Origin of the sequence: Clostridium sediminicola (genome assembly GCF_050402865.1) — a bacterium.
Taxonomy (GTDB): Bacteria; Bacillota; Clostridia; order Clostridiales; family Clostridiaceae; genus Clostridium_AF; species Clostridium_AF sediminicola.
Window position 1 is genome coordinate 57,672 of the sequence record NZ_BAABMF010000008.1, and the last position, 57,671, is coordinate 115,342.

Here is a 57,671-nt window from a genome sequence, read left to right on the forward strand (position 1 = left end):
TATCCTTCTTTTAACAACGCTTCTTTTATCATATTATTTATATTAAAATCATCTTCAACGACTAAAATCTTCAAATTATCCATAACATCACCTCGTTGTTAATTATATCATATTGTTAAAATATAGAAAAACCTACCATTGCATTTTAGTAGGTTTAATAAATTTGCTTTATAATATTCATTTCTTTTGCTTTCACTACAGCTTTTATTCGACTATCCACTTCTAACTTACTATAGATATTGTTCAAATGACTTTTCACTGTACCTAATGAAATAAAGAATTTTTTGCTAATATCCGTGTTTGATAATCCATCAGCTACTAATTCTAATATTTCTAATTCTCGTTCTGTTAACGATGATATTCCTTTTTTAGGATGAAGTATATTGTGAATATTTATATTTTTTATAATGGTTTGTTTTAACATTAGAGAAGGAATTACTCCCTTAATTATTGAAACAATACTTTTATCTAATCCTTTGTATCCTATACTTTCAAGATAAATTAAGCCAATAAATATTCCCATATAGTGCATAGGTACGCAAATTATAGATATATTTTCTTTGTCCATAATGTAAATATCTTTAGCAAATATTCCATCACTAGGTTTGTTTTTTAAGAATACTTCTTCACCTGTTCTTGCAACATATCTAATAATTTTTCTTGACATATTGCTAATAAATTTAATATTAACAATGTCAGGATAGGCATAAACTTGACCTTCTTTTTCGCACTTATATGCAACATGCATTTCATCGCATTTTTCAAATAAAATAGCTCCGAAATCCGCTACAGATTTTTTAAGAAGATAATCTAAAATATATGCAAACCCCTGTTTTTCATTCATTTCTTCTATCCTATTTATATGGTTTAGAATATCATTCATTACCATATTACTTTCTTGTTTTTCAGAAGGAAATGGCATAACTAAAATTTCAAATTCTTTTTCTATCTTTCTAGCTATATAAGTTGCTCCCCATCTCTCATAACAATCTATTGCCTCTTTAGCATAGAATTCACACAATTTTTTATGCTTCTTATAATACCTGGCAGCTAAAGTATTACCTAATGCCTCTAAATATATGTTTCCATCTCTTTCAGATAAACTTATAGCCTCATTATAATAATTCGCAGCACGCTTCCCATCTTCAAAAATAGCTTCATAACTACCTAGAGTAAGTAAATATCTTATATAGTGATTTCCATCATAGTACTCAATAGCTTCTTTTAATTCCTTTAAATCATTTTGAATATCAGATTTATTTTTCTCCTTTTGGTTTTCTTCTAGTTCTTTATGTTGTGCTTGTCTTGCTAATATACAAAAAAATACAATTTCCATATACATTATATGACCTTTTAAAAGTCCTATATAAGGTCTTATATTTTCTACAATACTATAAGCTTTTTCAAATTCTCCTTCTAAATATAATCGTTGTAACTTCAGCACATAATAAATAACACTTTCAGCACTATCATAACTTTCTGGTTCTTCTATTATTCCTTTATCTTTTTCTAATACGCTCCCCTTCTGTAAGTATTTTAGATGTAGATTAATAAAATACTGGTTAAATTTCAAAGCATGAGTTCCTACATTTTGTAAGGCTTTCAATTTCTCATAGGTTTCAGACTTAATTTCTTCAAAACACTTACCCATAACATATTTTGCATATATGCTAGATACTATTCCATAACTACTATATACGAATTCACCAGCCTTAATTCCTTCCTCTATAGCCATATCTAAATAATCGATAGATTTACCAAACGGTTTATACCAATGTGTCACAAATGTTGCCATAAATGAATATACAATATCTTTTATCTCTGAATCCTCTGTATCTCTTAATAATTCCAAAGTAATATTCGCTAGTCTTTCTCCCTTTTTATAATCATTCCATACATGATAAAAAATAAAACTACAAGCTGCATACCCTAAAGGTGAAAAAGAAGAACTACCGTGTTCTGCTGAAAGAACACCCATATTTACAAGAATTAAGGTAAACACATTATAATCTAAGTAATTAGCTGGGGGTATCATTTGATTTAAAATTTCCAATATAGTTAGTATTCTTTCATCTTGAATAGAAGGTGCATTAATCAATTCTTCTATTTTTTTATCTGAAAATAGTGATTGTACTTTTAATAGTTCACTGTTGAAATCTTCTAGATCAAAACTAAAGCCTAAATGTGAAAGTACTTCTATACCTAATTCAATTGCTTTATCACTTTCTCCAATATAGGAGTACATATTCATATACTTGCTCTTGATAATTATAATGTTTTTATCTGTATTATGTTTTTCAATTAGCCTTTGGAATATTTCAATAGCGGATTTAATATCCTCACATAAAAATTTACATTCTGCTAACTCCAGTTCAATCTTCATTTCTAAATCTTTAAACTCTAAAGATTCATCTTTTTTCAAAAATAGTAAGCATAGTTCAAATATTTTTAATGCTTGTTCAACTGCAGTAGTTTGCTTTGCCTCTATACCCGCATCATAAAGATGATTAATCCATAGTAAATTTGTACAATCTCCTATACGGCTTTCATAGTTTGAACGTAACAATTGTGATGCCATAAACAATCTACTATTTTTAACAAATTTACTATCTGTAAAAAGAATAGTTTTAGCAATCTTATAATGGATATCTTCTCTTTCTTTAATAGCAATATCTTTATATACAACTTCTAAAGGAATATCATGTATAAAATCATATCTAATAATCTGCTGCTCAAAATCACTCAAAGTTTTAGGTACTATAAATGCTCTTTCGCATAATTTTTTCAACTCTGCTTTAAGAGAAATTTCATCGCAGTCTATTATTCCCTTTATTTGAGAGTAGGTTGCCTTGCCATCAAAACAAGCTATTATTTGGAGAATAGCTTTTTCACTATCACTTAGCATTGTTATTTTGCCATAAATCATTTGTTCTATATCTTTAGGTAGAGTAAACTTATTCATATTATGGAAGTTAACTATCCATTTTTCCTTATTAGAGAGAAAAGCCAAGATATCTTTTTCAACAAAAATATCTAACAGAGTTTTTATGTAAAAAGGATTTCCAGAAGTTATCCCATAAATTATTCTTACTAAGTAATCGGAGTTTTCAATTCTTTTACCCAAAACTAGGTTTATATATTCTTTAATATGTCTTTCTGTTAATGGTTGTAATATAATACTCAAAGAACGATTTTGTATATTTTTGATTTTGGTTAGTGTCTTTACCTTATCTAAAAACTCCTGTTCATTATCTCTATAAGCTAGTATAAGCATTAAATTTAATCCTTCACTATCCTTACAAATACTTTCTATCAATTCAAAAGAAGGTTTATCTATCCATTGTATATCATCAATAAATATAATCAATGGAAATAAAGCCTCTGAAATAGTTGATAAAAATTGATATAATACTTTTTTTATACGATATTTTAGTTTTTCGTAATTGTCAATATTAATTGATTTATGCTTTGGGAAAAGTTTTCTTGATAAGGGACTAATAGTTGTTATGATTTCAATATCATCACCTAGTACTTTCGATATAGTACTTTTTATATTTTTTAATTGTTCATAAGGTAAAGTTAATACATGCTTTGTCATTTCCTCAATAATCTCAGATATAGCTATGAAAGGTCTTTTATTGTTTTGTATATTTTTCCCATATACAAAAGTTACATCATTGCTCGCCAATTCTCTTACAACGTGTTCTACAAAAAAAGTCTTTCCAATACCAGGTCCCCCCTTTATGAAAACAACTGCTGTATTATCTTCTAAAACCCGATCAAAATGCTTTTTTACAGAATTCATCTCATAATCTCTTGCAATAATAGTTTTATTCATTTTTTCTTCAATCAAATCTTTCATATAATATCCATCCTTTGATTATATAAATATTATGTTAGTGGAAGTTTAATCACTGCATTTACACCTTTTCCAACACTACTTTCCAATAAAAACTGACCTTTATGTGCTTTAATAATCCTTGCAACCATTGGTATACCTAACCCATGCCCATTATTAGTAATATTATTTTTGCTTAGAGAATATGGAAGTTCTTTTAAATGAAGAAGTACATCCTGAGATATTCCTGTTCCATTATCTCCTACAATAAAGCAACATGTTGTCTCATCTGAGAGAATACATGTTTTTAATAAAATTTCACATCCATCCGGATTATGAGTAATGCTATTTTGAACCAAATTGTTTATTGCCCGAAAAAGTAATTTTTCATCAGCTTGTACTTTGATATGCTCTATAGGAATATCCAAGTTTATTGTGAATCTTTCATCTAATCCATTATTAAGAAACTCTGAAGCAACTTGCCTTGCAAGTGTTGACAATCTAATAGTTTTTAAGTTTAATGGCTGCATTTCATATTCCAACATGGATACAAGGTTTAAATCACTAATTAGTGATTTAAGTTTTTCCCCCTGTTTTCTAATAATGCTTGCCTGTTCCCTCTGCTCTTTAGGTAAAACTTCATTTTCCTCCAGTTCACTAGAATAACCAAGAACCATAGAAAGAGGAGTTCTAATATCATGTGAAACACCTGCAATCCAATTGGAACGTGCTTCATCTCTCGATTTAAGGGCAGTATTTTTGTCTTGCAACATATTTGACGTACGATTGATACTTTTTGCAAGTTCACAGAAAATACCTTTTGTATCAACGAAAGTAGACTCTTCATTAGCAAGAGCATGTATTCCTACAATAAGAGGTTTTACAGATTTAGTTACCCTAACCCCCATCAGAATTGATATAAATAAAGCTAATAAAACATTTACTATAAACAAAATAAATATCCTTATTGGTAATCTTCTTATCCAATTTATTGGATAATATACAGAATATCTTGCAAGACTATTTTTGGGATAACCAATAACAACAAGGCCATCATTATGCTCCCAAATAAAAACAGGATAGTCTAATAAATAATTTCGTGAAAACTTTGCTATATCAATCAAATTATAAGTAAGAGGAATTTCCTGTGGTAAATTATAATTCCACCTTACTTTACCCCTTACATCTATAAGCATTGCCCATGCATTATTATCTACCAACATTTTTTTTGCTTTATCACCTAAAACATAATCTGTATCCTTATAATCAAGTTCAGCCTCTATATTTTGAACTACTTCTTCTGGTGATTGCCCCCTGCTACTCCCCTTGAATACAAAAATACCTAATATAATAAAATTGAGAAGAAATAAAATAAAGCATATTAATACTGTTATATAAATAAATTTCCTTAGTATTCGTGTGATACCTTCCATTTTATCGTTCCTCAACCAATAATTTATACCCTAGACCTCTAACAGTAAGAAGACTTTTGGGCTTAGACGGATTTATTTCTATTTTCTCTCTGATTCGTCTAATATGTACCATCAAAGTATTTTCATAACCATAATAATCATCTCCCCAAACTGCCTGACATAAAGTATCACTTATAACAATACGACCTCTATTTTCATATAATTTGAGAAGAATTCTGTGCTCCTTAGCGGTCAATGATTTGTCTCCTCTATTACCATGTACTACAGCACTCTCCAAATCAATAGTACTTCCTTGAACCATAAAAACTGGTAATTGTTCAATCATAGTAGTTGTATAAACACGTTTAAGTATAGCAGTAAGCCTAAGAATAAGCTCTCGTGGCAAAAAAGGCTTAACAATATAATCATCTGCGCCTAGACCTAATCCTAATAACCGATCTTGATCGTCTCCTTTAGCTGTTAGAAAAAGTACAGGCATTTGAGAAAACTGCCTTATTGAAGAAAGTAACTGAAATCCATCTCCATCTGGCAACATAACATCTAGAATTGCAATATGTATACTATTTGAACGACAAACTGTTAACGCCTCTTCACAATTTGCAGCAAAATATATTCGTGTAAATCCTTCTTTTCGTAAAAAACTCTCCACCATTTTTCTTATTTCAAATTCATCATCAACAATAAGTATTTTTCTATTCTTTATATTTTCCATATTTAATCACCTACTTTTATTATACATAAATATTATAGTATTTTGATAAAATTTTCCTTATATAAAAATATTTAAGGTTATCGTAAGGCTAGCTTCAGTTTTTAGTAAGGTAATTAACCTAGTATATATATAAAGATTGGAGTTGAAATATCAATGAATACAATAGTATCAACAAACAAATTGTCAAAAAGTTATAATGGCACTTACAGAGTCAACAAAGTGAATATGAGTGTTTACGAAGGGGATATTTATGGATTTCTTGGACCAAACGGAGCTGGAAAATCCACTACACTTAAAATGCTCTTGGGTCTAGCTAAACCAACTAGAGGAAATGTAACGATTTTAGGAAAGAATTTAAATAAAAACCGCGAATATATTTTAAACCAAACTGGCTCACTAATTGAATCTCCATCCTACTATGGTCATTTAACAGGTTTAGAAAACTTGCGCGTAATACAACGTCTACGAAATGTACCTAATAAAAATATTAACGAATCTTTAAAAATTGTTCGCCTAGAAAATCAGAAAAGCAAAAAAGTTAAGCACTATTCCTTAGGAATGAAGCAACGTCTTGGAATTGCAATGGCACTAATAAATTTCCCAAAACTTCTAATACTTGATGAACCTACAAATGGCCTAGACCCAAACGGAATTAGAGAAGTTAGAGAACTTATCAAATCTTTACCTCAACGTTATGGGATTACTGTTTTAATTTCAACTCATCTTCTATCAGAAATTGAACAAATGGCTACCTCAGTAGGTATCATAAACGATGGGAATCTTCTATTCCAAGGTAGTATGGACTCACTGAATACAAAAAGCAAATCTTATATTTCTATAAAAACTGAAAATAATAAATCAGCCAATAAAATATTGCTTAGAGCTGGATATATGCCTGTACAGAATGATGATCGTTTAATCTTTGAAAACCTAAAAAATTCTCAAGTAGCATATGTGAATAAACTACTTATAACAAATGAAATAAATGTTACCCGCATTGAAGAAAAAAGAAAAAGTTTGGAGGATTACTTTCTTGAACTTACTGGAAAGGAGCGAAGTCTATGATTAACGCTGTAATCCTAGAATTTTTTAAGCTACGTCGTAAAAAAATATTTATAATGATAACCGCATTTTTGAGCATAGAACTCTTATGGGCTTTTATGGCCACTAGTAAATATATGTCCAGTGACCCCAGTATTAATGAATGGCATGGATTATTCTACATGATAACCTCTATGAATGGTTTCTTTTTGCCAATTATTTCTGCAATTGTTGCTTCACGTATATGGGATATGGAATATAAAGGTGGTACTTGGAAACTATTAATATGCTCGAATTTACATCCTAGACAAATATATTTATCTAAATATATTTGTTCATGTGCACTTATGCTTTATGCTATTATCTTACAAGCCCTTGCTATAGGTGTTTTCGGGAGTTTAAAATCCTTCTCAGACATATTATCTATCCCTCTATTTGTCAGTTTCATTAGAGGTACAATGCTTACAAGTATGGCAATACTAGCATTACAACAATGGGTAAGTTCATCAATTAAGAATCAGGCATTTGCCCTTTGTTTAGGAATGGTTGGTGGTTTTATTGGATTAGTATCAGATTTATTACCTTTGATTATACGTCCTATACTAATTTGGTCTTACTACACTTATCTATCTCCTGTTAAATATCAATTTATAAATTCATCAATACAATATACTATTAAAAATCCTGGTGTAGAAAAACTATCTATAGCTGTGGCAATGACTTTAATATTTTATATTATTGGAAATATTCATATTTCTAAAAAAGAAGTATAAGGAGGACTTATTATGTTTAAAAAAATTCTTACTGCTGAATGGTTAAAGTTACGTCATTCATTTATATGGATTGTACTTATTACGCTTCCAATTATAAGTGTTTTATTTGGTAACTTTAATTTCTACTTTAACCAAGGAGTATTAAAAAATGAATGGTATAGTCTATGGACACAAGTAAGCTTATTTTATGGCGAATTCTTTCTTCCTATTCTCATTGCTATTTGTTGTTCTTATGTATGTAGACTAGAACATATGAACAAAAACTGGAACACAATAATGACTTCTCCAATTCCAATTAAGTGGATATTTATTTCGAAACTAGTAATTGTTACAATACTACTTTTCACTGTACAGATTTTCTTAATATTCTTATATTTCTGTTCAGGTAAAATAATGGGACTATCTTCACAAATTCCTATAGAAATCTTAGGATGGACATTAAGAGGTTGGTTAGCAACTATTACAATAGCATCTCTACAACTGGGATTATCCATACGTATCCGAAGTTTTGCAACTCCTATTGGTATAAGTATTTGCTGTGTTTTTATGGGTTTAGGTATGTATCTACTGAAATTGGGTATGTTTTTTCCTCATTCTCTTCTCACAATCGGAATGGGTGTTATCAGTCAAAAAGGATTGAATACTTTTAGTATGATTCAATTTTTATTTATGAATGCCGTTTTCACTATTTTATTCTCTTGTCTTACAATTGGTAGATTAAAAAAGGTTGATGTAGTTGCATAAAAAATATCTGCCGTGACGTTTCACGACGGCAGATATTTATTGCTCCAATAAACTATTCAATTGATCTTTTATTCCTGAAAAAGATACTCCATTTTCTTGACATATATCCCTAACTGTTAAATTAACATTTTGAATTTCAATACCTACAATTTCTTCAATAGTTTCTTTATCTATACCCCAAGATATTACTTCACTTACAGTTGTTTTACCTTTAACTGCTATTTCATCATCATGATCTTCTTCCTGACTAGATTCATCTTTATCTATAGTAGCTATTCTATTTTCTTCCTTTAATTCAACTATTCTATCTCCTAACAAATTTTCCATTTCACTTGTCCATTTACCTTCTTCTTTTAGAACATCAATAGCTGAAGTTGGAAGATAATCATATCCTTCATAAGGCAATCCTGTATAAAAAGATACAAACAATTTAACTGCTCCTGTCCCTATCTCAATATCATCTCCTAAATCTGAATAAATACTTTCTAAATCTTTAGCCTTTAATTCATCAGGTGAAACTGTATCAATATTAAAAGCCTCTGCTAACAAATTAGATTTTACACCAAATGCATTTTCTATATCTTTAAAAGAATAAGATCCTCTAATATCTTCTGGGTCAGGCATGCCTTCAAATTTACCTGAAGTAATTATTTTAGGTTGTTTTGAAGATTCTGTTTGCCACCAGCCTAGGGATTTAGATACTAAAATTCCTCCAAACAAGACTACAAAAATTATTAAAATTAATAGACTACTTTTTAGCTTCATTATTTCCCCTCCTCAAAGCCTTTTATTGTTAAATTAACTGTATTATCCACAGGACACTCTTCTTCTGATGTACATTTTCCACATCTTATACACTGATGATCTAAAATTACTTCTTTAGTTGATACCTCAATATTCATAGGACAAATTAAATCACATTTCTTACAATCAATGCATGTATTTTTATTTCTTCTAATCTTAAAAATACTAAATAGATTAGTTAATCCCACTAGCGCTCCAAAAGGACAAGCATATTTACACCAAGGTCTTTCTATAAATAATGATGATAATAAAATTACTACTAACACTATTATTCCACCTAAAGTAACTTCATCTGACCAAAAATTAAATAAAGCATAATATGGATCTACCTCTAAAAATATTAACTTTAATGAATTAGTTGTTAAATAAACAGTAAATACTAAAACAAAATATCGAGTAAATCTTAAGAATTTATCATATTTTTTGGGAACAAACGTATTATATCTTTCCTTGAAAATTTTTGTACCAATTTTGCCTATCCATTCTTGAACACTTCCAAGTGGACAAATATAACTGCATACTACTGGTCCAACTATTATTGCTAAAACTAATATAATACCTGTAAGTACTAATGCTGATGAATGAATTTTCTTAACAAAAACACCATAGCTAATTAAAGATACAAATGTTTCAACGCCACCATATGGACATATAGCATGTAGTGATGCTGATCCTATTAAGGGTATTGTTCTTCCTATTTCACTTAAATAATGATTAAAAGCTATAAATCCTACTAAAACAAAGAAAAATATCTGACTAAATAATCTTATTTTTTTTGATTTATTCATATTTACCTCCCATATAGAGATAAACTACTGCATACATTTATCTCTTTCTTATTCTTTAAGTAAATATTACTAACCTTATATGGCGAATTTGTGACAACAATATGTAAAAAATCAAAAGCATATATAGCTAAAAAGTTTTAATATCTTTATAGCTATATATGCTTCTATACAATCACACTAAATTTAACACCGTCTTCTAGATTCTCTACCCTAAAATCACCTTCGTGCTGTATGATAATTTGTTTTACTATTGCAAGGCCTAGCCCAGTTCCTGTTTTCTTTCCTTTTCTTTTATAAAAACTATCAAAAATAAAAGGAAGGTCTTCTTCATGAATTTTACATCCAGTATTGATAACTTCAATTGCTAATTTATCATTTAAATTATAAGCATTTAGAATAATTTTTTTATCTGAATGTTCCAAAGCATTTGAAAGCAAGTTCTTGACGACTTGCTCCATTCTTAGTGGATCAATATTTATAGATAAATCGCCTACCGTATTACTAGTAACCATTTCAAATCCTCTACTATTAACATATTCTCTAAATATTGTTGAAATCTTATTCAGCCAAGAGTTTATATAAACTTGTTCTCTGTGAATAGTAAAAAATCCATTTTCTATTTTTGAAAAATCTAAAACATCATTTATAAGAGTACTCATACTTTCTGTTTCCCTAATAATATTTTCAATATACCCTTCTTTTTCTTCTTCGCTCTTATACATACCATCATAAACTAACTCCGAATATCCTTGAATAACTGATATAGGTGTTTTCAATTCATGAGTTGCTTGTGCTAGAAACTGCTTTTTAAGCTTCTCTACAGATCTTTCTTTTTTTAATTCGGATTCTAATCTTTGGATATTTGAAAGCAGCTCTTCGTATAACAAATTCAAAGAATTACTAAGCTGGCCGATTTCATCTTTTCTATCGATATTCATAATTGACTTAATTTGTTTTGATTTCATCTGTAGAGCTAAATTATTTAAATTTTTAATTGGTTTTGATATCTTAATTGAAATAAAATAAGCACCAATAATGGATAATATAAGACTTACCATTAAAATATAAATAAAAAAATTAAGCATAATATCTACTGCATTATCAAGAGATTCGATAGAAACTTCATATAATAAATAATCTTCTCCAACCCTTACCCCAAATATATATATATCAATCCCCATTTTATTGGTAAATTGATATTGAAAAACATTTCCATTTATAGTGTATGTATCTTCATGTTTTCTTCTTAGTTTACCTGCACCTTTAATTGTGCCATTTTTATCAACAGTATAAATATCTCCCCCTATTTCGCTTTGCATGTGGTCAAATAAGTCTTTCACTTTACTTATACTATTATTATCATCTGCATCATAGATATTAGTAATTTTTGTAGTGTATTCTTTAATTGATGCTATTTTCTCACTCTTATAATACTTAGGAAGAAAAAACTTTGTAGTCAAACCTATAAATAAAAACAAACTAAATGTAAAAGCTATAAATACAACAAAGATTTTTAAACTAATAGATCTTCTCACTGTTCTTTCACCATCCTATATCCATACCCTCTTACTGTTTCAACTAACTTACTTTTATAAGATAACTTTTTTCGTAGTCTCTTCACGTGAGTATCTACAGTTCTTTCGTCTCCATAATAATCATATCCCCAAACGGCATCTAATATATTACCTCTTGATAAGGCAATATTACTATTTTCAGCAAAATATAAAAGCAAACTATACTCAATTGGAGTTAAGTCTAACTTGTTTCCATCCATAAACGCTTGCCTAAATTCTTTATTTATTGTTATTCCATTTATCTCTAGTGTGCTTTTTATTGAAGATTCACTATTTCTCTTTAGTAACGCCTTCATTCTTGCTAATAGTAGTCTTGAACTAAAAGGTTTAGTCACATAATCATCAGCACCTAATTCAAATCCAAATATTTTATCATCCTCTTCACTTCTTGCTGTAAGCATAATTACAGGAACATCCATATACTTTCTAATATTTCTTAATATTGTCCATCCATCTAAGTCTGGCAACATTACATCTAATATAATAAGGTTATATTCTCTTTTATCTAACTCACTCAAAGCTTTTTCTCCAGTATCAGCTTCGAATAATACAAAAGATTCTCTTTCTATATATTTTCTAATAATTTCTCTTATTCTTTCATCATCTTCTACTAGAAGTATGTTAGTAGTATACATGTAGTTTATCTCCTCCCAGTACAACTTATAAATATATCTGCTGTGCTTATTATACTATACTGATAAATTGAAGTCTTCTATACAATCAATACATATTTTGAATTTTAACTATAAAAAACCTTGAATAATACCAAAGAAATATATAAAATAGAATCAATTGTGTTATTTTCTATAATTAGTTATAATCGTTAGGAGATTGAATATGGATAGAAAAAAAGGATTTTCTTTAGTAGAGTTAGTAATTGTTTTAGCTATTATGGGAATTTTATCAGTAGTAGTTATTCCTAATTTTAATAAATTTAAAGAAGAAGCTAAATCTGTTGCCAAAAAAGCTGATATTAAAATTTTAATGGATGCTGCTAGACTAGCTATGACTAGTGGTGATTTAGAAGAAAGTGAAGATTTCAACTTATTTAATATGGATAGTTTAGATAGTGATGAAATAGAAAAGTATGCTAAGAATAATAAAGAGCTTTTAGAAAGCAAACTAGTTCCTGAATATTTAGATCATATTCCCGATTTTAATAATAAAAAAACTAAAACTATTTATGATTTAAATACTGATTCAGGTAAAGGAAATGCTATAGCTGATGCACTTGCGTCTATGTTAAATAGTAATAAGGCAACTTTATCTTTTGATTATTCAGATAATCATTTTTTTAGTTATAATGGTAAATCTACTTATTTAATATCTGATTATATTCCTGGATTGAAAGATGAAATAGTAAAACAAGCAGGCTTATCAAAATTTCCAGATCCAAGTACAACTGATAAGAATTATTATCTATATAGAAGTACTTCAGAAACTGGACTAGTAATAATAAAAATAAAAAGCCCGTCAGCCTGGGAAAGTCTTTCTGGTATAAGACAAGTTGACGGAAAATGGTACAGAGCAGAATATAATAGTTCTAGTGGTTGGAGTATTTAATTTTTTTTAATTCCCAAAATAAAATACATTTCTTCATTGTCAATAACTTTATCAATTTTAAAATAATTTTTCATTAACGATGTAGTTATTTCAGCTGATGGTAGTCTATCTTCTTTTACAGAATCCTTGGTTTTATGAAGAGCATTTATTTGTTCCTTACTTTGAGAATGTGCAATGATTATTTTTCCATCTTTATTTAATAATGAATGAATATGTTTTATCAATTTTTCTTTGTCAGGAAAGTGAGGATAAGCTGAATATATAAAAGCATAATCATATCCGTTATTTTTGAAGTTCATTATGTTGCAAATATGAAAATTAATTCTATCATCATGAAATTTACTCTTAGCAACTTTTATCATATTTTCTGAAAGGTCAACAGCATCTATTGACTGAACATTTCTCTTCAATAAATAGGGAATCAACACTCCAGTTCCTGTCCCTATATCAAGTACTTTTGTATCTTTTGAAACCTTACTTAATTCCATTATTTTATTAAGTTTTGTATCATCATGGTACACTGTTTCATCCCATTTTTCAGCCATTTCATTAAAAAACTTTTTATTATCCATCTAATACTGATCCTCCCTTTATTTCTAATGCTTTAATTATAACTGGAATCAATAATAATTGAACTACTATTCCAGGAAGTGCAGTAACTGTACAGGTAGTTATAAATATCTTAAAAACAAAAGTCTTTCCTACAAAAGACAATAAAATAAAATTTACTATTGCAGAAACTAATCTTCCTAAAATCATTGATATAAACAAAACACCCAAAACATTGATTCTTTTTTTGTTATATAATACTCCAGCTACAAAACCATATGTAGCAAGCTCAAATGCCATTGCAACTCCAATTGGAAATAATGGGGGCATTCCTGTGGTCACAGCACTTAATAACGGGGTAATGAAACCTACTAATGCACCATATTTCTCACCTAAAATAAACCCACACAACATTACAGGTATATGCATAGGCAAAAATACTTTACCCGCAATTCCAGCAAAATGAAAAGTAAATGGAATAATAATTCCTAATGCTAAAAAAAGAGATGCTTTAACTAAATTTGACGTTTTTGAATTCATTTTGTCCCTCCTTACAAAAAATAAAAAGGCAGAGCTTTAAAACTCTACCTTCATGGTCGAAAATTTTTTATATTTTATTTTAGATATTTATATAAACAAATCTTTTAAAGATTTCAATGTATACTTTCATAGTATACAAAATTTATTTTAGCATAAAATATTTATCTTGTACATAAATTTCCTTTGATTGTATATAATTGTTTTATTATAAAACGTCTTTATATTTTTCAATATAGTAACCTTTATTTTTTACAATTCTATTAAGAATTTTTATCAACTTATCAATCTCTAAATAATTATTATACATTCCAAAACTAATTCTAACCATTCCTGGTAGCGGTACATCATGGTTATGATGATAATATTCTAAATCTTTATTTGTCAAATCCAATAATTTTTCAACATATGGGTGAGCACAGAAAAGACCATTCCTCACAGCAATTCCTGCTTCATATGAAAGTATTTTAGCTACTAAATCATGATGAATTCCTTCAATATTGAAAGATATAAGACTTACACGTTCCTCATCTTTTTTATCATAACAATATAATTTTATATCAGGAATATTTCTCAACCTCTCTATTGCATAAGTAATTAAATTATCTTCATATTTATGAATAGTTTCCATTCCAATAAGGCTTAAAGTTTTTATAGCTGTCATCAAAGCTGCAACTCCCATAATATTAGGTGTTCCTGCTTCATCTTTTGATGGAGGCTCATTCCATTCAATAAATTCGTGAGAAGCTAATCGAACATCTCCACCACCTTTGTAAACAGGTGGAACTTTCTCAAAGGTTTTCTTAGGGCCAATCAAAACACCTGTACCAAATGGTGCATACATTTTATGAGCTGAAAAAGAAAGATAATCTATATGTTCCGGTGAATCATATTCCATCATATCAAAAGGAGCATGAGGAACTAATTGTGCCCCATCAACAAGAATTTTTGTACCATATTTGTGTACTAATTTTGCAATCTTATACACAGGGTTTATATATCCAGTAACATTTGATGCTCCTATAACAGTAACTAGTTTAACTTTACCTTTATACTTTAATAATTTTTTTTCTAAATCATCCATAGATAACCTTCCAAATTTATCTATATCAACATAATCTACTTTGAATTTATCTCTCCAAGGCAAATCATTTGCAAGATGCTCCATATAAGTTGAAAGAATTACTGATTCTTTATCTTCATGACATAATGTATAAGAAAGCATATTAATGGATTCGGTACAATTTTTTGTATAGATAACAACATCTTTAGTACTGTGAGCATTTACAAAGTCTCTGATAACTTCTCTCCCGTGGTCATACAAATTTGACGATAATACTGATTTATATCCTTTCCCTCTATGAATAGAAGAATACCAAGGAGCAAAATTGTTTATTTCAGCCATAACTGAATAAAGTGGTGGTGTAGTAGCTGCATTATCAAAGTTTATAGCTGTGACATATTTTCCATTTTTTAAAGGTATTTTTGTTTCTGTACCTACTACAAAACTTCTCAAATATGAGCTAAGATTGCTATTATTCATAAACTTCTCCTGTTTATTACTATAAATACATTATATTTTAGAAGTAAATGAACTGTTACGAATAATCATTAACAATTTTATTAATTTCACTAATTTCCATAGGTTTGTAATAGTAGTACCCTTGAATAAATTTACATCCAAATTTACTTAAAAATTCTATTTGTTCACGTGTCTCAACACCTTCAGCTATTATATCTATATCAAGCGAATCTGCTAAACTCAAAAGTCCCTGAACCAGCTTTTCATCTTTTTGATTTTTTCCGATTCCATCAATAAAAGTTTTATCTATTTTTATGCTATTAATAGGAAAAGATCGTAAATGATTCAATGAAGAAAAACCTGTTCCAAAATCATCTAAAGACACTGAACATCCATATTCCTGTATTGATAGAATTTTTTTTAAAGCATTATCATAATTCTGGAGAATAGATGTCTCTGTTATTTCAAAAGTAAAATGATCAGATGGAACACCAGACTCATTAATAACATTTTTAATTTTATTTATAATATCTTTTTCCATCATAGTTTTCGAGGACAGGTTTATAGAAACTTTATCAAAGGGATATACTCCATGTAAGCTTTTCCATGTATTCATTTCTTCACAAACATGCTTTAACATATAAAAATCCACAAGACTTGCTAATCCATATTTTTCAGTAATTGGTATAAAACAACCCGGACTAATCACTTTACCTGATTTCTTCCATCGAATTAAAGCTTCAGCACTTTTTACTGAATCCTTTTCTACTGATACTATTGGATGATAATATACTATAAACTCATTATTTTTTATAGCATTAATTATTTCAGCTTTCATATTCATTTCCATAACACTAATACTTTCTGATTTTTTATTGTAAAGTTGAAAACCATTTTTACCTTCTTTTTTAACATTATACATAGCTATATCTGCTTTTCGAAGTAAAGATGTTCTATTTTCACCATGCTGTGGGAAAATAGCTCCACCTATACTAACAGAAATATAAAAATTATTATCATCAATTTTTTTTACCATATTGAATTCTTCAATAATATCTTGCGCAAACTCAAATACTTCCTCTTCACTATTAACGTTTTCAACAATAGCAAGATACTCATCTCCACCTAATCTACCAATAAATCTATTTTCTGTACCAAATTTTTTTAATCTATTTGCAATATAAATAAGCACTCTATCTCCACATTCATGTCCATATACATCATTAATATATTTAAAATTATCAAAATCCAATAAGAAAATAGCCATTTGTTTATTATATTTAGTTGCTTTTTCAATTCCCTTTTCAATCTTTTCATTAATAGCTCGTCTATTAGGTAATTTGGTTAAAAAATCTTTATAAGCAATATTTGACATTCTTTTTAGAGCAATTCTTTTATCTTTAAGTTCTTGATGTATTCCAACAGTAATAATTAAAAACCCTATAACTAGAAATATTTTTTCAAATACAAAATTTGTCCACTCAGGAATAACGATAAATCTCAATTCATCAAGTGTATCTGTGAACATTGAAATTGAAAAGAAGCACAGTCCTGTTATAAGCGAAAAATTCTTTGACTTCAATAATACATATATCCAAAGTGTTAAAACACACACCAAAAATCCTTCCATTAAAAATTCTATAAAATTCACTTCCAAATTTTGTAGAATGGATACAATCCCACTTATTATCAAAAAAATTGGCATTAGTAGTACGAAAGTAAATATCATTAAGCGCTGTCTTCTCATAGTTATTATTTCCTCATTTCCTATATACTACTAATATTGTAGCAAAATATATGTTTTTGGACAATATCTGCAAATATGAGTTTACTACTACTTAAAATAATATTAATCAATAAAAAAACCTATAGTCATATTTAAACTACAGGTTTTCTTATTAGGTTTTTAGTTATTAATTACCCTTCAAATACTATTTCTTCTTTCTTTGTTCTATCATTTGAAGAAATCCATTCACTCTTATTTTCTTTTAATTTTCTAATTATTAAAATTAATAAACCAAAAGCGATAATAATAAATATTATTGACATGATCATATTGAAATCGCTCTCTTGAGGTAATGTATGGCTTAGCAAGACAGCAATAGAATTATTAATTGCATGAATAACTATTCCACCCCATAATGAGTTTGTATAATAGACTGCTATACCTGCTAACACACCTAAAATAAAAGTAGGTAATGCTTGTACTAAATTCATATGATATAAACTAAATATTAAAGCTTGAAGAATTATTGCAGTTTTTATTCCAATTGTAGAGTATAATTTTCTAAATATATATCCTCTAAATAAAACTTCCTCACATATTGGCACAATAATCCCAACATTTAATAATGTTATAAAAAAAGATCCATTAGTAACTAAGTTAGATAAAGACTCTGATGCATTTTGATCTAATTTTTCCAGACTTAATAAACTTGCAAGACCCATAGAGAACATAAATGCACAGCAGCCTATTAAAACAACATATTTTATATGTCTTGATTCTAGTTTATTTACTTTTAGTTCAGTCAAGAAACTTTTTCTTCTTATTAAACAAATTAAGAAAATCAATAGTACTGAAAGCATTGCGCTTATAACAGTAATAATATCTAAATTCTGCATAATTGCTACTTGAACATTCTCTGTTAATTCTAATTGACTCATTCCTTGAGAAAGAGCTTTTATACTATAAATTACTCCATAGCCGAAGGATACAACTATTTGTAACATAAATGCCATACATAATACTGCAAATATTTTAAGAATCATCTTTACATATTTCATTTTTTTACACTCCTTATTTAAAATCTCTTTTTTTCCATTTCTAAACTACTATTTAGATTATCATTTAATTAAATTTTTATCAATATTTTTCTGTAACCTATCCATTTCAAACCAAAAGCAAACACCTTTATCTACAATTCTTACGCCATAAGAATTATTGTGAGCTTCTTGAATGGCTTTTACTATAGATAACCCTAACCCATGACCACCTTTTTCTCTTGTTCTAGCCTTATCTATTTTATAAAAGCTATCCCATATTTTATCTAAATCTTTTTCATTTATTGCATCTGCAGTATTGAAAACTTCAATTCTAATATTATCTTTTAATTTTATCACGCTTATTTCTACACTAAGATTTTCATCAACATAGTTTATTGCATTAGTTATATAATTAGTAAATACTCTTTCCATCATAAAAATATCTGCAATTACTTTAATAGATTCTATGGTATTTACATTCAATTTTATATCTTTATCTCTGAATATTTTTTTATATTTATTCAGTATCCCAAGTATAAAGTCATTTACTTCAAATTCAGTTTTATGCAAAACTTTATCACCGAATTCCATTTCATCGATGTTTAATAAACTTTCTACTAGTTCATTCATTTTTAAAGATTCATCAATAATAACATCACAATAAAAATCGGATTTTTCTTTATTCTTTGTAACATTTAGCTTTAATCCTTCTGCAAAACCTTGCATTAAAGCTAAAGGGGTTTTTAATTCATGAGAAACGTTATTCAATAACGCACGTCTTTTCTCATCCAATCTATTCTTTTCCTTAATTTTATTTTCAAGTTCCTTATTTTTTTCGTTTAAAGAATTAATAGTCTTTGAAAGTTCAATTGACATTTCATTTATACTTTCTCCAAGCTGCCCAATTTCATCATTGGAAAGAACTTTACAAGAAGTATCAAAGTCAAGAGTTTTCATACGTTTAGTTGCATCATTCATTTCCCTTATAGGTTTTGTAAAATAATTTGAAACTACATAAGCAAATATCATTGCAATAATAAATACAATAACTCCAATTATCAATAAAAAATCATTTGATAATTTTATATTAGTTTTAATAGACTCAATAGGAATTCTTAGTTCAATAATATTTCCATTATTTAATGTTCCGAACAATAAAAGATTTCTATTACCTAAAATAGTATCATTAGCCCACACAAAACTAGTTTTATGATTAATCATTTCAATTTTTCTTATTTCAATTTTAGGGTTAGGAGGAGCGTTTTTAGGTTTTTGTATAGTAGGATTAAACTCTCCACCATTAATATTCATTATATCCATTAATTTATTTAACAGTTTTTTATCAGCCATGAAAATATTAGATTCATAAACTATATCCCCTCGATTATCCAGAATCAATATATCTGTATTAGCTTTAGTCTCAATAGAAAGAAACTCCAATATACTATCCTCATAATTATTTGAGTTTATAGAATTAATAGTACTATAATGCTCCACTAATTTTTTCTTCTGTTTATATGTATAATAAGATTCCAGTAATAACGTATTTGCCAATAACAAAAGACTAACTAAAATAACAATAAGTGTACCTATTTGAAAAAAGAGCTTCTTTTTTATTGAACTCATTCTATCACCTCAAATTTATAACCATACCCTCTTACAGTTCTTATATAATCGCCTGCTTCTTTTAGTTTTATTCTCAGTCTATTAATATGTGTGTCTACCGTACGATCTGTTCCTTCATAATCATAGCCCCAAACATTATTTAAAAGTAGTTCCCTAGTAAGGACAGTTCCCTCATTTTGAACCATAAATAGTAGCATTTTATATTCAGTAATACTAAGTTCTATTTCATTATCTTTAGATTTAACTAAATGTTTATCAGTATCAATTATTAAACTCCCTTTATTCAATTTATTATTGTCTTCATAAGTTCTATTCATTAAAGCATTAACTCTTGCAACTAAAATTGAAGGACTAAAAGGTTTTTTAATATATTCATCTGCTCCCTTTTTAAAGCCATTTAGTTCATCATTTTCAGTGTTTTTAGCTGTGAGCATAATTATAGGAACCTTACTAACTTTCCTAATTTCTTCGCACACTTCCCAACCATTAAAATATGGCATCATTATATCTAAAATCACTAAATGTATTGTAGGCTTATCTAAAAATCTTTCAATAGCTTCTTTGCCATCCCCAACCTCAATAATTTCATAACCTTCGTTAGTCAAAAAATCAGAAATTAGTATCCTCATTCGCATTTCGTCATCTGCTATTAAAATTTTCTTTTTCATAAAAAACACCCCACTTTATTAGTTAAGAGTTAAGAGTTAATGATGATTTTCGTGCAGAAAATCTTTAACTAAGCCTTGTTAGCTTTCTTAACCTGGTTAAGAAAGTACTTAACTAACTTGAATAATATTCTTTTGCTGATTCAAAAGGAATTATTTAATCATTTGTATGATTAAAAACTTTCACTTCAGTGAAAGGTGTCCTAAACTCTTAACTCTTAACTCTTAACTTTTTTGTAGTATCTTGAAAACTATAATTTAAATCTATTTTATACATTTAAGTTTATATAAACTATGTTACATCCATATCACATTAACATCAACAAAAATATCCCTGTGATATAGTTGTGACATTTCTAAAGTAAATTGTATTCAAGGAAAACTTATAGCGATTACAGCTCAAGGAAAGGAGGTAATAATATGGATTTGATAAAAGCTAATCGGCATGAACTTAAATTTACCATTAGTGATTTAGATTGTTTAGTTTTAAAGAATAGATTAAGTAAAGTATTGAAAAGAGATAAAAATTGTCCTGTTGAGGGCTATAACATAACAAGTTTATATTTCGATGATTTTAAGAACAGTGCTTACACTCAAAAAATAAATGGTGATGCTATAAGGCACAAATATCGAATACGTTTCTACAATGATGATACCACTTTTTTTAAACTAGAAAGAAAATCAAAAGTTCATCAAATGACTAAGAAAGTGTCCGGAATTCTAACGAAAAATGAAGTGATAAATATTTATAATAGTAACTTCCAATTTTTAAAAGAAAAAGAAACTCAATTATTTAAGGATTTTTATTTACAACTAACTCATAGTTTTATCAAGCCAAAGGTAATTGTTAAATATAACAGACTAGCTTTTGTTCACCCAGTAGGTAATTTAAGAATTACATTTGATTCTAATGTAAAAACATCTAGTAATAAAATAAATATTTTTGATAAAAATCTAAATTATAGACAAGCTACTGGTTTAAAGGACGTCATTATGGAGATAAAATTTAACGGTGTTCTCCCAAATCATATAAAAAGTCTTATTCAAAGTGGACATGTAATGGCATCATCATCATCAAAGTATGTTTATTCGAGAAAATACAATTATAATTTTTAGGAGGTATATTTATGTCATTTCAAGATATTTTTAAGAACAGTTTTTTAGAAAGTGCAACTAGTTTATCTGCATTAGATATAGGTATTACATTATTATTATCATTTATAGTTGGGTTATTTATATTTCAGATTTATAAGAAAACTTACCAAAGTGTTGTTTATACAAAGAGCTTCAATCTTTCATTGGTTATGATGACAATGATTACTTCATTAGTAATAATGGCAGTTACTTCAAATGTAGTTTTATCCCTAGGTATGGTTGGTGCTTTAAGTATTGTTCGTTTTAGAGCAGCTATTAAAGATCCTATGGACATCGTATTTATGTTTTGGTCAATTGCTTCTGGAATTGTGACTGGTGCAGGGTTCTATCTGCTTGCAATAGTTGGTTCTTTCGTAATAGGCATGATACTTTATATATTTAATTTAAATATAAAAAGTGAAACTCCATATATTTTATTAATTAATTTTGAAAATGAATCTGATGAAACTAATGTTATAAATAAAATAAAATCAAAGGTAGATAGATATTTTGTAAAATCAAAAACCGTTGACAGTTCACAAATAGAATTGACAATTGAATTGAGAATAAAAGATGAAGAGATGAACTTTATAAATGATTTGAGACAAATTGATTCAGTTTCTCATGCTATGTTAGTTAGTAGTAGCGAATACTCTAGTTAGATTGAAGGTGATTAGATGAAATGGCTTAAAAGCTTAGCAGCAACTCTATTAGTAGTTTTTGTATTAGTAACATTGGATTTTGTTCCTACTATCTCAACTAGTGCAACAGCTGAGAATAATAATACTACCATTGATAATATAATCTTTCCTCATGATAAAGTTATAGATGTTAATATTCAAATTGATGAAGATGTATACCAAGAAATGAATGCTAATGCCATGTCTGAAGAAATTGTTATGGCAGATATAACTTACAATGGCTATACATTTAGTGATATTGGTATACGACCAAAAGGAAATTCTAGTTTGAAATCTGTAGCTAATTCTGAGAGTGATAGATATAGTTTTAAAATTGACTTTAATTATTATTTAGAAGATCAGAGTTTTTATGGCATAACTAAAATCAATCTCAATAACTTATTTTCTGATTCATCAATGATGGCAGAATATTTAGGTTATGAAATGTTACAAGATTTAGATGCTGTTTCTTCTAGAACTAGTTATGTTGCCTTATCTATTAATGGAGAATATTTTGGTTTATATTTAGCTGTGGAACAAGTAAATGACTCTTTCTTAGTTGAAAACTTTGATAATGATTTAGGTGAATTATACAAACCTGACATGGGAACAGGCTCAGATTTATCATATATCTCTGATGATGGTATGGACTATACTGGAATGTTTCCTGAGAATATGGAAAACTATGATAATGAATCACTAGCCGAACTTATAAAAATAATAGAAACTGATGGCGATTTAGATTCAATATTTAATGTAGATTCTTTCTTAAAGTATTTGGCTGTTAGTACCATGAGTATACATCTAGACAGTTATCAAGGTGGTATGTTCCATAATTACTATCTATACAACAACGACGGCATCTTTGAATGGATTTCTTGGGATTTAAATATGATTTTTAATGGATTTCCAATGTCAAGTTTAACTGATTTGGAAGCCACTGAGTTTTTAATTGATGAACCAGTAAAAGGTTCAATGGATAATTACCCATTAATCCAAGCTATTTTTCACAATGAAGAATATGTAGAAAAATATCATGAATATCTTCAAGCTCTATCAGAAGGATATCTAGAAAAAGATACTATAAATGAAAAAGTATTATCTGTATACGAAATGATAAAAAATTATGTTGAGATAGATCCAACCTCTTTTTACTCATATGAAGAGTTTGAAAAAACTTTGTTTCAAGATGAAGGCGAAAGCATAAGTCTATTAAACTTTATTGAAAAGAGAGTAGATAATGTATCAAAGCAACTTTCATCAGAAATTCCTAGTACCAATAACGGAGATGGTAATACCGGAACTGGTGATAATGGACGCAGGTCCGGTAAAAATGGTATGGGTCAAAAACCTGAAGGTATGGAAGGCAAAATGCCTAATGGTATGAATGGTCAAAAAGCCGATGGTACCAACGGTGAGAGACCAGAAGGTATGAATAATAAAATGCCAGATGATATGAAACAAATGAACCAAGAAAATGGTACAACTTCTACTGAACCTATTGATCCTACAACCAGTTTTATAAATACTATTGGATTGTTAATAATGACTATTGTAATGATTGGAACAAGTGTAGTTTTATCTAAAAAATAATAAGACAAAAGGATGCAGGTATGTATCCTTTTGTCTTATTTAATTTAGCTTAATATTTTAATTCAGAAAGATCAGTCAAATGCTTAATTACTGTTTTTTTCACTTAAACTTTCAATCATCCTTATTACCTCTGAATTTAGGCCTTCAACCCCTTTATAAGAAACTATTTCATTACATTCTTTTAGTTTGAATTTAGCTACTCCATTTTTAAGCATTTGTGCTTGACTTGAAAGTTCTTCACTCGCAGCAGCTGTTTCTTCTGATGTTGCTGAAGTAGTTTGTACAACATTAGCTATTTGATTAACACCTTGATTGATTTGCTCAACCCCTAATGCTTGTTCATTAGAAGCAATGGCTATTTCACTAACTAAATTAGACGCTTTTGTAACACCATTAACAATATTATTAAGTGCCTCTGCTGTAACATTAGCAATTTTAGTCCCATCTTCTACTTTTGCTATAGAATTTTCAATCATTATTGTTGTTTCTTTAGCTGCATTGGCAGAACGTGCTGCAAGGTTTCTGACTTCTTCAGCAACTACTGCAAAACCCTTACCATGTTCTCCAGCTCTAGCTGCTTCTACCGCTGCATTAAGAGCTAAGATATTTGTTTGAAAAGCAATTTCATCAATAACCTTAATAATTTTAGAAATATTATTTGAAGAATCATTAATTTCAGCCATTGCTGTTAACATTTCTTGCATTTGTGTATTTCCTTCAGCTGCATTAGCTTTAGCTATCTCTGCAAGATTATTAGCTTCATTAGCATTTTGTGCATTTTGTTTAGTTTGTGCAGCAATTTCTTCAATAGTTGCAGTTAACTCTTCCACTGAACTTGCTTGCTCAGCAGCCCCTTGTGATAGGGACAAACTTGAATCAGAAACCTGCCTAGAACCGGTAGCCACTTGATCAGATGCATTATTAATATCTAATAAAACGTCATTTAAAGAATTAATTATAGTATTTAATGAAGTTTTTATTTCTTCAAAATCTCCTTTATATTCTCCAGAAGTTTCAACCTCTAAATTCCCCTCAGATATTTGTAACAATATATGAGATATTTCTCCTACATAACTAGATAGACTTTCAATTGCTTTTTTGAAGTAATTATTTATCTTCATAAAGTTTTCTTTATCTTCAAGAGTATACTCATCTGCTTCAGCAACATTGAAAGCAAGACTTAAATCTCCCTCTGAAAGTAACTGAAGATTAGTAGCAAGTTTTTCCACCTCAGTATTCTGATAATTCTTCTTTCTTAAGTCCTCAGTTATATCTCTTATAAGTTCTATATGACCTATTTTTTCACCATCTTTATTGTATAAATATGATGTATCTATATTAAAATTATGATTATTTTGTTCAAATTTAGTCTGAAATATATTATTTTTTAATCTTGCGATACCACATTCTTCTGTATTACATATATGTGAGTTCCAATTAGAACATTGCTTTCCAATTATATCTTCTTTATTTACATCAATAGCTCTTGTCACTGCTTTGTTTATGAATGTCCAATTCATATCTAAATCTGTTACTGATATAGGATTAGGTATAGAATTCAATATACTCTCAAACCAATAAATTTTATCTACCACTGTATCAAGTGTATCATTTACACCTTGTACTATTTTTTTATAACCACCATTAAATTTCTCTATATCACCTCGTGTATCAAATCTACCCTCTACTGCTTCTGTTGTGAGCATGTTAGTTTCATCAACAAGATTTCTCAATGTCTCAACAACTAGTTTCATACTATTTGCCAATACATCATTTTCAGACTTTGATTTGACTTCTATAGAAAGATCTCCATAAGCAATTTTTTCAGCTACAGTAGCTTGATCTTTGATATTTTCAATCATTCTTTCAAAAGCTGTAGTAAGCATTCCAATTTCATCTTTTGAAGTTGCTTCAACACTTACATCAATATCACCTTTTGCAAGTTTATCTGAAACTTGTACTAATTTTTTTATAGGTTTGCTAATATTGTTTGATATAAATAGTCCAAGAATAATAGCTATCATTACACCTAGAATTACCACTACAATCATGGTAGTCGACGCGGAGTTAGCAATTACTGTATTTTGTTCCGATGTTGTAGCAGCTTCATTTACTAATTTGTTAGAAAGAGCTTCTATACAGTACCCTACATTCATCACATTATTTTCTACTTCCATATTGGACACCAACTTAGATGCATAACTATCATTGTGTTTATATTCCAACAATAATTCATTCAAAGAATTAGAAAGCTCACTTGTTGCAGTTTGAAGTAGCTCATATATCTTATTAGACTCATCTAATTTATTTCTTGATTCTTCAAGTTCTATTATTTTAGTATTAATTGATTTTAAATCTCTTTCAATCTGTTTATACTTACTATCACTCAAAATCTCATTATCGCCCAAAATCATCTCGTTTATTCCACTTTTTATTGTTTGAAAATTTATTAATATTTCATTACACTTTGCTATCGCAACAGTATTATTTGTATATAATTCTTTACTCTTACCGTCTATCTTTTGAATACTAATTACACCAATTATACCTACTATCGCTGAAATCATTGCTATAAAGATGAAGGAACTAATAAGCCTTGTTGATATTTTAAAACTTCTTAACCGTTTCTTATTTTTTTTGATTTTCTTAGACTTTTCTACCTTTTTCTGCTTCCTAAATACTTTCATAATTGCTTCCTCCTTAATTTAGATATCATAAAAAATTCTTAAATCTACAGAGAGCTTACAGTAGAGCTGATTTCGATTACATAATGGTGAATTTATTACTATTTTTAAGTAATTATGGTTGGTATATACTTATCAGCATATATATTATATTACATGATGTATTGATTTCCTAGTATTTCCTTGTTATTTCTATAATATTTTGTATTATTATGTAATTTTTCGTATTTATTTTTGTTTATTATTACAATACAATTTGAAATTTCATTAACTTTAAACCATCTTCAATAATGCTTTTGTATACCTTGACTTTTTATGTATGTTTTGTTAAAATAATCACAAAGATTCAAATATTAAGACTTTATTGTTTTTTTATTTGAAATAAACTTCTAAATCTGACAGAGAAGATTTTTTCTAATCTGAAAGGGAATTAGATATAGAATTGCATCAATCTTTTTTTGTGTAAATACTAACTTTCCCTTTTGGGAAAGTTTTTTGTCGTTAAAGAAAGGGATCCTATGAAAAAACTAAAAGGGCTTTTATTACCATTATTACTAATATTTGTATGGATGATTGTAGACAGGCTACATATTTTTAATAGTTATATCATCCCCTCTCCAACAACTATATTAATTACTACTATAGAACTTCTCAAATCCGGTGAGCTTGCTAAAAACTTGATGATTAGTTTGAATAGAGTTATTGTTGGATTTTCAATTACATTTTTAATTGCATTTCCCCTTGCTATATTTCTTGGTAGAAGAAAAAAAGTTTTACCTTATGTTGAACCATTTTTAGAATTTATGCGACATATTCCACCGATAGCAATGATTCCAATATTAATACTTTGGCTTGGAATTGGTGAATCTTCTAAACTTGTTATAATCATATTAGCCACTTTTTTCCCAATTTTTTCTAATACATTAACAGGAATAACAAATTACGATGAAAAACTCTTAGAAGTTGGTGAAGTCTTTCATTTTAGTAATATAGATAAATTCACTAAAATAATATTTCCACAAGCATTACCTTCTATTTTAACCGGAATTCAACTAGGCCTTGGATATAGTTGGAGATCTTTAATGGGTGCAGAACTTGTAGCTGCATCTTCTGGTATTGGTTATATGATAATAGATGCAGAGCAGCTTTCCAGACCAGATATAGTAATAGTAGGTATATTATCTATAGGAATTTTAGGATATGCAGTAGATTATATCTTTTTAAAACTTTCAAAAAAAATATTGAATTCTTACGGAAAGGAATTTTAATATGTCAGGATTAATACTTAAAAATCTTTGTAAAACTTATGAAATTGAAAATAAAAAAGTTCATGCATTAAAAAATATAAATTTAAATATTGCTAAAGGAAGCTTTGTTACTATAGTTGGTAAAAGCGGTTGTGGAAAAAGCACTTTATTAAGACTCCTTTGTGGTTTAGAAAAAACTTCATCAGGTTCTATTGAATTTACAAATAATGATAACAATAAATCGCCTAAAGTTTCCATAGTGTTTCAAGAACCACGACTAATGTCTTGGCTGACTGTAGAAGAAAATATGGCCTTTTCTCTTAATAATTGCAAAGATAAAACTTATATAAATAAGACAGTAGCTAAATACTTAAAATTACTTGGACTTTATGAATTCAGAAAAGCTTACCCTTCTCAAATTTCAGGAGGGATGGCTCAAAGAACAGCTCTAGGGCGAACTCTTTGTTATGATCCAGATATCATTTTAATGGATGAGCCTTTAGGTGCTTTAGATTATTTTAATAGGCAAAAACTTCAAAATGAATTAGTTAATATCTTTACAAAAACAGGTAAAACAATTATATTTGTAACTCATGATGTTGATGAAGCAATCTCTTTAGGCCAAAAAATTATAGTTTTAGATGATGGTTATTTAAAAGATACTATTGATATTAATATGAATTATTTCAGAGATTCAAACAGTACTGACTTCTTGAATTTCAGAAAATATATTTTAAACAAATTTAATAATTTTTCAGAGGAGGATTTAAATGAAATTTTTTAAAAAAGGTTCTATATTAATAAGTGTGTTATTGCTTATAACTTCTGTTGGAGGTTGTTCCGAAAAGGAAGTGCCTAGTTCAGTTTCAGTTGATTCACCAAAAACAATAAATATATCCTATGTTAAAGCACCTTTGAATGTGCCTTCAATAATTGAAAAGAATAAAGAACTTTTCGAGAATGAGTTTTTAAATGATGACATAGAAATCAACTATCCAGAAATTACATCTGGTGCAAAGATGACAGAAGCAGTAGCAGCTGGTTCTCTAGATTTTTGTAACGCAATCGGCGCTACTTCAGTTATATTGGCTGCGGCTAATGGGGTTGATATAAAAATAATAGGTGTATATAGTAGAGCTCCAAAAGCTTTTTCTATAATGGCTAAAGATCCATCTATAAAAAGTATAAAGGATTTAAAAGGAAAAAAAATCGTTGGCCCAAAAGGAACAATACTTCATCAATTACTTGTAGGTGCTCTTGTTAAAGAAGATTTATCCCTTGATGATGTAGAATTTATTAATATGGGTATAGCAAACGGAGTCTCAGCTCTTCTATCCGATAGTGCCGATGCTGTCCTAGTTGCAGGTGCAGCAACTGATAATGCTAAAGAAAATGGTGCTCATATAGTAACTACTGGCGAAGGTATATTAGATGCAACTATAGTAATAGGGGCAAGTGGAAAATTCATAGATACTTATCCTGATATAGCTAAGCGATACTTAAAAGTACATAATGAAAGTCTTGAGTTTATGAAAAAAAATCCAGATGAAACTTTTGAATTAACATCAAAAGAAACTAAACTTTCTTTAGATCAGGTCAAAAAAATGTATTCTTTATACAATTTTGATCCTACTATTTCAGAAAGTGACATTAAGGAATTAGGAAAAACACAAGAATTTTTGAAGGAAAATGGCATGCTTACTAAAACTATAGATATTAAAAGTTTAATAGAAGATTTGAATGATAATAAGTAACACTAAAAATCCATAATGAAATTACTAATACTTATACCAGCCGTCGTGTTTCCCGACGGCTGGTATTTGAAAATTATACTTTTAGTCCATTTATTATGATTGCCTGCCCTTGAGGTGGAATGCTCTTAGTTAATATACCATTAAAAATGACATCTACTTTGTCACCAATTTTCAATTCATCAAAAGTCATAATTATTGTATGTTCTCCTATATGAAAAACATATTCATTACCTTTTTCATCTTCCATTAATAATGACCTTTTTTCATCATTAACGATAATTTTTTTTATCTTTCCTGAAATCATTTCATACATATCTTTTTCTACTTCTTTTAGTTCATTCTCATGAATTTCATCAGTTAACCCATAGACATTATTGAAAGAACCTGCAAAACACATAAGAAAAATCAATGCTACTGCAAAAATTTTAGATTTCATTTACCTCATTCCTTTACACATTTTTTATCTATAATTAGTATGTGTTATTTTATAGGTAAACTATACGTATATTGTTGGTATTTTTTATCAGTGCTATAATAGCCTTAAATGAAACTTTATACGAGGAGGATTGTATTATGAATTATAAAGAACTATCTGAACAGCTAAATAGCATTTTAAAAATGAAGCATTCCGCAGTAGGCATAAAATTATTGACAGAAAATGAATCTCTAGATGGATATGATTCAAGTACCAAATACACTTTTTGTCAATTTATTATGAAAGCACGCGAAGGAAGCAAGCTTTTGGCTAACGGAGATAACATAGCATGCGCAAATGGCGCTTCAGCATTAGGTTTTATGCCAGTTCCTGATAAACTTATGTCTGGTGAATTTTTATCTACTATCGGCTCTTTTCAAAGAGAAGCAGGAAAAAAAACAATGGAACTTATGCCTCGTTTTGAACAAAACCAATATACTGGCATAGCATTATCACCATTAGAAGATGTTGATTTTGACCCTGATATTATCGTTCTAGAAACTCTTCCTGAACAAATTATGTGGTTAAATCTAGCTTCTATTCATCAAACAGGCGGAAGACTTAATTTTAGCACTAGTGTTTCAAACGGTACATGCGTGGATATGACTGTTGTTCCTCACTTAACTGGAGGAATTAATGTTAGTACAGGCTGTTATGGTTGTAGAAATGCTACAAATGTTGCAGATGAATACTTATATGCTGGATTTCCAGGTAGTCAGCTAGAATCTATTGTAAACTCGCTGGCTCTAATTAATGAAAAAGCAATGCCAAGAACAAGAGAAAAAAGAGCTTATAATAGATTAATAAAAAAATAATTTAGAAGTTTATACATAAACCAGCATAAAATTTGCTGGTTTTTTTGCTTAAATCTGATGTGATATTCCATATATAAATTTTTGAAACATTTTTCTAGTTTTTTTGTCTTATTATATATAGTGAATAATAAAGTATGTAAATCTAATATTTTAGGAGGAAATTCTATGAATAATAATGCAAAAACAATAAGTTGTTTAAGATGTAACTCAATAATGCAATATCTAAAAGAGTACAGATTTGATTCTCAAGATAATAATAGAGGTATACTGGGGGCTCTATTTGATGTAGAAGAACACCTTATGTTCAAAGTATATGTATGTCCGAAATGTAGACACACAGAATTCTTTTATATAGGGGCTAGAAAAGGATTTGATGAGTGGAATGATTGGGCATAAAACCTAATTTTGAGATATTTTACTGTTACTTCACAAAACCTAGTAGAAATTATACTTATTATAATTTCTACTAGGTTAAATTAGATTCATCAAACATTAATGATAAATCTAGCAAATAATATTCAATTTACTCTATTACATATACAACGTATCTAGCACTTGGACTACGACGTCTTAATTTACCAGTATTATTTGTACTATTTCCATCTCCATTATCAATAATCTTTTCTAAATAATTAAAAACCTCATTTTGATGACTTTGGGATAAACTACTTGGTAAAATTATATCTATACAAAGCCCAGCATCACTATAATAATCTAGTGCATAATGTTCATTCCCATCAATTATCTTAGATTCACTGAATGGGTTTAAAGGCCAAGATTCCAAATAAGGACCATTCCATCCACTAGGTTTATTAGTCAACCCCACTCCTGTTAATCCTTCACTATTTGGTTTAAGAGTACTTTTTATATCAGGCCATTGTTCTGTATCTAGATGATATAGTAATACTGCTTTTTCAATAATAACACAATCAGCTTGTACCTTTCGAGCTTTTGATAATCTAGTATATTTTGTAAACCTAGGTATGGCTACTAAAGCTATTATCCCTAAAACTGCAATAACTATAATTAATTCTATAAGCGTAAATCCCTTTTTGTTAGAATCTCTTTTGTTCAAACAATAACCCCCTCATTAATTAGATTAATTTACATTATTTACTCAATTATTATGTATTTTTCAAAAAATAATTCACTCTAATTATATAAGAAAAAGCTCTATAATTCAATTTAACAAGATTATTTGTTTCCCCAAAAATTAAGTTGTTATTATCCTAAACATATGATATAATGAAAAAGTTAGTTTATTATTTAGATAAATATGAGTAGCATATAATTAAATAGCATTTTTCAATAATCTTATCATTATTTTCGAAATTATTATAAAGATACTTTTCATCCAATATCTAAGGATCACAAAACTTAGATACCCTTATTCTTTAGTAGTAAAAACCCTCAGAAATATTTGAATGATTTAATAAAAATAGATTAATAGTTAAAATGATTTATCTCTAACTAATTATTTACTAACATAAAATTGTCATGTTGTTTTTTGTTGTGCAATAAATGACATGAATCGCAATAATATTAAAGGAGGTGTTTTTATGACACAAAGCACAATATATGCACTTATTGGTGTACTTCTAATAACGGCTTTTACCAATGTTTTAGCAACATTAAAAACCATACTTATATCAAAAAAAATTATGAATCCAGTTTATATTTTAGTATTTATAGATGCTATGATTTTTGCAACAGTAATTGCTAAAATGTCAAGTTCAGAGGGAATTCATTTTACTATTGCTTATGCTCTAGGTAGGACTATTGGAGTTTTTATAGGTGGTAAAATCGAAGACCGTTTAGCACTTGGTATACTTGAAGTAGATATATTCTTAAACAACAAGAATAAAATGATACAAGTAGCTGAAAAACTAAGAACAGCCGGCTATACCGTTAATAATTTTCTAGCACGAGGAAATAATGGAGAAAAAAGGTATAAAGTTGAAGTTGTGATTAAGAGAAAAGAATTTAAAGTCCTCGAAGAAATTATGGATGTATGTGGTGTTAATAATCCAACATTAAAAATTAAAAATCTTAATAAAGTAAACGGTAAAATCAGTACAACAAGAATTAAAGCAGTTTAATCTTAAAAATAGATTATAACTGCCAATACTTGAGATTAAATCATACGAGTTTTAATTTCAATGTACAAATCATCAATATCCATTGAACTTTGTCTTTGATGAATAGTAAATATTTTAGGGTTTCCTACAAAAAGGATTTTAACCCAAATTCTATTCCCTAAAATATTTTTCATATTTTTAGGCAGTATCCCAATAGCTTTGCCATTTGTATCCTCATATTTAAATACTTCTTTTACTTCTTCCCATTTTAGCATGTCTACTTTTAGCGCAAAAATACTAAAGTAAAACTTTATTCCATAATCATTTATTATCACCATAGGTCTCTTTTTAAAATAATTAATAGTACTATCTACTAATAATAAAACACCAAAAATAACTAATAATATAGATAAAACTTTTAAAAATATTTTTCTAAAAGCTACTGTACCTAGAACAAATATGAAAAATATTATAAAATTCATCATCATTTCAAACTTAAAATCAAAATATTTATCAACATCGATTCCTGATTTTTTTATTTTTTTCATTCTAGGAAATATAGATAAGTATAATCCAATACCTACTCCAATTATTGCTGGAATTATATTTGAATTAAAATCTTTTTCTAAAAAAAACACCGTTCCAAAACCAATGATAATTATACAAATCACTATTGCTGTTATGTATTTTCCTTTGCTCATAGTCAATCTTATTTCATTATTATTTTCAGTCATATTTCCTCCTGGTTAACAAATCACCATAAATAGTATTATAGTAAATTATATTTAATTACCAACATTTACTATAATACCATTTTTACAATGTTTTTTATACAACAAATTGTATAATAGTTAACCTTAGACAAGTCTTTGTGAACTAATATCTTATCAGATTACTTTATATATTCAGTAACTAAATCAGTGAAAAGTATGCCTTCCAAATGATCTATTTCATGGCAAAAACACTTTGCTAAATTGCCTTTACCTGTTAAAATAATTTCTTCACCCATTTCATTTAATGCTTGTATAGTTACCTTTGTAGGTCTTATTAACTTTCCCCACCTATTAGGAATACTTAAACATCCCTCAATAACTTCTTGACTTCCTTCTCTATTAATTATTTTTGGATTAACTAGTTTTATAAGCCCTTCTCCCATATCTATAACAACTAACCTTTTTAATATACCTACTTGTGGAGCTGCTAATCCTCCACCGTTTTCAGTATTATACATAGTATCAGCCATATCATTTAATATTTGTCTTATTTTATCATCAACTACTTTAACCTGTTTACTCTTTTTCCTCAATATTTCATCATCCCAAAGCCTAATTTTTCTTAGTGCCATTTATCTTACACCTCTACTTTGCTGAGATCTAGATTTTCTTTCACTTTCTTCAAAAAGAAAAATTTCCTCTATCGAACGATTAAAGATCTTACTAATATCATGCGCTAACCATATAGATGGTTCAAATTTTTCTGTTTCAATAGCATTTATCGCTTGTCTTGATACTCCTAAAAGTTTTCCTAGTTGTTCTTGAGTCAAACCAAGAATCTCACGTAATTCTTTTATTTTATTTTTCATTTATTATCACCCCTGTAATGTTAACCTTACATTTTAAATATAGCAATGTTTTGCTTCTATGTCAAGTTAACCTTACTTGAGTTTATCTATCTATATACTTCTCTTTCCCCATAAACTCCATAACTTGAGACTTTGTCGGAAATCCTTCCATATCTCCTCTCACTAAAGTAGCCATAGCTCCAACTGCATTAGCTATTTGAGCACACTCTCCAATATTTAATCCTTGTAAAATTCCTGATAAAAACCCAGCAGCAAATCCATCTCCAGCACCTACCGTATCTTCAAACTTATCTATTACATATCCCTTGTAGAATTGACTTGTTTCTCTATTTGCAACATAGCAGCCTTCTTTACCAAGTTTTATAGCTACAATATTACAACCCATTTCTAAGAAATTGCTTGTAATTTCCTTTGGCTCATCAATTCCTAAAAGCATTTTCGCCTCTGAAATTCCTGGAAAAATAATATCTGCTTTATTAGCAATATTCAATAAAACATCTTTAGCTTCTTCTATCTTCCATAGTTTAAGTCTTATATTTGGGTCAAAAGAAATAATAACATTTTCTTTTTTTGCTATTTCAATAGCTTTAAAAACCGCTTCTCTTGATGTCTTTGATAAAGCTGCCGTAATTCCAGTGATATGTAGTATTTTAGAATTTTTTATATAATTGTAATTAATATCTTCTACATTCAAAAAACTAGTTGCAGAGTGTTTACGATAATAATAAATATTTGGGTCAGTGTGCATAAATCTTTCTTTAAAAACTAGTCCTGTAACATTATTATCATCTTCAACTACCCTTGATACATCCACACCTTCCCCTCTTATTATTGCTTTGATATATTTTCCAAATTCATCATTACCCAACTTAGAAAACCATCCCACCTCATGCCCTAATCTTGCGAGAGCTATAGCAACATTTGATTCCGCTCCACCTATAGATTTTGTGAATTTATGTACATATCTAAGTGGTCCATTAGAATCAGGATTAAATAAAACCATTGTTTCTCCAAAAGTTACAACATCCATTAAATATCATCTCCTTTTATGTTCCATAATATGAAACTCAATTTCATAATGTGAACCTATTTAGATTATATAAAAAATAAGTTAGTTTGGCAAGAAAAAATAAGCTACAAAATCAATTTTTTAGTAAAAATATATTGCATATTGTATTTTTTTCCCCTATACTTTCAATTGAATTTAGTTATGTGAAAGGTGGTTTATAGTATGAATCAAGATGTTGTTCAATCAGTTGATAGAGCCTTTAATATAATAGAAGCACTAAGAGATGGTGAAATTGGCTTAATTGATTTATCTAAAAAAGTAGATTTAAACAAAAGCACAGTACATCGACTTTTAAATACTTTAATCTATAAAGGATATGTTAATCAAAATCCAGAAAATAATAAATATAATCTCTCATTGAAGTTTTTAGTAATAGGCAACAAGTTATTAACTTCTTTAGATATTATAAGCATTGCAAAACCACATATTTCAAAACTCTCTGAAAAAACAAATGAGGTAGTTCATTTAGTCTTAATTGATAAGGATGAGATTGTATATATTGATAAAGAAGAATCTAACAATACTATCAGAATGCATTCCTATATAGGGAAAAGAATCCCAATATATTGTACCGCCGTTGGTAAATCCTACATGGCTAACTTAAATGATAATGAATTCTCAGAAGTTTGGAATAACATAGAAGATAAACTTGTTAAACTTACTGAAAATACAATCATGTCTAAAGCTGAAATGTTAACAGAAATAAATAAAATAAAAAAAGTCGGCTATTCAATTGATAATGAAGAAAATGAAAAAGGAGTAATTTGTGTTTCAGCACCAATACTAAATAAAGATAAAAGTGTAAAATATGCTATTAGTATTTCTACTCCTAAAATGAGAATAGATGAAAATAAAATAGAATACTTTGGTAAATTAGTACAGGAAACAGCAAAAGCTATTACTAAAGACCTTGAATATATTTATTAATATTCAAGGTCTTTTTTTCAATCTTTTATAATTTCAATAAAAAAAGTTAATTTACTCTTGCTAAATTAGCTTTTTTTCATTATAATCTACTTAAAGGTTCAAAATACAAAACACTGTTTCATAATACGAAACAATCTATGTGGAGGTAATGTTATGAAAAGACATGAAGTTGTTAAACGAATTGAAGATACTGGTATAGTTGCTGTTGTTAGAGCAGAAAACACTGAAAAAGCTATGAATATTTCTAAAGCTTGTTTAGCTGGAGGAATAGATTCTATAGAAATTACTTTTACAGTTCCTGGAGCTCATAAAGTAATTGAGGATTTGACTAATGAATTTGGAGATGAACTTTTAGTTGGAGCAGGTACTGTTCTTGATAGCGAAACTGCAAGAATAGCAATGCTTGCAGGAGCAAAATATATAGTTAGTCCATCATTTGATTTGGAAACTGCTAAGTTATGCAATAGATATCAAGTTCCTTATATGCCTGGATGTATGACAATAAAAGAAATGGTTATTGCTATGGAAGCTGGTGCTGATGTTATCAAAGTATTCCCTGGAAGTGCATTTGGTCCATCATTTATAAAAGCTATTAAAGGTCCTATTCCTCAAGCAGTATTAATGCCAACAGGTGGCGTTAGCATAGACAACGTTGATCAATGGATTAAAAATGGATGTGTAGCAGTTGGAGCAGGTGGAGCATTAACTAAAGGTTCAATGGAAGATATAACTGAAACTGCAAAAAAATTCGTAGAGAAAATAAAAGAAGCTAGAAAAGCATAATATTTTTAGGAGGTAAATGATAATGAAAAAAGTTGTTACTATGGGTGAAATAATGCTTAGACTTTCTACACCTAAATTTGAAAGATTTGTACAAGCTGATTCCTTTGACGTTGTATATGGCGGAGGCGAATCAAATGTTGCTGTATCTTTAGCTAATTACGGATTAAATCCTTATTTTGTTTCAAAATTGCCAAACAATCCTATTGGAGATAGTGCAGTAAATCATTTAAGAAGATTCGGTGTCAATACTGATTACATAGCTAGAGGTGGAGAAAGAGTAGGTATCTACTTTTTAGAAACAGGAGCTTCCATGAGACCTTCTAAGGTTGTTTATGATAGAGCTAATTCAGCTATAGCTGAAGCTGATGTTGAAGATTTTGACTTTGATGAAATTTTCAAAGATGCAGAATGGTTCCACTTTACTGGTATCACTCCAGCAATTAGTGAGAAAGGTGCCCTTATTACTGAAGCAGCTTTAAAAGCAGCTAAGAGACATGGTGTTACTGTATCAGTTGACTTAAACTATAGAAAAAAATTATGGTCTCCTGAAAGAGCTAAAGAAGTTATGTCAAATCTAATGCAATATGTTGATGTTTGTATTGGAAATGAAGAAGATGCTGAAAAAGTTCTTGGCTTCAAACCTGGAAATACAGATGTTACTACTGGTGAATTAGAACTTGATGGATATAAAAGTATATTTAAGCAAATGAAAGAAACCTTTGACTTTAAATATGTTGTTACAACTCTAAGAGAAAGTTATTCAGCTTCTGATAATGGTTGGTCTGCATTAATATATGATGGAACTGAATTTTATCATTCTAAAAAATATAATGTAAGAATAGTTGATAGAGTTGGTGGGGGAGATTCCTTTGCAGGTGGACTTATTTACGGTCTTGTAAGTGGTAAAAACTTCAAACATTCTTTAGAATTTGCCGTTGCCGCTTCTGCATTAAAACATACTATACATGGTGACTTCAATTTAGTTACTGCAGATGAAGTTGAAACCTTAGCAAATGGAGATGCTTCTGGTAGAGTTCAAAGATAATTATAAAGCTATTTTGTTATGTATTAAACCACCCTTTAATATATAACTCCTTAATAGATATATAACGCCGTTAATAGCACTAATGGTGAAATATCTACCGTCGTGAAACACGACGGTAGATATTTTAAATTTATTACAATTTTTATAAGAAATATAACTTTTATAGTGTGTCTTAAAAAAATTAAATGGCTTCTGTTGCTTTTGGATCTTCTCCGTATTCATTTGGACCATTATTTCCTTCAGCAGCTACTAATATCAAATACCATATCCATCCAATAATAGGGATTAAGGTAACCAAAGTAAACCATCCACTTTTCCCAGTATCATGTAATCTTCTAATACCAACAGAAAGACTAGGAAAAAATACTGCTAACCCATATACTATACCAACAGTATTACCTCCACCTAGAGCATAATCAATTATAGAAGCAATAATAGAAAAAATAAAATTAAATAAGACAAACATCCAAAATTCTTTTCTTCTAGCGCGTCCATCAAACTGAACGTATTTCTTCAATACAGCTATATACCAACTCATAAAAAATCTCCTTTTTTATTAATAGTTGAATACAGATACACTATAAAAATTATAATATACGCATATGACTTTTATTAGTTCTCACTAATATATTCTGCATCAGTTTCGTCAAATGTAAATATTGAAGCATAGAATTTTCTTTTTCAATCAATTCCTCCCTAATAATATTATTTTTTATACAAAAAAAATTAATATTACTTATGCAATATTAATCCCTTTATTTCAATATATGTTCGCTTTTCAGTTATTATGATTATTCATTTGATTACAATGTCTATAACACAAACTTGTTATTGGGAGTCGATATCACCTTTTACCTACTTAACCCAATAATAACTACAATCACTTTTTCTATCCATAAAACCATACTCAATAAGTGCACGTCTCAAAGATACGTAATCCTCATTTATTCTTTTAAGAATTCTATTTACTTCAATTTCTTTATACTCTTTATCTTTTTTAAAATTCTTCATTATATATTGTAATACAATAATCTTTTTCTTAGCCTTAGAAGGTATTTCTTTTAATGCACCTGTTTCATCAAAATAATTATTTATTACTTTTTCTTTCTCTATCTGCGTAATCGCATATCTTTCATCTATCATAGATGCACCTTTATGAATTGGAACAAGCTGTTCTTTTTTATTAATTCTTACATCATCAACTTTTTCTTCATTGATAATATTCAATAAAGCTAGATAAGTTTTTGCTTGCTTTTCTTTTTCTCTTAATTTAAATCTATGATTCCTTATAGTTGATTGGCTACCCCCTGTTTCTTCAGCAATTTGTTTGTCAGACTTATTCTCTTTCAAAAAACATAGTATCTCCTTTTGAACCTCTGTTAAACCAGTATATCTTTTATCCATATTAATAAGATGATGAAATACTGAAATATGCTCTTTTTCAATATGCATCTTTGTAAACTTTTCTGCATCATAAAAAAATTCACCTTCTTTAAATATCAATCCCTTCTTGAAACTTTTTCCGCAAATAAGACATATAAAATCCTCACTTTTATCATCATAAATATATCCTTTTTTTATATCTTCAATAGAAGATCCCCAAAATAATTCTAAATTCTCCATATAAACTACTCCTTTTTTTACAATATGTTTGAATATCTAACCGTTTTGCTTTTGTAAACATTTTATCATTTTGTTTATTTATTTGTCAACACATTTGCAATAAGTTTAATTTTATTGTAATGGTTTTGTTCTTATTATAGATACTTATTCAAATATAACCTATGGTATTTTATAGTCAATAATAAACACCTGCCATTGGAAAATGGCAGGTGTTTATTATCGTTTGCGAGAAAGTTTAGAAGATAAACTTTTTCTATGATTAATTTTTTCTTTTAACCATTTAATATCTTGATCAATAAATCTATGCTTTACTTTGCTGACATCAAATTTCATTATTTTAAATACAAATTGTATAATAGGACCTATTAAAACTGCCATAATCACTGTTCCAATACCAACTTTTCCGCCTAAGAAAAAACCAACAACTAAAACCGTTATTTCAATTGAATTTCTAATAAGTCTTACAGATTTTCCTGTCTTTTTAGTTAATGCTACCATCAAGCCATCTCTTGGTCCAGATCCTAGTCCTTCACAAAGATATATAAATGTAGCGAATCCAATTGCTACCATCCCTATTATCATCATAATAACTTGCAAAATAACATTGTTGAAGATAGGAATTAAATTGTTTAACATTAATATATCTATAAATATTCCAGTTACAACTATCCCTGCAATAGTACACCAACCAATTCTTTCCCCTAGCACATAATTCAACACTATTATAACAATACCTGCTACAATACCCGCCTGTCCCATTGTAATATCCAAATTTTTAGACAATCCTTGATGAAAAACATCCCAAGGTGAAAGCCCTAAATTTGCATTAATAGTCATAACTATCCCCATAGCTAAAAGAAATAATGTAGGTATTAATCTTATAATTATCATCAAAATCTTTTTCATAAACCCTCCCAGAACTTCGTAAAAATGCACTATTATTAGTTGAAGTTTTCCAACTACAATAATATATCATCTTTGAGGATTAAACAATATCCATTATTTTATTATTGAGAAATAATATGGCTATTTATTTTTAATTTGATTAAATTGTATTGATTACCTTAAAAACTATTGAAAAACCTTTAAAATTACACTCTTTAAGTTCTGATTCATTTTCCAAGTAACTATGCGCTGATTTTGTCTCAACTGTCTCGTTCATCGAGTTTAACATAATACTTGATAGTGCTGCTTCAGTTTCAAATAATTTCACTGGATCCACAATAAAATCATTGTGCGAACAGTAAAGAGCCTTGACATCTGGAAATTTTACCAACAATTCTTTCATAGTATTCCTGTAATCCAAAACATTTGACTTACCAAATTCTTGACAATTAAAATGTGCATACAAAGCACCCAAATAGAAAGTATCTCCAGTAAATAATATCTTATTTAAATCATCATAAAGCATAATACTGTCATTGCTATGTCCTGGTGTATGAACAACTTTAATTGTTCTATTACCTAATTCAAATATATCCCCATCTTGCATTAACTCTATATTATAAGGTGGTATTCTGAACTGATGAGGCTTAAATCCGTTAGGGTAATCAAATAAAAACATATCTTCATCAAGCTGATTGCCCATTCCTTCCTTTGATAAACCAGTTGACGACATTTCCCTTGCAAAGTCATCATCAAAGACATGCACTACATCAAATCTATAATTATCCCCAATATGGTCAAAATGGAAATGACTATTTACTACAATAATTTCCCCTTGATACAATTCTTCTACAACTAATCTGATATTACAAATTCCCATACCAGTATCAAAAAGCAAGGCTTTTTCTTCTCCAATGATTAAATATGCATTTACTTCTTGAAAATGTTGTGGCTCACAAATAGCAAATACATTTCCCAGTAATCTATAGACATCAAACCACCCTTGATTGTTTTTGATATCCATTTTTTCGTATTTGCTGTAATATTCTCGTGGTGTATTATCTTTCCATTTCAATTTCATTCCCCCTTAAACTTCGTATTTCTTTTATTCTACAAATAATCTCATTATCCTTCAATTTTTCTTAGAAATCAAACTGACGCAAATAGCATCTTGAGGACAAGCATCTTTACATTCTCCACATCTTATACATTCAGTATGATTAGGATTTTTTAGTACCTGTACATTCATTTTACAAACTTTTTCACAAATTTCACAGCTAGTACATTTTGATTCATCTATATTCATTTGATAAAAAGAAAATTTATTAAAAAGTGCATATATTGCACCCAGAGGACAAATGTATTTACAGAATGGTCTATAAATAACCATTGAAGACACAAATGTTAATACTAAAAGAAACATTTTCCAACTAAATAGCCATCCCACACTATTTCTTAAACTTTGATTTCCAAGTACTAAAGGAATTCCACCTTCCAAAGTACCTACAGGGCATATATATTGACAAAAGTATGGTGGTGCTATTCCATATTTACTCACTAAAAACATTGGTAGTATAATAACCGTAACAGCTAAAACTACATACTTTAAATATCTTAATCCATTATCTAACTTCTTTGGAACTGCAAACTTTTTAATTTTAACTTTATATAACATATCTTGAATAAACCCAAAAGGACATAGTAAACCACAAATAGCTCTACCAAGTAATATTCCAAAAGCCATCAAAAGTCCTAAAACATAAAAAGGTATATTGAATTTTCTACTACCTATAACTGCTTGCATTGCACCTATAGGGCATGAGCCTCTAGCCCCTGGACATGAATAGCAGTTCATTCCAGGGACACATACTACTTTTGTGTCCCCTTTATATATTGTACTGTTTAAAAATCCCTGTATATAGCTATTTGAAGCTATAAGACTTAAAACCTGAATTATTCTACGCTTCATTATCCTATACCTATACACTCAAGACATATTGCAACTGCTTTTTTTAATACAGTTAAGTGTTCCTCTCTCATTATACCAATAACAATAAGTACTACCGACAACGGTAAAACAAAGTATTTGACTTTATTTTTCATTTTATTCACCTAACATTTCAAGTCTTTTATTAATTTCATTTAAGTATTCTCCTTCAACATTTTCAAAGGGTGCTCCAACTTTCTTCTCTCCTACTAATTTTCCTTCACTATCAATAAATAAAGTAGTTGGGTACCCATCAGCTAACTTGAGTAATCCATTTTCTATACTTTCATCTGGAATAATTACATCAAATTCCACATTTGCATCTGCTAATATTTGTTTAGCTACTTCTGTTTCATCACCACCATCAACACAAATCCCTAGAAGTTTAACTCCTTCAGGAAGCATATCTTTTGAAAGCTTTGCAAGTTCAGACATCTCTCCAACACAAGGTCCACACCAAGTTGTCCAAATGTTTACCATAGTCAATTTATTTTTCTTAATATAATCTAGTGTAATATCTTCTCCGTTCAAATTTTTAGCAGTAAATTCTTTCATTTTAAATTCTTTCGCTTCTTTATCTTTTTCTGCTTTTATTTGGTCCGCTAATTTATTACCATATATTTCGATATTATTCTTAAGCTCATCCATTACACTTATAACTTTATCTATATCCTCTTTCTCAGTATCAGTAAGTTTTAGGTTATCGTACTTTTCATTATAGGCAAGATAATACTTAATACCATCTACTTCACCAAGCTCTTCTATTTTACTATATTTAGCTTTTAAATCATCAATTGATCCCTCGGAATCCTCTCTAAGTATTGCAAAAACCTCTGGACTATACTTATTAATTTCAGCGAATTTTTTATTTACTTCATCTTCTGATAATCCATCTAAACTCTTATAAAAATTCATTAAATCTTCTGATCCATATTGAAAGAACATTCCATCAGAGCTTACCATTCCACCTATTTTTTCTAATTCCTTAAGTTTATTAATAAACTCTGGAAATTTAACTGCGAATCCTATATTCTCATCCCAAAAATCATATTTATCTCTACTCAGCTCAATTTTGGTATCTTTTTTTGCATCAACCTTTTCCGTTTTTTTCTTAGTTCCACTACAACCAACTAAAGTGGATACTCCAAGGATTGTAATCAGTAATAAAGTTCCTATTTTCTTTAATTTCATTTTTTTAATCTCTCCTCATTAATATAAAATCATTTTTTTCTTAAATTCATTATACAATATTTGATTTAAAAGAACCTTACACCAATCTTACAAATACCTTACATTTTTATAATTGTTACAATAAATTCAAAAATAGCTATCATCGTGACCCGCGATGATAGCTATTTTTAGTTGGTTAGTAAAATATAAAAAATTATTAAAAATAATTTTTTGACTAATTAAATGTTATATATTTAAAGCTGAATTTCCATAGTAAGCCGCTTTGTAGATTTCTTTTATATCTTCTACAGAAGGAACTCTTGGATTTGTTAATGAACATGGATCTTCACAAGCATTTTTACTCATTCTATCTAATATTTGAAGGAATTTTTCTTCTGTAATTTCTACTTCTGTAACTTCACTTAATGTTGTTGGAATACCAACTTTTGCATTTAGTTCTTTTAATGCCTGTACTAAATCTTCTATTTCAAGTTGTTTTTCTATTTCTCTAAATTTGTCTGTATCTCTACTATTATATTCAACAATGTATGGTAACAAGATTGCATTTGCTAAACCATGTGTAATTCCTAGTTCTCCACCAATTTTATGTGCAAGACTGTGAACTATACCTAAAGATGAATTTGTAAATGCCATTCCTGCAAGTGTTGATGCATTATGCATATCTTCTCTAGCTTTCATGTTCTCAGCTTGGTCATACGCAACTGGAAGTTGTTTGTATACTAATTTTATAGCCTCCATTGCTAGTGGATCTGTATAGCTAGTAGCATTAGTTGAAACATAAGCTTCTATTGCATGAGTCATAACATCCATACCGGTGTTTGCAGTAATGTGTGGTGGCATTTTTGCAGGTAAAGCAGCATCAAGTAGCGCTATATCCGGAGTTATTTCATAAGATACTAATGGGTATTTTATGTGGTTAGCTGTATCTGTAATTACTGAAAATGCAGTGATTTCAGAAGCTGTTCCACTAGTTGATGGAATAGCGATAAATTTTGATTTTGTTCTTAGTTTAGGAAATTTTCCTGCTACTAAATCTTCGAATTTTGTTTCTGGATATTCGTAATATACCCACATAATTTTTGCAGCATCAAGAGCAGATCCACCACCAATTGCTATTATCCAGTCTGGATTAAATTCTGCCATTTCTTTTCCGCCTCTTATAACAGTTTCAACAGATGGATTTGGCTCAACACCATCAACTATAGAAACTTCCATACCAGCTTTTTCTAATTCTTCTTGAGCCTTTTCTAAGAAACCAAATTTTTTCATTGAACTTCCACCTGTTACTAGTGTAGCTCTTTTACCTTCTAAAGATGATAAATATTCTAAAGATCCATCTCCAAATACTATGTCCTTTGGTACTCTAAACCATTGTAAACCCATATTAAATCTCTCCTTATATTTTAATTTTCATTTAGTTTTATTTTTACAAACTCTGTTTTTTATTGTTAATCATCAAATATTTGTTAATTATTAAACAAATCAATTTAATCTTTGTAATAATCTAATTAAAGACTACAAATCAAAATTAATAATTTTATTATAAATATAGTTATATTGACATTAGTTCAACCATTAGTTATTATCTTTATAAGGTAATTATAATTAAAATACAAAGTAAAAACTAACTCATAATTTCAAAAAATAATACTGTTTTGAATAATATTGATATTTTTTTATCAATCGGAGGTGGTAAGATGCTAAATAACTTTGATCGAGAACTTGAAGATATTCATGGATTGGAAACTGATTATATAAAGATTCTGTATTACGATTTGCCAAAGAACTTCTCTGGTGAATATAAAACATACAGTTACTCTAGATTTTGTACCATTCTTCATGGAGAAAAAAAAGTAACTTTAAATAATAAGAAGAAGTTTACTTATAACAAAAACGACTATTTACTTTTACCTCCACATTCAAAAGTTCATATGAATATGAAAGAAAACACTGCTGCATTAGTATTTGAATTCAGCGATAAACTTTTAAAAGATGTTTTGAATAAAGTAGATTTTTCTAATGAGATAAAAGAAGAAGTTCAACGCTCCAGTGAATATTTTCTTGGCGAGAATCAATTTAATATTTCAAATGATGTATATAGGATTTTAGTAGTATCTGATAAAAAAGAGAATAAATATAGATTTTTAATAGATTTGTATGCTCAAAAGCTAATTTTTGATTTAGTTAACTCAAAAGCAAGATATGCAATTCTTAATTCCAGTAGTGATAATCCAATAAATAGAGCAATTAAATTTATCGACGATAATATTCAATCAACAATATCTATTAAATCTCTTTCTAAAGAGCTTCATATGTCAGAATCAAACTTCTCACATTTATTTAAGAAGATAGTAGGTATGAATCCTGTAGAATACATTAAGAACAAAAAAATGGAACTAGCCTTAGAGTACTTGAAAACTCAATGTGTTACAGAGGTTGCTTATAATTTAGGATATTCAAATATATCTTACTTTATCAAATTATTTAAAAGTAAATATAATATGACACCTAAACAATATAAAATGACTATTTGTAATGCTTCTTTTAATGTTTAGTAAAAACATCGTACCTCCAATATCTAAAGCTAGCCGTATTAGTAGAAAAATAATATTTGATCTATTTTTCTACTACTTTTTATATTCTTTAAAAATATTTTTATAATACTCAGAGTCATTATCCATTACAATGTCATATATACTTTTACCGTTATTCGTGAACTTGTATGGATCTGCTCCTGCTTTTAATAGTAATTTTGCCATATCACAATTAGTCATATACATTGTAACTTCTAAAGGATATTCTCCCTTACTATCCTTTGTACTAAGATCTATATTTCCTTCTTTAATAACCTTCTCCACAAAGGAAATATCATTGGATAATACTGCATTTGTTACATCATCTATATTATAACTATAATTCTCTAATATAATTTGTTTTTTCTCTTGTTTTTGATTATTAAATGCTATAGATTCGCCTCCTATTAAAATACAAATAGTGATTATTACAAATGTTACTATACCTCTTCTCTTCATTTTCATATTCAACACCTCTTTTAATCTTTCTTTTAACATTTTTGAACTTTGACTAAAATAAGTTGATAATACAGTTTTTTTCATATCATGTAAAGAAACTCCATTAATTATTGTATTACTGTATGCCCTTCTATCATTAAATGAATATCCCTTTACAACCTCATTATCACAGCAAAATTCAATATTTTTATTTGCCTCTCGTCTAACCAAATATACCAATGGATTAAACCAATGTACACTGTTTGCTATTAATAATAATAGCTTAAACCAAATATGATGACGTTTATAGTGAATTAATTCATGTTTAATAATAAACCTTAAATCTGATCTTTTATAACCCTCGCAAGGAAATAATAATATCGGTTTCAAAAATCCAATCATCATCGGACTTGATATTTTATCACTTACTAATACTTTGATATTTCCTTTTATTCGCATCTGATATACTGCTTTTTCAAATTCTTCAGTTATTAACTTATTTTTTACTGGAATACTCCATCGTAACACTTGTTTACGAAAAGTAATATATCCTATAGTGTGATATATTAAAGTAATTGAAACTCCTGCGATCCAAATAAAGTACATAATCTCTGTATAAGTAATACCTTTATCATTTGGAAGTTCTTCTTTATTTTCAGTTACAATAGTACTTTCTATTACTGAATCAGCTCCATGATTTGTTATTGGTAAATTAATGTATTTATCTACCTTTGTATCTATCTTTGATATGTTAATTCCAATATGTGATTCCAAAAAATTAGTATCTATCGGCAGTAAAAGCCTTATAGATATAATTAACCAAATCCAACACTTCCACTTCGCATTATATCTTCTGTTAATAATTGGAGTTAATAGAAAAAACATCAAAATAACAATACTTGTTCCTAAAGAGATTTTGAAAACTGAGATAGCAATATTTGTAAACATATTACTCCTCCTTTTCGACTCTATCAATAAATTCTCTTAACTCATTAATATCTTTAGTGCTAATAGCCTTACCATTATATAATGCTGTAACAAAGTTTTTAAATGAGTTACCGTATAACTTTTCTAGTATCGATTTTCCTTCGCTTTCCTTATAATCATTTTCTTCTATCACAGAATAATAAAAATTATTACGGCCTTTTTTTTCACAATTTAAATAGCCTTTTTTTATTAAACGTGTAAGAACAGTCATAAGTGTCGGTAATGCCCAGTTTCTTCTGCCTTGTAGTCGTTCTAAGATATATGATGAGCTGACTGGTTGTTCAGAATGCCATACAACTAACATTATTTCTAGCTCTGCATCTGATAATCTTTTTGATTTAATTGACATACTTACCCTCCCGTACGAATTACACAATTGTATAATACAAATCAATTATACATCTGTGTAATTGATTTGTCAATATTTACCGTATTGATTGTTTCTATGTTTTACAGTTTAAATAATTACATTTTTGTAAAATATCCATATATTAGCTTTATTCAATTGACACTAAGAACTAGTGTATTGTATAATAATGGCATTATGTGAAATTGGAGGTTATTTTATGGGGAAATTTAAAAAATTAGTACTATTATGTGTTTCTGCTTTATTGAGCATAGGATTGTTATCTGGTTGCTCAACAGATGGACTAGCATTATACGGTGCAATGAACAAGTATAACGCAATGGATACTTGTGAAATGAAGAGTTCAATATCTGTAAATCTTTCAGCAACAAATTTATCTGCATCAGAATCACAAATGATGCAACAAATTTTACCTATGGTAAATGGATCAAAGATTGATGTAACTACAAAAAGTAAAACAAATAAAGACAAAACATCTAGTCAAGCAAAAATGAACATTAATTTAAAATCAGGTAATACACAAATTCCAGCTATAAACGCTGATTTATGGGTAAATGCTAATCTTAGCGATAAAAAACCTGTAATTTCTGAAATAATAAGAATGCCTCAGCAATATCAGCAAGCTTTAGGAAAAGAGTATTTGTATTTCGATTTTAACGAGCTAAGTGAACTTACGGGTTCTAATCAGCCAGATTTCTCTGAAGTAATGGATATGAGTTTAGATCTTCAGAAAAAGCTTTCAGATTTTACTGACAAGTTTATTAAGCAATATAATCCTGATGTGAAAATCAATAAAATTGGAGGTCAATACTTAACTCAAAATGGCAAACCTGAATATGTTACTTTATACGAATTAAGATTAAATGATAGAACTTTTAAAGATTTGATTCGTTATACTTCTAACAATTTATTACAAAATGAAGATGCAATAGCTTTTGCAATGGATTATATGAAAATTGTACTTAAGGCTAGTGCACTTCCTAATGACGAAATAGAAAAAACTATAAAAGAAATGGAAGCTGATCTTAAAAATTATAAAGCAGAGTTACCTGAACTTCTTAAAAGTGTTAATGACGCTTTAGATAAATTAGAGAATGTTACTCTTTTAGGTCCTAACGGAATTACTGTAAAATATGGAGTAAATGAAGATGGGTACATAATAAACGAAGCAGGAACTGCTGAATTTGTTATAGACTTACCAAATATAATGGCGTTAAATAAAAAACTAAGCACTGAAAAAACATCTACTTCTATGCCAACTGGTGTTTATACTTTACGTCTAGATTTCAATACAGAAATTAATAATATAAATAACCCAGTTGAAATCACTTTTCCTAGCTTGAACAGCGAAAACTCTGTTAGCTATATAAAATTAATGGAATCACTTATGCCTAAAAAAGCTAATGGATGGGCTCAAGAAGGACAAGCATGGAAATTCTATAATAATGGTATGATGCTTAAAAATTCATGGGCTCAAGATTCTCAAAAGAACTGGTATTTCTTAGGATCAGATGGAGTTATGAAAACTAACTCATGGGCTCAAGACTCAGCTAAAAAATGGTACTTCTTAGATGCTAAAGGAATAATGGTGACTAATCAATGGATTAATTACAACGGAAAATCATACTACTTAAGCAAAAATGGCTCTATGGCTGTTAATACTACTACCCCAGACGGATACAAAGTATTAAGTGATGGATCTTGGGATGGTAAAAATAAATAAATTCTAAAAAGATTGGGTGCTAGACACCCAATCTTTTTTTACTCTTTTTCTATAAATTTATGTACTATTTATGACCTTTTTCATTATCATATAGATTTGACGTGCCAACCCTTAAAGCAGCACCTCTCATCTGATCATGTAACATAAGGTCAATAAATGAAATAAGTTCCTCAGGTGTTTGCTTTATATTTCCATGCAACCAACTTTCAATAATGCTACCAAAAGAAATAACATAAACTTGAGTCATAAGCTCTTTATTATTCTCACTTATATCTAATTCTTCAGCAAAAGTATTAATAGTATTTTTAAATATACGGTGAACATCATCATAAAAAAATTGAAATAAATACTTATGCCCTAAAGATTTAAGAGTGCAAAGACACATATCTTTATTTTCTTCAATATAATTAAAAAGTTGTAGCAACCCTTCTTGCCACAACAGCACACCTTCTTGATGTTCGAAAAGTGCTATTGCCTCTTTTTTATACAACCATTCAAGTAAATCGTATATATTTTTAAAATGATAGTAAAAAGTCTGGCGGTTAAATCCACATTCTTCAGTAATCTCTCTAATACTTATTTTTTCTAATGCTTTATGAGTCATTATTTTTTTTAATGAATCTGCAAGAATCTTTTTTGTTACTTCCCTACCCAAATAATTTGTCATTCTATCTACCTCTTTTTTCTTTAACTATCATTTTATTCAAGAAAATTATAGCACAAATCCTTATCATTAACAAAACAGGACACCTTTCACTAACGTGAAATCTTTTAATTAAAGAAAAGATTAAAAAGATTCCTTTTGCGTAGCAAAAATTCCTTAACTCCTAACTAATCACTCTTAACTCTTCACTGCTATAAATATGTCTATACAATATATATACAAGTGTCTAATTATACGACACAACCAACTAAACTGTCTATTGCTATCTCCCACCCTTTCATATAAAATGTTGAAGCAAAATATTATGGAAATTATAAAAGGAGTACTAAAATATGACAAATAACAAAAAAGATGTGAGTTTTATAGAAAAATTAGCAACCTTTATTATAGATAAACGAAATGGTTTTTTTCTCGTGTATGCTATTTTTTTAATATTTTGTATTTTTTCAATATCATGGGTAAAGGTAAACAATGATATTACATCCTATTTGCCTCCTGATAGTGAAACACGATACGGTTTAACACTTATGGAGGAAGAAGTTACTACATTTGGCACTGCTAAAGTAATGATTTCAAACATAACGTTTGATCATGCCAAAGAGCTAACTACTCAACTTCAAGATATTGAAGGAATTTCAGAAATTGCCTTTGATAACACCGATGAACATTACAAATCTGCATCAGCTCTATTCGATGTGACTTTCGAAGGAGAAGAAAAAGACGAAATTACACATACTGCAATGGATAAATTAATAAAATTGCTAGATAACTACGACATTTATATTTCTAGCTCAATCACCGAAGATACTGTTGCATCCCTTGCAAAAGAAATGAAAATTGTACTTATTTTCGCTTTTATAATTATCGTTGCTGTCTTACTTTTCACTTCTAAAACCTATATGGAAATTCCTGTATTACTACTTACTTTTGGTATTGCAGCTGCTTTAAATATGGGAACAAATTTCTTGTATGGTGAAATATCCTTTGTTTCAAAGTCAATTTGTGTGGTTTTACAATTAGCTTTAGCTATTGACTATGCTATCATCCTCTGTCACCGTTTTACAGAAGAACGCAAAAATTTTGCTGCAAGAGAAGCTGCCATAATAGCATTGAGTAAAGCTATCCCTGAAATATCATCCAGTAGCTTAACAACTATTTCTGGTCTTATGGCATTAATGTTTATGCAGTTTAGATTAGGTTTTGATATGGGAATTGTATTAATTAAAGCCTTACTCTTTAGTATTGTAACAGTATTCACTCTTATGCCTGGATTATTAATGTTATTTACCAAATCAATGGACAAGACCAAACATCGTAATTTCGTACCAAAAATCAACTTATGGGGAAAAATAGTAATTAAAACGCGCTATATAATTCCTGCAATTTTTATCATTGTTTTATTTGTAGCTTTTTTTCTATCCAATAAGTGTAACTTTGTTTACGGTACAAGTAAACTATCCACCGTAAGACAAAATGATGTTCAAATTGCCAAACAAAAAATCAATGAAACATTTGGTAGTACAAATTTGATGGCAGTATTAGTGCCTTCTGGTGATTATAAAAAAGAAGCCCAACTTCTTGCTGATTTCGAAGGATTTGAAATAACTGACACGGCAGTTGGACTTGCCAATATTGATGCCATAGATGGCTATGTGCTTACGGACACACTAAAGCCTAGGCAATTTGCTGAACTTACTGATATAGATATTGAAAAAGCACGGTTTTTATATAGTTCCTATGCAATAAATCAAGAATCATATGGAAAAATCGCCAGTGGAGTAGATAATTATTCCGTTCCACTTATTGATATATTTATGTACCTCTATCACTTGAAAGAGGATGGCTATATTTCGTTGGATGAAGATCTTAACAAAGAACTTGATGACATGCATATAAAATTAAATGATGCCAAGATTCAACTTCAAGGTAAAAACTATACTCGATTGCTTCTCCTCACAGATTTACCTGATGAAGGCGAAGAAACTTTTAATTGGTTACAAACAATTCACCAAACAACAGATAAATATTATGATGAGGCTTTTATTGTTGGTTCATCTACAAGCAATCGCGACTTAGCAACTTTCTTTGTCCGTGACAACTTAATTATCAGTATACTATCTGCTTTATTTGTTATGGCTATCCTTTTGTTTACATTTAAATCAGCTGGGCTTCCTGTACTACTGGTTCTGACTATTCAAGGAAGCATTTGGATTAATTTTTCTTTTCCTACTGTACAAGGTACAAGCATTTTCTTTATGACTAGCCTTGTAGTTACTTCTATTCAAATGGGAGCCACCATTGATTATGCAATTGTTATCACTAGTAGGTATATGGACTTAAAGCAATTTATGCCAATCAAAGAAGCTATTATAGAATCCCTGAATCAGGCATTTCCAACCATTATTACTTCAGGTACTATCTTGGCCTCTGCTGGTATGCTTATTGGTCGATTGTCCTCTGATTATATTATTTCTTCTATCGGTATTTGCCTAGGAAGAGGAACAATCATCTCATTAATTCTAGTAATGGGTGTTTTGCCTCAAATATTACTTTTTGGTAATACACTTATAGAGAAAACTGGATTTGTACTAAAAAGACCTGGATTATTCACAAGTACTAGCGGTGATATGCGTGTAAACGGACGATTAAAAGGATATATCTCAGGGATGATAGATGCAGAAATTAAAGGAACGGTAAAAGGTAATATCAAAGGGATTGTTGAAGTTGGTAGTATTGACAATAAGGCAAATAAATTATTATCTGAATCTAATAGTAAGGAGGTAATATTTGATGAAAAAGAACAATAGAATACTTGCATTCTTTCTAACATGCTTTCTATGGCTATATATATGTCCATTCTCTACACTTTCTGCACCACTAGAAAGTGATATGAATACTATCTATATTGATACTGTTGAAGATTTAATAAAACTATCAAATAATTGCTCCTTAGATACATATTCTCAAAATAAAATAGTAAAATTAAGGAATAATTTATCCTTTTCAGATTATGATTTCGTATCCATTCCCACTTTTGGTGGAACTTTTGACGGATGCGGATATACTATAAAAGATCTTACTATAAATACTACTGGTTCAGATCTAGGTTTATTCCGCTATGTTCAAGAAACTGGAGTTATAAAAAATTTAGAAGTTATTGGAACTATTATTCCTAATGGAAGCAAAAATAAAATAGGTGGTATAACTGGAGTTAACCGAGGTAGAATTCAGAACTGCAAATTTACTGGTGTCGTTAGTGGTAAAAGTAATATTGGAGGTATCACTGGCATAAACGAAACTAATGGATACATCACAGGATGTACTATTTCCGGTAATATAACAGGCGAGTCTTTCACTGGAGGCATAGCCGGACAAAATTTAGGCGTAATAGACCAATGCACTAACAAAAGTTATATAAATACATCAAGTTCTGATTTAACACTAAAGCTTGATCAATTAAAACTTGACCAACCAGAATGGAACCATTTACCCTTATCTCACGATGTAATTACTCAAACTGATATAGGCGGTATAGCTGGTTTCTCTACAGGATTATTACAAAGTTGTGAAAATCAAGGCACAATCGGTTATCAACATATAGGTTACAATGTAGGGGGTATTGTAGGACGACAATCAGGCTATACCAATAGTTGTAGAAATTATGGAGAAGTATTGGGTCGTAAAGACGTTAGTGGAATAGTAGGGCAAATGGAGCCTTACATGCTTTTGCAATTTTCTGAGGATTCAATACAAAAAATCGAGGGTGAATTTGATACGCTTAAATCATTGCTTGATAAATCTGTAACTGATGCCAATACATCATCACAAATTATTTCAGATAGACTATCTAGTGTAATCACTCAAACTGATAAAGCTACAAATGAATTACAGGAACTATCAACTAAAACCACAAATTACGTTGATGAATCAACTGAAATCATTAACACAACCCGTATACGTTTGAAAACTATGTTAGATCGCTCAGTTCCTGTTATTGATAGTTTAGGGGATTCAGGCGAAGATATGACAGTTGCATTTACTCAATTTGAAAAAGCTTTTCGTGAATTGAAAATTTCATCTGACAATGTATCTGATGGATTCAAAAAAATGGAAGATGCTTTTGGTGATTTAGAAAAAGCAGTACCTGCTATTGAAAGTGCATTTAAAAAAATGTCTAATGCTATAGAAAGACTTCAAACAGTTATAGATGAAGAAGATACAGAAGAAATAAAAAAAGCTATTGAGGAATTAAATGATAGTATAGAGGACCTTCAAAGTGCTATGGACGAAGGAATGTCAACAATAATAGCCATTGCTGATATTCTTAGTAAAGCAACAAATCAGGATGATATAGATTGGGCTTCAATTGGTAAAGAACTTAGTGTCGGCGCTATTGCTATAACAAAAAACCTAAACTCAGCATTCGACAAAATGCAAAATGCTCTTGCTCCTCTACCTGATGCTATAGAAGAAGATGTAAAAATCATAAATGAATCACTAGCAATATTACAAGATGCATTTAAAGATTTAGAAACTGCGACTGGTTATATCAAAGATTCCACTTCAAACTTTAAGGATGCTATGTCAGAATTCAGTACTGCTTCAGCTTCTGCTAGAAAAGCTATGGAAAGACTTGAAGCTTCAATGTTATTATTAAGCAATGCATCAAGTGACATGACTTATGCACTACGTGAGCTAGAAAAAGTAGTAGCAGATGCCTCTAAGGATCCGATCAAAGAATTCCCTATTCTTGGTGATAGAATTACTGAAGCCAGTAATAACTTATTTGCAACTTTGAAAAATATATCAAATGAATTAAAAAAACTCAACACTGAAACAAAAGGTATTTCTAATAAACTATCTCAAGATATATTGGCTATTAATAACCAATTTAGTGTTGTTATAAAAACTATATTAACAGGACGAGAAAATGCTGAAAAAGAGAGTTCAGATTTCTACGAGGATATCTCTGATGACGATTATACAGAAGATTCATCAAAGTCACATGAGGGCTATGTTTCCCAATGTGTTAATCAGGGTAGTATTACTGGAGACATTAATGTTGGTGGAATTGCTGGATCTATTGCCATAGACTATGATTTTGATCCAGAAGATGATGTGAAAAAAAATGGTGACTCTTCTCTTAATTTTAAATACTTAACTAAAGCCATACTTAAAGATTCTATAAACAACGGTGATGTAACTGGAAAGAAAAATTATGTTGGTGGTCTTGCTGGTAGAATGGATTTAGGTTCAATTTTTCAATGTGAAAATTATGGTTCTATTGAGAGTGCAAACGGCGACTATGTAGGTGGTATAACTGGTTCATCTAACACAATTATAAGAAAAAGTTATTCCAAATGCATGTTATCAGGTAAAAACTTTGTAGGTGGTATAACTGGACATGGTATGGATGTTTCTGGCTGTTACTCATTGGTACAAATTGAAAACGGCACAGAGAATATTGGAGCCATTGCCGGCATCGCTAAGGGAGAGTTTACTGATAATTTCTTTGTAAAAGATAAATGGGCAGGTATTGATGGCATTAGTTACTCAGGGAAAGCAACTCCCCTGGCTTATGATACATTTATTCAACAAGAAGGGTTACCTGATGAATTTCAATATTTTACATTAACCTTCAAAGTAAATGAAACAGTCATAAAAAATATACCTTTTAAATATGGAGATTCAATTTCTAAAGAAGATTTACCAAAGATACCAAATAAAAAAGGCTATTATAGCTCTTGGCCAGAATTTAACTATAACAGGTTAACATTTTCTCAAACCCTTGAAGCTATATATACTCCTTTAATTACAGTGTTAGCATCTGAAAAATCAGATACCTCAAAGAAGCCAAAACTCTTAGTTGAAGGTGACTTTGGACCTAATACAATTTTGAAGATTGACAACTGCAATATAGCTTCCTCTATACCAATAGAAAAGCAGAATATCTCAGAACAATGGAACGCAACAATTGTAGATGACAAACGTACATTTGGAGGATCTTTCACTTTCCGCTATCTTGTACCAGATACAAAAAACAAACTAACTCTATATCAATTGGATAAGGGTAAATGGGAGCATGTTAATACGATAAGAGACGGAAGTTATTTAGTATTCACTTCAAATAATCCATCAATAACTTTTTGTGTTGTAGAAACTAGCATTATTAAATTATACATCACCTATTTAATTATAGGAATTGTTGCACTTGTAGCTGTATTCCTATTAATTCGCTTTATACGAAAAAATAAAAACAAAATACTAGCTTATCCCAAATTTAATATTCGTAAGTAAAAAAATAATCTGCAAATTTTCGCCTAATGAAGAAGCAAAAATTTGCAGATTTTTTTAATCAAAATTCACTGGTTTGAAAAGTGTTATTATATTTTCCATTTTACTAACTATAGTATCATAATCATTTTTAATACTATC

General features: G+C 29.1%; 54 protein-coding genes (2 of these 54 cut by a window edge). 20 read left to right on the top strand and 34 right to left on the bottom strand.

Annotated features, from left to right (window positions below):
• The 4 genes from ACQ3F0_RS14090 to ACQ3F0_RS14105 form a co-directional block, all read right to left on the bottom strand.
• Positions 1–83, bottom strand: partial view of a response regulator transcription factor gene (locus tag ACQ3F0_RS14090; protein WP_428865951.1) — the 5' end (the start) only. The gene continues 622 nt to the left of window position 1, outside the view; 83 of the gene's 705 nt are visible here — the first part of the coding sequence; its start codon is at positions 81–83; its stop codon lies beyond the left edge, outside the window.
• Between the two features lie 71 nt (positions 84–154).
• The gene (locus tag ACQ3F0_RS14095; RefSeq protein ID WP_428865952.1) at positions 155–3,862 is read right to left on the bottom strand and encodes a LuxR C-terminal-related transcriptional regulator; all 3,708 of its coding nucleotides are present in this window, start codon (positions 3,860–3,862) and stop codon (positions 155–157) included.
• Between the two features lie 29 nt (positions 3,863–3,891).
• A complete protein-coding gene (locus tag ACQ3F0_RS14100) occupies positions 3,892–5,271 on the bottom strand; it encodes a HAMP domain-containing sensor histidine kinase (protein WP_428865953.1) in 1,380 nt (459 codons plus the stop codon).
• A 1-nt stretch (position 5,272) separates the two neighbouring features.
• Positions 5,273–5,983, bottom strand: coding sequence for a response regulator transcription factor (locus tag ACQ3F0_RS14105; RefSeq protein WP_428865954.1), 711 nt, complete (start codon positions 5,981–5,983; stop codon positions 5,273–5,275).
• Positions 5,984–6,136: 153 nt separating this feature from the next.
• Between ACQ3F0_RS14105 and ACQ3F0_RS14110 the strand changes: the two genes are divergently transcribed.
• From ACQ3F0_RS14110 to ACQ3F0_RS14120, 3 genes are read left to right on the top strand one after another with little or no spacing between them, the layout of a single operon-like run.
• Complete coding sequence (locus tag ACQ3F0_RS14110; protein WP_428865955.1) at positions 6,137–7,048, top strand: ABC transporter ATP-binding protein; 912 nt, start codon at positions 6,137–6,139, stop codon at positions 7,046–7,048.
• Positions 7,045–7,797, top strand: coding sequence for an ABC transporter permease (locus ACQ3F0_RS14115; protein ID WP_428865956.1), 753 nt, complete (start codon positions 7,045–7,047; stop codon positions 7,795–7,797). Before ACQ3F0_RS14110 ends, ACQ3F0_RS14115 begins: the two co-directional genes overlap by 4 nt.
• Before the next feature lie 12 nt (positions 7,798–7,809).
• Positions 7,810–8,541 carry an ABC transporter permease gene (locus ACQ3F0_RS14120; RefSeq protein WP_428865957.1) on the top strand — a complete coding sequence of 244 codons (732 nt, stop codon included), beginning with the start codon at positions 7,810–7,812 and terminating at the stop codon, positions 8,539–8,541.
• A 36-nt stretch (positions 8,542–8,577) separates the two neighbouring features.
• Here the strand turns inward: ACQ3F0_RS14120 and ACQ3F0_RS14125 are convergent, their stop codons facing one another.
• From ACQ3F0_RS14125 to ACQ3F0_RS14140, 4 genes are all read right to left on the bottom strand, one after another.
• The gene (locus tag ACQ3F0_RS14125) at positions 8,578–9,306 is read right to left on the bottom strand and encodes a hypothetical protein (RefSeq protein WP_428865958.1); all 729 of its coding nucleotides are present in this window, start codon (positions 9,304–9,306) and stop codon (positions 8,578–8,580) included.
• A complete protein-coding gene (locus tag ACQ3F0_RS14130; protein ID WP_428865959.1) occupies positions 9,306–10,133 on the bottom strand; it encodes a 4Fe-4S binding protein in 828 nt (275 codons plus the stop codon). Before ACQ3F0_RS14130 ends, ACQ3F0_RS14125 begins: the two co-directional genes overlap by 1 nt.
• Before the next feature lie 164 nt (positions 10,134–10,297).
• Positions 10,298–11,668: a sensor histidine kinase gene (locus ACQ3F0_RS14135; RefSeq protein WP_428865960.1), complete on the bottom strand. Its 1,371-nt coding sequence runs from the start codon at positions 11,666–11,668 to the stop codon at positions 10,298–10,300.
• Positions 11,665–12,342, bottom strand: coding sequence for a response regulator transcription factor (locus ACQ3F0_RS14140; protein ID WP_428865961.1), 678 nt, complete (start codon positions 12,340–12,342; stop codon positions 11,665–11,667). Before ACQ3F0_RS14140 ends, ACQ3F0_RS14135 begins: the two co-directional genes overlap by 4 nt.
• Before the next feature lie 202 nt (positions 12,343–12,544).
• On the opposite strand from ACQ3F0_RS14140, the gene ACQ3F0_RS14145 reads away from it, so the two are divergent.
• Positions 12,545–13,270, top strand: a complete 726-nt coding sequence (locus ACQ3F0_RS14145; RefSeq protein WP_428865962.1) for a type II secretion system protein — start codon at positions 12,545–12,547, stop codon at positions 13,268–13,270.
• On the opposite strand, the gene ACQ3F0_RS14150 is transcribed toward ACQ3F0_RS14145, so the two are convergent.
• The 7 genes from ACQ3F0_RS14150 to ACQ3F0_RS14180 all read right to left on the bottom strand — a co-directional run bounded on the left by ACQ3F0_RS14150 (position 13,267) and on the right by ACQ3F0_RS14180 (position 20,935).
• Positions 13,267–13,842 (bottom strand): class I SAM-dependent methyltransferase, encoded by a 576-nt coding sequence (locus ACQ3F0_RS14150; RefSeq protein ID WP_428865963.1) that lies wholly within the window; start codon positions 13,840–13,842, stop codon positions 13,267–13,269. The two genes, ACQ3F0_RS14145 and ACQ3F0_RS14150, sit on opposite strands and share 4 nt — an antisense overlap.
• Positions 13,835–14,359, bottom strand: coding sequence for an ECF transporter S component (locus ACQ3F0_RS14155; RefSeq protein ID WP_428865964.1), 525 nt, complete (start codon positions 14,357–14,359; stop codon positions 13,835–13,837). The genes ACQ3F0_RS14150 and ACQ3F0_RS14155 overlap by 8 nt, the downstream gene beginning before the upstream one ends.
• Before the next feature lie 205 nt (positions 14,360–14,564).
• Positions 14,565–15,899: an aminotransferase class V-fold PLP-dependent enzyme gene (locus ACQ3F0_RS14160; protein ID WP_428865965.1), complete on the bottom strand. Its 1,335-nt coding sequence runs from the start codon at positions 15,897–15,899 to the stop codon at positions 14,565–14,567.
• A gap of 55 nt (positions 15,900–15,954) precedes the next feature.
• Positions 15,955–17,625, bottom strand: a complete 1,671-nt coding sequence (locus ACQ3F0_RS14165) for a putative bifunctional diguanylate cyclase/phosphodiesterase (protein WP_428865966.1) — start codon at positions 17,623–17,625, stop codon at positions 15,955–15,957.
• 170 nt (positions 17,626–17,795) lie between these two features.
• Entirely contained in the window at positions 17,796–18,662 is an 867-nt protein-coding gene (locus ACQ3F0_RS14170; RefSeq protein ID WP_428865967.1) for a CPBP family glutamic-type intramembrane protease, read from the bottom strand.
• A 60-nt stretch (positions 18,663–18,722) separates the two neighbouring features.
• The gene (locus ACQ3F0_RS14175) at positions 18,723–20,267 is read right to left on the bottom strand and encodes a sensor histidine kinase (RefSeq protein ID WP_428865968.1); all 1,545 of its coding nucleotides are present in this window, start codon (positions 20,265–20,267) and stop codon (positions 18,723–18,725) included.
• Positions 20,264–20,935, bottom strand: a complete 672-nt coding sequence (locus tag ACQ3F0_RS14180) for a response regulator transcription factor (RefSeq protein WP_428865969.1) — start codon at positions 20,933–20,935, stop codon at positions 20,264–20,266. The genes ACQ3F0_RS14175 and ACQ3F0_RS14180 overlap by 4 nt, the downstream gene beginning before the upstream one ends.
• A gap of 417 nt (positions 20,936–21,352) precedes the next feature.
• Between ACQ3F0_RS14180 and ACQ3F0_RS14185 the strand changes: the two genes are divergently transcribed.
• The 3 genes from ACQ3F0_RS14185 to ACQ3F0_RS14195 are packed head-to-tail and all read left to right on the top strand — an operon-like array spanning position 21,353 to position 24,339.
• Positions 21,353–22,048, top strand: a complete 696-nt coding sequence (locus tag ACQ3F0_RS14185; protein ID WP_428865970.1) for a polyphosphate polymerase domain-containing protein — start codon at positions 21,353–21,355, stop codon at positions 22,046–22,048.
• 11 nt (positions 22,049–22,059) lie between these two features.
• Complete coding sequence (locus tag ACQ3F0_RS14190; protein WP_428865971.1) at positions 22,060–22,728, top strand: DUF4956 domain-containing protein; 669 nt, start codon at positions 22,060–22,062, stop codon at positions 22,726–22,728.
• Positions 22,729–22,743: 15 nt separating this feature from the next.
• A complete protein-coding gene (locus ACQ3F0_RS14195; protein WP_428865972.1) occupies positions 22,744–24,339 on the top strand; it encodes a CotH kinase family protein in 1,596 nt (531 codons plus the stop codon).
• Between the two features lie 83 nt (positions 24,340–24,422).
• Here ACQ3F0_RS14195 and ACQ3F0_RS14200 read toward each other — a convergent pair whose 3' ends face one another.
• The gene (locus ACQ3F0_RS14200) at positions 24,423–27,026 is read right to left on the bottom strand and encodes a methyl-accepting chemotaxis protein (protein WP_428865973.1); all 2,604 of its coding nucleotides are present in this window, start codon (positions 27,024–27,026) and stop codon (positions 24,423–24,425) included.
• Positions 27,027–27,541: 515 nt separating this feature from the next.
• Here ACQ3F0_RS14200 and ACQ3F0_RS14205 point away from each other — a divergent pair.
• The 3 genes from ACQ3F0_RS14205 to ACQ3F0_RS14215 are packed head-to-tail and all read left to right on the top strand — an operon-like array spanning position 27,542 to position 30,024.
• Positions 27,542–28,291 (top strand): ABC transporter permease, encoded by a 750-nt coding sequence (locus ACQ3F0_RS14205; protein WP_428865974.1) that lies wholly within the window; start codon positions 27,542–27,544, stop codon positions 28,289–28,291.
• Position 28,292: 1 nt separating this feature from the next.
• Entirely contained in the window at positions 28,293–29,054 is a 762-nt protein-coding gene (locus ACQ3F0_RS14210) for an ABC transporter ATP-binding protein (RefSeq protein ID WP_428865975.1), read from the top strand.
• The gene (locus ACQ3F0_RS14215; protein WP_428865976.1) at positions 29,041–30,024 is read left to right on the top strand and encodes an ABC transporter substrate-binding protein; all 984 of its coding nucleotides are present in this window, start codon (positions 29,041–29,043) and stop codon (positions 30,022–30,024) included. The genes ACQ3F0_RS14210 and ACQ3F0_RS14215 overlap by 14 nt, the downstream gene beginning before the upstream one ends.
• A 73-nt stretch (positions 30,025–30,097) precedes the next feature.
• On the opposite strand, the gene ACQ3F0_RS14220 is transcribed toward ACQ3F0_RS14215, so the two are convergent.
• Positions 30,098–30,460 carry a DUF3221 domain-containing protein gene (locus ACQ3F0_RS14220; protein ID WP_428865977.1) on the bottom strand — a complete coding sequence of 121 codons (363 nt, stop codon included), beginning with the start codon at positions 30,458–30,460 and terminating at the stop codon, positions 30,098–30,100.
• 137 nt (positions 30,461–30,597) lie between these two features.
• Between ACQ3F0_RS14220 and ACQ3F0_RS14225 the strand changes: the two genes are divergently transcribed.
• Together ACQ3F0_RS14225 and ACQ3F0_RS14230 are read left to right on the top strand one after the other, a co-directional pair.
• Positions 30,598–31,314 carry a DUF169 domain-containing protein gene (locus ACQ3F0_RS14225; RefSeq protein ID WP_428865978.1) on the top strand — a complete coding sequence of 239 codons (717 nt, stop codon included), beginning with the start codon at positions 30,598–30,600 and terminating at the stop codon, positions 31,312–31,314.
• A gap of 165 nt (positions 31,315–31,479) precedes the next feature.
• Entirely contained in the window at positions 31,480–31,710 is a 231-nt protein-coding gene (locus ACQ3F0_RS14230; protein ID WP_428865979.1) for a hypothetical protein, read from the top strand.
• A gap of 127 nt (positions 31,711–31,837) precedes the next feature.
• Here the strand turns inward: ACQ3F0_RS14230 and ACQ3F0_RS14235 are convergent, their stop codons facing one another.
• Positions 31,838–32,389 (bottom strand): type II secretion system protein, encoded by a 552-nt coding sequence (locus ACQ3F0_RS14235; protein WP_428865980.1) that lies wholly within the window; start codon positions 32,387–32,389, stop codon positions 31,838–31,840.
• 484 nt (positions 32,390–32,873) lie between these two features.
• Between ACQ3F0_RS14235 and ACQ3F0_RS14240 the strand changes: the two genes are divergently transcribed.
• A complete protein-coding gene (locus tag ACQ3F0_RS14240; RefSeq protein WP_428865981.1) occupies positions 32,874–33,413 on the top strand; it encodes a DUF5698 domain-containing protein in 540 nt (179 codons plus the stop codon).
• Positions 33,414–33,448: 35 nt separating this feature from the next.
• Here ACQ3F0_RS14240 and ACQ3F0_RS14245 read toward each other — a convergent pair whose 3' ends face one another.
• The 4 genes from ACQ3F0_RS14245 to ACQ3F0_RS14260 form a co-directional block, all read right to left on the bottom strand.
• The gene (locus ACQ3F0_RS14245; RefSeq protein ID WP_428865982.1) at positions 33,449–34,126 is read right to left on the bottom strand and encodes a hypothetical protein; all 678 of its coding nucleotides are present in this window, start codon (positions 34,124–34,126) and stop codon (positions 33,449–33,451) included.
• A gap of 158 nt (positions 34,127–34,284) precedes the next feature.
• The gene (def, locus tag ACQ3F0_RS14250) at positions 34,285–34,737 is read right to left on the bottom strand and encodes a peptide deformylase (protein ID WP_428865983.1); all 453 of its coding nucleotides are present in this window, start codon (positions 34,735–34,737) and stop codon (positions 34,285–34,287) included.
• Complete coding sequence (locus ACQ3F0_RS14255; protein WP_428865984.1) at positions 34,738–34,974, bottom strand: helix-turn-helix transcriptional regulator; 237 nt, start codon at positions 34,972–34,974, stop codon at positions 34,738–34,740. It abuts the gene before it with no gap.
• An 82-nt stretch (positions 34,975–35,056) separates the two neighbouring features.
• Positions 35,057–36,004, bottom strand: a complete 948-nt coding sequence (locus ACQ3F0_RS14260) for a sugar kinase (RefSeq protein WP_428865985.1) — start codon at positions 36,002–36,004, stop codon at positions 35,057–35,059.
• Between the two features lie 201 nt (positions 36,005–36,205).
• Here ACQ3F0_RS14260 and ACQ3F0_RS14265 point away from each other — a divergent pair, with 201 nt between their 5' ends.
• From ACQ3F0_RS14265 to ACQ3F0_RS14275, 3 genes are all read left to right on the top strand, one after another.
• Positions 36,206–36,970, top strand: a complete 765-nt coding sequence (locus ACQ3F0_RS14265; protein ID WP_428865986.1) for an IclR family transcriptional regulator — start codon at positions 36,206–36,208, stop codon at positions 36,968–36,970.
• Between the two features lie 153 nt (positions 36,971–37,123).
• Positions 37,124–37,753, top strand: coding sequence for a bifunctional 2-keto-4-hydroxyglutarate aldolase/2-keto-3-deoxy-6-phosphogluconate aldolase (locus ACQ3F0_RS14270; RefSeq protein ID WP_428865987.1), 630 nt, complete (start codon positions 37,124–37,126; stop codon positions 37,751–37,753).
• A 22-nt stretch (positions 37,754–37,775) separates the two neighbouring features.
• The gene (locus tag ACQ3F0_RS14275; protein WP_428865988.1) at positions 37,776–38,798 is read left to right on the top strand and encodes a PfkB family carbohydrate kinase; all 1,023 of its coding nucleotides are present in this window, start codon (positions 37,776–37,778) and stop codon (positions 38,796–38,798) included.
• A 181-nt stretch (positions 38,799–38,979) separates the two neighbouring features.
• On the opposite strand, the gene ACQ3F0_RS14280 is transcribed toward ACQ3F0_RS14275, so the two are convergent.
• From ACQ3F0_RS14280 to ACQ3F0_RS14315, 8 genes are all read right to left on the bottom strand, one after another.
• The gene (locus ACQ3F0_RS14280; RefSeq protein WP_428865989.1) at positions 38,980–39,336 is read right to left on the bottom strand and encodes a DUF805 domain-containing protein; all 357 of its coding nucleotides are present in this window, start codon (positions 39,334–39,336) and stop codon (positions 38,980–38,982) included.
• A 317-nt stretch (positions 39,337–39,653) separates the two neighbouring features.
• Complete coding sequence (locus ACQ3F0_RS14285) at positions 39,654–40,421, bottom strand: DUF2087 domain-containing protein (protein ID WP_428865990.1); 768 nt, start codon at positions 40,419–40,421, stop codon at positions 39,654–39,656.
• Positions 40,422–40,637: 216 nt separating this feature from the next.
• Positions 40,638–41,327 (bottom strand): YczE/YyaS/YitT family protein, encoded by a 690-nt coding sequence (locus ACQ3F0_RS14290; RefSeq protein WP_428865991.1) that lies wholly within the window; start codon positions 41,325–41,327, stop codon positions 40,638–40,640.
• Between the two features lie 139 nt (positions 41,328–41,466).
• Entirely contained in the window at positions 41,467–42,381 is a 915-nt protein-coding gene (locus ACQ3F0_RS14295) for an MBL fold metallo-hydrolase (protein WP_428865992.1), read from the bottom strand.
• Positions 42,382–42,438: 57 nt separating this feature from the next.
• Complete coding sequence (locus ACQ3F0_RS14300) at positions 42,439–43,275, bottom strand: 4Fe-4S binding protein (protein WP_428865993.1); 837 nt, start codon at positions 43,273–43,275, stop codon at positions 42,439–42,441.
• Entirely contained in the window at positions 43,275–43,409 is a 135-nt protein-coding gene (locus ACQ3F0_RS14305) for a CD1871A family CXXC motif-containing protein (RefSeq protein ID WP_428865994.1), read from the bottom strand. The genes ACQ3F0_RS14300 and ACQ3F0_RS14305 overlap by 1 nt, the downstream gene beginning before the upstream one ends.
• 1 nt (position 43,410) lies before the next feature.
• The gene (locus ACQ3F0_RS14310) at positions 43,411–44,484 is read right to left on the bottom strand and encodes a TlpA disulfide reductase family protein (RefSeq protein WP_428865995.1); all 1,074 of its coding nucleotides are present in this window, start codon (positions 44,482–44,484) and stop codon (positions 43,411–43,413) included.
• A 225-nt stretch (positions 44,485–44,709) separates the two neighbouring features.
• Entirely contained in the window at positions 44,710–45,867 is a 1,158-nt protein-coding gene (locus tag ACQ3F0_RS14315) for an iron-containing alcohol dehydrogenase (RefSeq protein WP_428865996.1), read from the bottom strand.
• 314 nt (positions 45,868–46,181) lie between these two features.
• On the opposite strand from ACQ3F0_RS14315, the gene ACQ3F0_RS14320 reads away from it, so the two are divergent.
• Entirely contained in the window at positions 46,182–47,039 is an 858-nt protein-coding gene (locus ACQ3F0_RS14320; RefSeq protein WP_428865997.1) for an AraC family transcriptional regulator, read from the top strand.
• A gap of 72 nt (positions 47,040–47,111) precedes the next feature.
• On the opposite strand, the gene ACQ3F0_RS14325 is transcribed toward ACQ3F0_RS14320, so the two are convergent.
• Both ACQ3F0_RS14325 and ACQ3F0_RS14330 read right to left on the bottom strand, forming a co-directional pair.
• Positions 47,112–48,443 carry a M56 family metallopeptidase gene (locus tag ACQ3F0_RS14325; protein ID WP_428865998.1) on the bottom strand — a complete coding sequence of 444 codons (1,332 nt, stop codon included), beginning with the start codon at positions 48,441–48,443 and terminating at the stop codon, positions 47,112–47,114.
• Position 48,444: 1 nt separating this feature from the next.
• Positions 48,445–48,831 (bottom strand): BlaI/MecI/CopY family transcriptional regulator, encoded by a 387-nt coding sequence (locus ACQ3F0_RS14330; RefSeq protein WP_428865999.1) that lies wholly within the window; start codon positions 48,829–48,831, stop codon positions 48,445–48,447.
• A gap of 217 nt (positions 48,832–49,048) precedes the next feature.
• On the opposite strand from ACQ3F0_RS14330, the gene ACQ3F0_RS14335 reads away from it, so the two are divergent.
• The gene (locus tag ACQ3F0_RS14335) at positions 49,049–50,572 is read left to right on the top strand and encodes a DUF948 domain-containing protein (RefSeq protein ID WP_428866000.1); all 1,524 of its coding nucleotides are present in this window, start codon (positions 49,049–49,051) and stop codon (positions 50,570–50,572) included.
• A gap of 64 nt (positions 50,573–50,636) precedes the next feature.
• On the opposite strand, the gene ACQ3F0_RS14340 is transcribed toward ACQ3F0_RS14335, so the two are convergent.
• Entirely contained in the window at positions 50,637–51,239 is a 603-nt protein-coding gene (locus ACQ3F0_RS14340) for a TetR/AcrR family transcriptional regulator (RefSeq protein ID WP_428866001.1), read from the bottom strand.
• A gap of 329 nt (positions 51,240–51,568) precedes the next feature.
• On the opposite strand from ACQ3F0_RS14340, the gene ACQ3F0_RS14345 reads away from it, so the two are divergent.
• Both ACQ3F0_RS14345 and ACQ3F0_RS14350 read left to right on the top strand, forming a co-directional pair.
• The gene (locus tag ACQ3F0_RS14345) at positions 51,569–54,043 is read left to right on the top strand and encodes an efflux RND transporter permease subunit (RefSeq protein ID WP_428866002.1); all 2,475 of its coding nucleotides are present in this window, start codon (positions 51,569–51,571) and stop codon (positions 54,041–54,043) included.
• The gene (locus tag ACQ3F0_RS14350; RefSeq protein ID WP_428866003.1) at positions 54,027–57,533 is read left to right on the top strand and encodes a hypothetical protein; all 3,507 of its coding nucleotides are present in this window, start codon (positions 54,027–54,029) and stop codon (positions 57,531–57,533) included. Before ACQ3F0_RS14345 ends, ACQ3F0_RS14350 begins: the two co-directional genes overlap by 17 nt.
• Positions 57,534–57,587: 54 nt before the next feature.
• Here the strand turns inward: ACQ3F0_RS14350 and ACQ3F0_RS14355 are convergent, their stop codons facing one another.
• Positions 57,588–57,671 carry the end of a M56 family metallopeptidase gene (locus ACQ3F0_RS14355; protein WP_428866085.1) on the bottom strand. It continues 1,008 nt past the right edge of the window, so only the last 84 of its 1,092 coding nucleotides appear in the window; its start codon lies beyond the right edge, outside the window; its stop codon occupies positions 57,588–57,590.

What these genes read in the sequence shown, in the direction of transcription:
- ACQ3F0_RS14225 (WP_428865978.1), top strand. Translation starts at nt 30,598, where the DNA reads ATGAATTATAAAGAACTATCTGAACAGCTAAATAGCATTTTAAAAATG.
- ACQ3F0_RS14100 (WP_428865953.1), bottom strand. Translation starts at nt 5,271, where the DNA reads ATGGAAGGTATCACACGAATACTAAGGAAATTTATTTATATAACAGTA.
- ACQ3F0_RS14170 (WP_428865967.1), bottom strand. Translation starts at nt 18,662, where the DNA reads ATGAAATATGTAAAGATGATTCTTAAAATATTTGCAGTATTATGTATG.
- ACQ3F0_RS14325 (WP_428865998.1), bottom strand. Translation starts at nt 48,443, where the DNA reads ATGTTTACAAATATTGCTATCTCAGTTTTCAAAATCTCTTTAGGAACA.
- ACQ3F0_RS14335 (WP_428866000.1), top strand. Translation starts at nt 49,049, where the DNA reads ATGGGGAAATTTAAAAAATTAGTACTATTATGTGTTTCTGCTTTATTG.
- ACQ3F0_RS14185 (WP_428865970.1), top strand. Translation starts at nt 21,353, where the DNA reads ATGGATTTGATAAAAGCTAATCGGCATGAACTTAAATTTACCATTAGT.
- ACQ3F0_RS14155 (WP_428865964.1), bottom strand. Translation starts at nt 14,359, where the DNA reads ATGAATTCAAAAACGTCAAATTTAGTTAAAGCATCTCTTTTTTTAGCA.
- ACQ3F0_RS14220 (WP_428865977.1), bottom strand. Translation starts at nt 30,460, where the DNA reads ATGAAATCTAAAATTTTTGCAGTAGCATTGATTTTTCTTATGTGTTTT.
- ACQ3F0_RS14110 (WP_428865955.1), top strand. Translation starts at nt 6,137, where the DNA reads ATGAATACAATAGTATCAACAAACAAATTGTCAAAAAGTTATAATGGC.
- ACQ3F0_RS14160 (WP_428865965.1), bottom strand. Translation starts at nt 15,899, where the DNA reads ATGAATAATAGCAATCTTAGCTCATATTTGAGAAGTTTTGTAGTAGGT.
- ACQ3F0_RS14150 (WP_428865963.1), bottom strand. Translation starts at nt 13,842, where the DNA reads ATGGATAATAAAAAGTTTTTTAATGAAATGGCTGAAAAATGGGATGAA.
- ACQ3F0_RS14245 (WP_428865982.1), bottom strand. Translation starts at nt 34,126, where the DNA reads ATGACTGAAAATAATAATGAAATAAGATTGACTATGAGCAAAGGAAAA.
- ACQ3F0_RS14205 (WP_428865974.1), top strand. Translation starts at nt 27,542, where the DNA reads ATGAAAAAACTAAAAGGGCTTTTATTACCATTATTACTAATATTTGTA.
- ACQ3F0_RS14285 (WP_428865990.1), bottom strand. Translation starts at nt 40,421, where the DNA reads ATGGAGAATTTAGAATTATTTTGGGGATCTTCTATTGAAGATATAAAA.
- ACQ3F0_RS14350 (WP_428866003.1), top strand. Translation starts at nt 54,027, where the DNA reads ATGAAAAAGAACAATAGAATACTTGCATTCTTTCTAACATGCTTTCTA.
- ACQ3F0_RS14310 (WP_428865995.1), bottom strand. Translation starts at nt 44,484, where the DNA reads ATGAAATTAAAGAAAATAGGAACTTTATTACTGATTACAATCCTTGGA.
- ACQ3F0_RS14280 (WP_428865989.1), bottom strand. Translation starts at nt 39,336, where the DNA reads ATGAGTTGGTATATAGCTGTATTGAAGAAATACGTTCAGTTTGATGGA.
- ACQ3F0_RS14125 (WP_428865958.1), bottom strand. Translation starts at nt 9,306, where the DNA reads ATGAAGCTAAAAAGTAGTCTATTAATTTTAATAATTTTTGTAGTCTTG.
- ACQ3F0_RS14180 (WP_428865969.1), bottom strand. Translation starts at nt 20,935, where the DNA reads ATGAAAAAGAAAATTTTAATAGCAGATGACGAAATGCGAATGAGGATA.
- ACQ3F0_RS14130 (WP_428865959.1), bottom strand. Translation starts at nt 10,133, where the DNA reads ATGAATAAATCAAAAAAAATAAGATTATTTAGTCAGATATTTTTCTTT.
- ACQ3F0_RS14120 (WP_428865957.1), top strand. Translation starts at nt 7,810, where the DNA reads ATGTTTAAAAAAATTCTTACTGCTGAATGGTTAAAGTTACGTCATTCA.
- ACQ3F0_RS14345 (WP_428866002.1), top strand. Translation starts at nt 51,569, where the DNA reads ATGACAAATAACAAAAAAGATGTGAGTTTTATAGAAAAATTAGCAACC.
- ACQ3F0_RS14340 (WP_428866001.1), bottom strand. Translation starts at nt 51,239, where the DNA reads ATGACAAATTATTTGGGTAGGGAAGTAACAAAAAAGATTCTTGCAGAT.
- def (WP_428865983.1), bottom strand. Translation starts at nt 34,737, where the DNA reads ATGGCACTAAGAAAAATTAGGCTTTGGGATGATGAAATATTGAGGAAA.
- ACQ3F0_RS14330 (WP_428865999.1), bottom strand. Translation starts at nt 48,831, where the DNA reads ATGTCAATTAAATCAAAAAGATTATCAGATGCAGAGCTAGAAATAATG.
- ACQ3F0_RS14255 (WP_428865984.1), bottom strand. Translation starts at nt 34,974, where the DNA reads ATGAAAAATAAAATAAAAGAATTACGTGAGATTCTTGGTTTGACTCAA.
- ACQ3F0_RS14105 (WP_428865954.1), bottom strand. Translation starts at nt 5,983, where the DNA reads ATGGAAAATATAAAGAATAGAAAAATACTTATTGTTGATGATGAATTT.
- ACQ3F0_RS14290 (WP_428865991.1), bottom strand. Translation starts at nt 41,327, where the DNA reads ATGAAAAAGATTTTGATGATAATTATAAGATTAATACCTACATTATTT.
- ACQ3F0_RS14200 (WP_428865973.1), bottom strand. Translation starts at nt 27,026, where the DNA reads ATGAAAGTATTTAGGAAGCAGAAAAAGGTAGAAAAGTCTAAGAAAATC.
- ACQ3F0_RS14265 (WP_428865986.1), top strand. Translation starts at nt 36,206, where the DNA reads ATGAATCAAGATGTTGTTCAATCAGTTGATAGAGCCTTTAATATAATA.
- ACQ3F0_RS14270 (WP_428865987.1), top strand. Translation starts at nt 37,124, where the DNA reads ATGAAAAGACATGAAGTTGTTAAACGAATTGAAGATACTGGTATAGTT.
- ACQ3F0_RS14190 (WP_428865971.1), top strand. Translation starts at nt 22,060, where the DNA reads ATGTCATTTCAAGATATTTTTAAGAACAGTTTTTTAGAAAGTGCAACT.
- ACQ3F0_RS14320 (WP_428865997.1), top strand. Translation starts at nt 46,182, where the DNA reads ATGCTAAATAACTTTGATCGAGAACTTGAAGATATTCATGGATTGGAA.
- ACQ3F0_RS14315 (WP_428865996.1), bottom strand. Translation starts at nt 45,867, where the DNA reads ATGGGTTTACAATGGTTTAGAGTACCAAAGGACATAGTATTTGGAGAT.
- ACQ3F0_RS14140 (WP_428865961.1), bottom strand. Translation starts at nt 12,342, where the DNA reads ATGTATACTACTAACATACTTCTAGTAGAAGATGATGAAAGAATAAGA.
- ACQ3F0_RS14215 (WP_428865976.1), top strand. Translation starts at nt 29,041, where the DNA reads ATGAAATTTTTTAAAAAAGGTTCTATATTAATAAGTGTGTTATTGCTT.
- ACQ3F0_RS14210 (WP_428865975.1), top strand. Translation starts at nt 28,293, where the DNA reads ATGTCAGGATTAATACTTAAAAATCTTTGTAAAACTTATGAAATTGAA.
- ACQ3F0_RS14300 (WP_428865993.1), bottom strand. Translation starts at nt 43,275, where the DNA reads ATGAAGCGTAGAATAATTCAGGTTTTAAGTCTTATAGCTTCAAATAGC.
- ACQ3F0_RS14305 (WP_428865994.1), bottom strand. Translation starts at nt 43,409, where the DNA reads ATGAAAAATAAAGTCAAATACTTTGTTTTACCGTTGTCGGTAGTACTT.
- ACQ3F0_RS14095 (WP_428865952.1), bottom strand. Translation starts at nt 3,862, where the DNA reads ATGAAAGATTTGATTGAAGAAAAAATGAATAAAACTATTATTGCAAGA.
- ACQ3F0_RS14115 (WP_428865956.1), top strand. Translation starts at nt 7,045, where the DNA reads ATGATTAACGCTGTAATCCTAGAATTTTTTAAGCTACGTCGTAAAAAA.
- ACQ3F0_RS14275 (WP_428865988.1), top strand. Translation starts at nt 37,776, where the DNA reads ATGAAAAAAGTTGTTACTATGGGTGAAATAATGCTTAGACTTTCTACA.
- ACQ3F0_RS14175 (WP_428865968.1), bottom strand. Translation starts at nt 20,267, where the DNA reads ATGAGTTCAATAAAAAAGAAGCTCTTTTTTCAAATAGGTACACTTATT.
- ACQ3F0_RS14165 (WP_428865966.1), bottom strand. Translation starts at nt 17,625, where the DNA reads ATGAGAAGACAGCGCTTAATGATATTTACTTTCGTACTACTAATGCCA.
- ACQ3F0_RS14195 (WP_428865972.1), top strand. Translation starts at nt 22,744, where the DNA reads ATGAAATGGCTTAAAAGCTTAGCAGCAACTCTATTAGTAGTTTTTGTA.
- ACQ3F0_RS14230 (WP_428865979.1), top strand. Translation starts at nt 31,480, where the DNA reads ATGAATAATAATGCAAAAACAATAAGTTGTTTAAGATGTAACTCAATA.
- ACQ3F0_RS14145 (WP_428865962.1), top strand. Translation starts at nt 12,545, where the DNA reads ATGGATAGAAAAAAAGGATTTTCTTTAGTAGAGTTAGTAATTGTTTTA.
- ACQ3F0_RS14260 (WP_428865985.1), bottom strand. Translation starts at nt 36,004, where the DNA reads ATGGATGTTGTAACTTTTGGAGAAACAATGGTTTTATTTAATCCTGAT.
- ACQ3F0_RS14240 (WP_428865981.1), top strand. Translation starts at nt 32,874, where the DNA reads ATGACACAAAGCACAATATATGCACTTATTGGTGTACTTCTAATAACG.